This is a genomic window from Marinobacterium profundum (assembly GCF_001528745.1).
In the GTDB taxonomy this organism is placed as follows: Bacteria; Pseudomonadota; Gammaproteobacteria; order Pseudomonadales; family Balneatricaceae; genus Marinobacterium_A; species Marinobacterium_A profundum.
Map to the genome: position 1 here is coordinate 1 of NZ_BCNS01000112.1, position 56,360 is coordinate 56,360.

General features: G+C 57.2%; 43 protein-coding genes. 11 read left to right on the plus strand and 32 right to left on the minus strand.

The window, feature by feature from the left end; all coding sequences use genetic code 11:
* Positions 1–79: 79 nt before the first annotated feature.
* Positions 80–1,456 (plus strand): aminodeoxychorismate synthase component I, encoded by a 1,377-nt coding sequence (pabB, locus tag MPRO_RS11855; RefSeq protein ID WP_067292390.1) that lies wholly within the window; start codon positions 80–82, stop codon positions 1,454–1,456.
* Between the two features lie 21 nt (positions 1,457–1,477).
* Here pabB and thrH read toward each other — a convergent pair whose 3' ends face one another.
* From thrH to rluC, 4 genes are all read right to left on the minus strand, one after another.
* Positions 1,478–2,095 (minus strand): bifunctional phosphoserine phosphatase/homoserine phosphotransferase ThrH, encoded by a 618-nt coding sequence (thrH, locus tag MPRO_RS11860; RefSeq protein WP_067292394.1) that lies wholly within the window; start codon positions 2,093–2,095, stop codon positions 1,478–1,480.
* A 365-nt stretch (positions 2,096–2,460) separates the two neighbouring features.
* Positions 2,461–3,435 carry an HTH-type transcriptional regulator CysB gene (gene cysB / locus MPRO_RS11865; protein WP_067292397.1) on the minus strand — a complete coding sequence of 325 codons (975 nt, stop codon included), beginning with the start codon at positions 3,433–3,435 and terminating at the stop codon, positions 2,461–2,463.
* Between the two features lie 116 nt (positions 3,436–3,551).
* Complete coding sequence (locus MPRO_RS11870; protein WP_067292400.1) at positions 3,552–4,652, minus strand: DNA-binding protein; 1,101 nt, start codon at positions 4,650–4,652, stop codon at positions 3,552–3,554.
* On the minus strand, positions 4,645–5,646 hold the full coding sequence (rluC, locus tag MPRO_RS11875; RefSeq protein ID WP_067292403.1) for a 23S rRNA pseudouridine(955/2504/2580) synthase RluC: 1,002 nt from the start codon (positions 5,644–5,646) through the stop codon (positions 4,645–4,647). The genes MPRO_RS11870 and rluC overlap by 8 nt, the downstream gene beginning before the upstream one ends.
* A gap of 476 nt (positions 5,647–6,122) precedes the next feature.
* Here rluC and rne point away from each other — a divergent pair, with 476 nt between their 5' ends.
* Positions 6,123–9,506, plus strand: a complete 3,384-nt coding sequence (gene rne / locus MPRO_RS11880; protein ID WP_173645510.1) for a ribonuclease E — start codon at positions 6,123–6,125, stop codon at positions 9,504–9,506.
* Positions 9,507–9,677: 171 nt separating this feature from the next.
* Here the strand turns inward: rne and murB are convergent, their stop codons facing one another.
* The 4 genes from murB to nfsB form a co-directional block, all read right to left on the minus strand.
* Entirely contained in the window at positions 9,678–10,700 is a 1,023-nt protein-coding gene (gene murB, locus MPRO_RS11885; RefSeq protein ID WP_082708700.1) for a UDP-N-acetylmuramate dehydrogenase, read from the minus strand.
* A complete protein-coding gene (locus MPRO_RS11890; RefSeq protein ID WP_067292412.1) occupies positions 10,700–11,194 on the minus strand; it encodes a low molecular weight protein-tyrosine-phosphatase in 495 nt (164 codons plus the stop codon). The genes murB and MPRO_RS11890 overlap by 1 nt, the downstream gene beginning before the upstream one ends.
* Positions 11,195–11,388: 194 nt before the next feature.
* Positions 11,389–14,061 carry a pyruvate dehydrogenase (acetyl-transferring), homodimeric type gene (aceE, locus tag MPRO_RS11895; RefSeq protein WP_067292416.1) on the minus strand — a complete coding sequence of 891 codons (2,673 nt, stop codon included), beginning with the start codon at positions 14,059–14,061 and terminating at the stop codon, positions 11,389–11,391.
* A gap of 583 nt (positions 14,062–14,644) precedes the next feature.
* Entirely contained in the window at positions 14,645–15,298 is a 654-nt protein-coding gene (gene nfsB, locus MPRO_RS11900; protein WP_067292419.1) for an oxygen-insensitive NAD(P)H nitroreductase, read from the minus strand.
* 168 nt (positions 15,299–15,466) lie between these two features.
* On the opposite strand from nfsB, the gene MPRO_RS11905 reads away from it, so the two are divergent.
* Positions 15,467–16,369: a LysR family transcriptional regulator gene (locus tag MPRO_RS11905; protein ID WP_173645511.1), complete on the plus strand. Its 903-nt coding sequence runs from the start codon at positions 15,467–15,469 to the stop codon at positions 16,367–16,369.
* A gap of 239 nt (positions 16,370–16,608) precedes the next feature.
* On the opposite strand, the gene MPRO_RS11910 is transcribed toward MPRO_RS11905, so the two are convergent.
* The 7 genes from MPRO_RS11910 to MPRO_RS11940 all read right to left on the minus strand — a co-directional run bounded on the left by MPRO_RS11910 (position 16,609) and on the right by MPRO_RS11940 (position 25,233).
* Positions 16,609–18,033, minus strand: coding sequence for an NAD-dependent succinate-semialdehyde dehydrogenase (locus MPRO_RS11910; RefSeq protein ID WP_067292425.1), 1,425 nt, complete (start codon positions 18,031–18,033; stop codon positions 16,609–16,611).
* Between the two features lie 99 nt (positions 18,034–18,132).
* Positions 18,133–19,017 carry a LysR family transcriptional regulator gene (locus MPRO_RS11915; protein ID WP_067292429.1) on the minus strand — a complete coding sequence of 295 codons (885 nt, stop codon included), beginning with the start codon at positions 19,015–19,017 and terminating at the stop codon, positions 18,133–18,135.
* Between the two features lie 158 nt (positions 19,018–19,175).
* Entirely contained in the window at positions 19,176–20,678 is a 1,503-nt protein-coding gene (locus MPRO_RS11920; protein ID WP_067292433.1) for a BCCT family transporter, read from the minus strand.
* 531 nt (positions 20,679–21,209) lie between these two features.
* Positions 21,210–22,550 (minus strand): class-II fumarase/aspartase family protein, encoded by a 1,341-nt coding sequence (locus tag MPRO_RS11925; RefSeq protein WP_067292436.1) that lies wholly within the window; start codon positions 22,548–22,550, stop codon positions 21,210–21,212.
* A gap of 254 nt (positions 22,551–22,804) precedes the next feature.
* A complete protein-coding gene (locus tag MPRO_RS11930) occupies positions 22,805–23,872 on the minus strand; it encodes a zinc-binding dehydrogenase (protein ID WP_067292518.1) in 1,068 nt (355 codons plus the stop codon).
* 127 nt (positions 23,873–23,999) lie between these two features.
* Positions 24,000–24,350, minus strand: a complete 351-nt coding sequence (locus MPRO_RS11935) for a YqfO family protein (RefSeq protein WP_158651802.1) — start codon at positions 24,348–24,350, stop codon at positions 24,000–24,002.
* A gap of 25 nt (positions 24,351–24,375) precedes the next feature.
* The gene (locus tag MPRO_RS11940) at positions 24,376–25,233 is read right to left on the minus strand and encodes an N-acyl homoserine lactonase family protein (RefSeq protein ID WP_067292441.1); all 858 of its coding nucleotides are present in this window, start codon (positions 25,231–25,233) and stop codon (positions 24,376–24,378) included.
* A gap of 351 nt (positions 25,234–25,584) precedes the next feature.
* Between MPRO_RS11940 and MPRO_RS11945 the strand changes: the two genes are divergently transcribed.
* Positions 25,585–26,319, plus strand: a complete 735-nt coding sequence (locus tag MPRO_RS11945; protein ID WP_067292444.1) for a DUF429 domain-containing protein — start codon at positions 25,585–25,587, stop codon at positions 26,317–26,319.
* Between the two features lie 14 nt (positions 26,320–26,333).
* Here the strand turns inward: MPRO_RS11945 and MPRO_RS11950 are convergent, their stop codons facing one another.
* Both MPRO_RS11950 and MPRO_RS11955 read right to left on the minus strand, forming a co-directional pair.
* Positions 26,334–26,912: a carboxymuconolactone decarboxylase family protein gene (locus tag MPRO_RS11950; protein ID WP_067292448.1), complete on the minus strand. Its 579-nt coding sequence runs from the start codon at positions 26,910–26,912 to the stop codon at positions 26,334–26,336.
* Positions 26,909–28,252 carry an aspartate aminotransferase family protein gene (locus tag MPRO_RS11955; RefSeq protein WP_067292451.1) on the minus strand — a complete coding sequence of 448 codons (1,344 nt, stop codon included), beginning with the start codon at positions 28,250–28,252 and terminating at the stop codon, positions 26,909–26,911. Before MPRO_RS11955 ends, MPRO_RS11950 begins: the two co-directional genes overlap by 4 nt.
* Positions 28,253–28,388: 136 nt before the next feature.
* Between MPRO_RS11955 and MPRO_RS11960 the strand changes: the two genes are divergently transcribed.
* Positions 28,389–29,294 (plus strand): MurR/RpiR family transcriptional regulator, encoded by a 906-nt coding sequence (locus MPRO_RS11960; protein WP_067292454.1) that lies wholly within the window; start codon positions 28,389–28,391, stop codon positions 29,292–29,294.
* A 23-nt stretch (positions 29,295–29,317) separates the two neighbouring features.
* On the opposite strand, the gene MPRO_RS11965 is transcribed toward MPRO_RS11960, so the two are convergent.
* From MPRO_RS11965 to MPRO_RS11980, 4 genes are all read right to left on the minus strand, one after another.
* Positions 29,318–29,767 carry a universal stress protein gene (locus MPRO_RS11965; protein ID WP_067292458.1) on the minus strand — a complete coding sequence of 150 codons (450 nt, stop codon included), beginning with the start codon at positions 29,765–29,767 and terminating at the stop codon, positions 29,318–29,320.
* Positions 29,768–29,835: 68 nt separating this feature from the next.
* Entirely contained in the window at positions 29,836–32,454 is a 2,619-nt protein-coding gene (locus MPRO_RS11970) for a TRAP transporter permease (RefSeq protein WP_067292461.1), read from the minus strand.
* Positions 32,455–32,561: 107 nt separating this feature from the next.
* Entirely contained in the window at positions 32,562–33,545 is a 984-nt protein-coding gene (locus MPRO_RS11975) for a TAXI family TRAP transporter solute-binding subunit (protein ID WP_067292465.1), read from the minus strand.
* A gap of 355 nt (positions 33,546–33,900) precedes the next feature.
* Positions 33,901–34,839, minus strand: a complete 939-nt coding sequence (locus tag MPRO_RS11980) for a hypothetical protein (protein WP_067292468.1) — start codon at positions 34,837–34,839, stop codon at positions 33,901–33,903.
* 330 nt (positions 34,840–35,169) lie between these two features.
* Here MPRO_RS11980 and MPRO_RS11985 point away from each other — a divergent pair, with 330 nt between their 5' ends.
* Both MPRO_RS11985 and MPRO_RS11990 read left to right on the plus strand, forming a co-directional pair.
* On the plus strand, positions 35,170–36,111 hold the full coding sequence (locus MPRO_RS11985; protein WP_067292472.1) for a LysR family transcriptional regulator: 942 nt from the start codon (positions 35,170–35,172) through the stop codon (positions 36,109–36,111).
* Between the two features lie 85 nt (positions 36,112–36,196).
* Positions 36,197–36,802 carry a LysE family transporter gene (locus tag MPRO_RS11990; RefSeq protein ID WP_067292475.1) on the plus strand — a complete coding sequence of 202 codons (606 nt, stop codon included), beginning with the start codon at positions 36,197–36,199 and terminating at the stop codon, positions 36,800–36,802.
* A 55-nt stretch (positions 36,803–36,857) separates the two neighbouring features.
* Here the strand turns inward: MPRO_RS11990 and tcdA are convergent, their stop codons facing one another.
* The 5 genes from tcdA to MPRO_RS12015 form a co-directional block, all read right to left on the minus strand.
* Positions 36,858–37,673, minus strand: coding sequence for a tRNA cyclic N6-threonylcarbamoyladenosine(37) synthase TcdA (gene tcdA, locus MPRO_RS11995; protein ID WP_067292478.1), 816 nt, complete (start codon positions 37,671–37,673; stop codon positions 36,858–36,860).
* Between the two features lie 20 nt (positions 37,674–37,693).
* Positions 37,694–37,891: a hypothetical protein gene (locus MPRO_RS12000; protein WP_082708707.1), complete on the minus strand. Its 198-nt coding sequence runs from the start codon at positions 37,889–37,891 to the stop codon at positions 37,694–37,696.
* 192 nt (positions 37,892–38,083) lie between these two features.
* A complete protein-coding gene (hda, locus tag MPRO_RS12005) occupies positions 38,084–38,788 on the minus strand; it encodes a DnaA regulatory inactivator Hda (RefSeq protein WP_067292480.1) in 705 nt (234 codons plus the stop codon).
* Positions 38,781–39,875: an AI-2E family transporter gene (locus MPRO_RS12010; RefSeq protein WP_067292483.1), complete on the minus strand. Its 1,095-nt coding sequence runs from the start codon at positions 39,873–39,875 to the stop codon at positions 38,781–38,783. Before MPRO_RS12010 ends, hda begins: the two co-directional genes overlap by 8 nt.
* Before the next feature lie 24 nt (positions 39,876–39,899).
* Positions 39,900–40,952: a DUF2066 domain-containing protein gene (locus MPRO_RS12015; RefSeq protein WP_067292487.1), complete on the minus strand. Its 1,053-nt coding sequence runs from the start codon at positions 40,950–40,952 to the stop codon at positions 39,900–39,902.
* 150 nt (positions 40,953–41,102) lie between these two features.
* On the opposite strand from MPRO_RS12015, the gene purM reads away from it, so the two are divergent.
* From purM to MPRO_RS12035, 4 genes are all read left to right on the plus strand, one after another.
* Positions 41,103–42,161 carry a phosphoribosylformylglycinamidine cyclo-ligase gene (purM, locus tag MPRO_RS12020; RefSeq protein ID WP_067292491.1) on the plus strand — a complete coding sequence of 353 codons (1,059 nt, stop codon included), beginning with the start codon at positions 41,103–41,105 and terminating at the stop codon, positions 42,159–42,161.
* Positions 42,162–42,163: 2 nt separating this feature from the next.
* The gene (gene purN / locus MPRO_RS12025; protein ID WP_067292494.1) at positions 42,164–42,805 is read left to right on the plus strand and encodes a phosphoribosylglycinamide formyltransferase; all 642 of its coding nucleotides are present in this window, start codon (positions 42,164–42,166) and stop codon (positions 42,803–42,805) included.
* A 106-nt stretch (positions 42,806–42,911) separates the two neighbouring features.
* A complete protein-coding gene (locus tag MPRO_RS12030; protein ID WP_067292525.1) occupies positions 42,912–43,628 on the plus strand; it encodes a DUF3108 domain-containing protein in 717 nt (238 codons plus the stop codon).
* A complete protein-coding gene (locus tag MPRO_RS12035) occupies positions 43,625–43,900 on the plus strand; it encodes a YfcL family protein (protein WP_067292498.1) in 276 nt (91 codons plus the stop codon). The genes MPRO_RS12030 and MPRO_RS12035 overlap by 4 nt, the downstream gene beginning before the upstream one ends.
* On the opposite strand, the gene MPRO_RS12040 is transcribed toward MPRO_RS12035, so the two are convergent.
* The 6 genes from MPRO_RS12040 to MPRO_RS12065 form a co-directional block, all read right to left on the minus strand.
* Positions 43,901–44,665 (minus strand): M90 family metallopeptidase, encoded by a 765-nt coding sequence (locus tag MPRO_RS12040; RefSeq protein WP_067292501.1) that lies wholly within the window; start codon positions 44,663–44,665, stop codon positions 43,901–43,903.
* A 55-nt stretch (positions 44,666–44,720) separates the two neighbouring features.
* Positions 44,721–44,975, minus strand: a complete 255-nt coding sequence (locus MPRO_RS12045) for a DUF2164 domain-containing protein (RefSeq protein ID WP_067292505.1) — start codon at positions 44,973–44,975, stop codon at positions 44,721–44,723.
* Positions 44,976–45,066: 91 nt separating this feature from the next.
* Entirely contained in the window at positions 45,067–46,386 is a 1,320-nt protein-coding gene (locus MPRO_RS12050) for an HlyD family type I secretion periplasmic adaptor subunit (RefSeq protein ID WP_067292508.1), read from the minus strand.
* Positions 46,383–48,080, minus strand: coding sequence for a type I secretion system permease/ATPase (locus tag MPRO_RS12055; RefSeq protein WP_158651803.1), 1,698 nt, complete (start codon positions 48,078–48,080; stop codon positions 46,383–46,385). Before MPRO_RS12055 ends, MPRO_RS12050 begins: the two co-directional genes overlap by 4 nt.
* A gap of 136 nt (positions 48,081–48,216) precedes the next feature.
* Positions 48,217–48,864 (minus strand): PEP-CTERM sorting domain-containing protein, encoded by a 648-nt coding sequence (locus tag MPRO_RS12060; protein WP_067292515.1) that lies wholly within the window; start codon positions 48,862–48,864, stop codon positions 48,217–48,219.
* 13 nt (positions 48,865–48,877) lie between these two features.
* Positions 48,878–56,353 (minus strand): Ig-like domain-containing protein, encoded by a 7,476-nt coding sequence (locus MPRO_RS12065; RefSeq protein WP_369406728.1) that lies wholly within the window; start codon positions 56,351–56,353, stop codon positions 48,878–48,880.
* Positions 56,354–56,360: the final 7 nt, after the last annotated feature.

The window sequence follows — 56,360 nt, forward strand, 5'->3', positions numbered from 1 at the left end:
TCGGACAGCCTCCTAGTGCATTGCCCCTGCGCCGCGGGTAGAATTGCGGCTTTCTTACCGGCAGGCAGAAACCAGGCACGTGATCAGTCGTACAGCTTTAGACTACCGCGAAGACAGCAGCCCCCTGTTCGAGGCCATACGCGACCTTGGCAGCCCGGTGTGGCTGGACAGCGGCCGTCCGCTCAGCCCTTACGGTCGCTTCGACATCATCACGGCGGCGCCGGATTTCCTGGTACGTTTCAATCGCGGTAATTTGCAGCTAACCCGCAACGGCACCAGCGAAACCCTTCCAGGTTCACCTTTTGATGCCTTGAGACAATTGCTGGCCAAACACCCTGCCCCCGAACCCCAGGATGACCTGCCGTTCTGCGGCGGGCTGATTGGCCACCTGGGCTATGACCTGGGACGCGCACTGGAGCAGCTGCCGGCGCTGGCGGGCGATGATATTGCCTTTCCGGAAATGCGCATGGGCTTTTACAGCTGGGCCATTATCGTGGATCACCATCAGGCCCGGGCCGAACTGATCGCTCACCCAAGCTGCGAGGCACAACAACTGCAGGCTGTACTGCAGCGTCTGCAGCGTCTGCAGCGCCCAGCCAAAGCCACAACGACACCTGAGTTCAAACTGCGCGCGGGTTTTAACAATGACCTGCCCCCAGAGCAATACAATCAGGCGCTGGCGCGTATTGATGACTATATAAAGGATGGCGACTGCTACCAGGTCAACTTTACCCAGCGCTTTAGCTCGACCTTTGAGGGCGACCCCTGGCGGGCCTATCAGATGCTGCGCCAGGCCGCCCCCACACCCTATTCGGCCTATCTGGAAAGTGATGATGGTGCCGTGCTGTCGCTGTCACCCGAACAGTTCCTGAGTACCGACCAGCGCCAGGTGACCACCAAGCCCATCAAGGGCACAAGACCTCGGGGCGACAACAAAGAAACGGACGCACAGCTGAAACAGGCGCTACGCGAGTCGCAAAAGGATAGAGCCGAGAATCTAATGATTGTGGATCTGATGCGCAATGACCTGAGCAAGGTCTGCGCCTTGGGATCGGTGAAGGTACCGCGACTCTTTGCCGTCGAAAGCTATGCCAACGTGCACCACCTGGTCACTACCGTGACTGGCACCCTGGCGCAGGAACAGCAGCCGCTGGATCTGCTGGAACACTGCTTTCCCGGCGGCTCGATCACCGGTGCGCCCAAGATTCGCGCCATGGAAATTATCGACGAACTGGAACCGCAACGACGCAATATATACTGCGGCTCCATTGGCTATATCAGCCTGTGCGGACGCATGGACACCAGCATCACCATCCGCACCCTCTTGTGTGAACAAGACCGTATCTTCTGCTGGGCCGGCGGCGGCATCGTTGCCGACTCGATCACCGAGCAGGAATACGAAGAGACCTACAACAAGGTCAATAACCTGCTGAAGACACTTGAAGCCACCTGTTGATTGAAACCATAACAGGGCACGCTATTCACTCAGATCCCGTTCACTGGCGCGGATAAACTCCCGCTTGAGATCAGCAAAGGTCTGCACCGCCGGAAACTGCGGAAATTCGGCGATCACATTGGCAGGCGCATGAAACAGAATACCGGCCTCAGCCTGGGCCAGCATGGTGGTGTCGTTGTAGGAATCGCCGGCGGCAATCACACGGTAGTTGAGCAACTGGAACGCCCGCACGGACTGACGCTTGGGGTCACGCTGGCGCAACTTGTAACCGGTAATGCGCCCCGCCTCATCGCTCTCGAGTTTGTGACACAGCAGTGTCGGATAACCCAGCTGCTGCATCAGAGGTGCTGCGAACTCGTAAAAGGTATCGGACAGTATCACCACCTGAAAACGCTCGCGCAGCCAGTCGATAAACTCACCGGCACCCTCCAAAGGCTTAAGCCGGCTGATAGTCTGCTGGATTTGCGGCAGTGTCAGGCCGTGCTCATCGAGAATGCGCAGACGCTGGCGCATCAGCACATCGTAATCAGGGATATCCCGGGTAGTGGCTTTAAGGGCATCAATGCCCGTTTCTTCTGCGAATGCGATCCAGATTTCCGGGACCAGTACACCTTCCAGATCAAGACAGGCCAGTTCCACATCAGTCTCCTTGCGTGATTAACGGGCAAAATGCTTGCCGGTCAATCTACCCTCTGCCCCACAGGCACGCAAGATGGGTTAGACCACCTCAGGCCAGGTTGATATTAGGCAGGACCCGCGGATAGCGGTTTCACCCAGGCGATTTTCATCACGGCCCAGGAAGTAGGATGGGTGAAGTGACGTCACTTTCTGAATCAAAAAGGCTATTTGCCAGGTGTGCGCGCCGCGTAACCCATCAAGGTTTCCGCGCCAAGGGTACCCGACATGTCCATGATGGGTTTCACCGCCATAGACCCCGGTGCGAGCCGGTTACGCAAGCAGCCTTGGCGGTGTCACCCATCCTACTGCTTCATCGCTGTTCCGCCTTACATCTCAGGCAGAACCTGACCTGCAAAGAGGGCGTCAATTTCAGCCCGACTGGAGCAGGCCTGTACCTGGCGCACCACATCCTCGGTAAGGTGAGGCGCGAACTTCTGGATGAAGTAGTACATGTAGCCACGCAGGAAGGTGCCCTTGCGAAAACCGATACGCGTCGTCGAGGCCTCAAACAAATGACTGGCATCCAGCGCCACCAGATCGCTGTCGATATCAGGCTCATACGCCATGGTGGCAATAATGCCAACACCGAGCTTTAGCCGCACATAGGTCTTGATCACATCGGAGTCGACCGCAGTGAAAATCACTTTGGGGGTCAGACCTTCACGCACAAAGGCATCATCGAGTTTGGAACGCCCGGTAAAGCCGAATACATAGGTCACCAGTGGATAGGCCGCCAGCTCCTTGATCGTCAACTTCGAGACTTGGCACAACGGATGATCCCTGGGCACCACCACCGAGCGATTCCAGCGATAGCAGGGCATCATTATCAGGTCACTAAAGTGGGACATGGCTTCGGTGGCAATCGCGAAGTCCACAGTTCCATCGGCGGCCATCTCCGAAATTTGCATCGGCGTGCCCTGATGCATATGCAGGGATACATCGGGATAGCTCTTGATAAACTGTGTGATCGACCAAGGCAAGGCATAGCGCGCCTGAGTGTGGGTGGTGGCAACGGCAAGGCTGCCCTTGCGCTCATCACTAAATTCCTGCGCCACCTGCTTGATGCTTTCTACTTTCTGCAAAATTTCGCCGGCCACCGCCAAAATGGCCTCACCAGCAGTGGTGACCCGGGTCAGGTGCTTGCCACTGCGGGCAAAGACCTCAACGCCGAGCTCATCCTCCAGCAGACGAATCTGCTTGCTGATACCTGGCTGCGACGTATAAAGACTCTGCGCGGTCGCCGACACATTGAGGTCATGCTTGGCAACCTCACAGATATAACGCAATTGCTGAAGTTTCATTGGTCGGCCTGACCTCGCATCCGGGCTGTTAACATATCGCTACTCATTCAAAAAAGGCAGAGACTTATAACAGTATAGAATAAGATGGACAGGGCCCCAACCTCCGAATCCCGCCTTTAAATGCGGGTTGTCATCCGCTTCAGTTCTTCATCCTGAGTTATCAGGCGTTTTTCCTGCGCTACCACCTTGGCATTGGCTCGCAGCAGCTCTTCCTCTCGCGCCTGCACCTGAGCCCGCAACGCATTTTCCCGCCGCGCAGCTTCGCTGGAGGCAGAAGCATTACGCTGTATCTGCTGCTTGATGTCGCCCTCAAGCTCCTTGACCTTGCCATCCAGTCGCTTGCTGCGATTGACTTCAGACAACAGGCTGGCATTGAGCTTGGACAGCTCACGCTGCTGCAGGGTGATTTCCTGCTGCGTCAACTTGAGCTCATCTTCCAGGCTGCGAATGCTGGTCTGCAGCGTCTCAATCCGACTGTCCCTCTTGGCCAGCTGCGCCTGCAGGTCACTGATATCCCGCCCCAGAACAGATTCCTTCTTGCCGAATTCGTCACGCAGTTTTTCCTGCACGGAACGGTAGTGCTTTACGTCCGCCTCGCTCTTGGCCAGCGCTTCCAGATTATGGCGCTGCTCGTCCTTGATGCGAAGATCGAAGCTGCGCTTGGCATCTTCATAGGTTTTGTGCAGGTGCTCAAGCTCCTGCTCCAGCTGCATGCGCTGGGCTTCTTCCTTGGCAAAACGCGCCGCCTCGGCGGTCAGACTGTTCCTCAGGTGAGCCGATTCCGCCTCCGCCGCCTTGCTGGCACTGACAGCCTTTTCAAGCTTCAGCGTCTGCTCGCGATAACGCGCTTCCAGCTCCTGATAGTGATCGTGGGACTGCTTAAGCGCATCCTCAGAGACACGGCGCTCTGCCTCAGCACCATATTCAGCATGACGTTTCACCAACGTGACAGCCGAAGACGCTTCCTGCACCGCCTGCTGCCATACACGGGAAAACGCCGTCGCCAGACTATCGGGCACTTCCGGAATAGGCGTTACCGCAGCATCCAGACCCACGCGTTCAGAGAGCATCTGCCACCACAACACCAGACAGGGCTCGATCTCTGCAGCCTCGACTTCAAGCTGCCGCTCAATCAGCGCCGCCGTTGGCGACCGACCACTGAGCAGCAACTGATCTGCCGCCCGAAACACCTGCTGTTTCAAATCTTCGTTACTCATTTGATCCTTCCTGGACTTCCACACCATCAGACTCGGTTTCCCCCAGCTTGGCCAGACCTGCGAGCAGCGACGCCTCCAGCGGAGCCTCTACTCGCAGGCGTTCGCCATTGGGCAGCGTCAAACGCAGCTGCGCCGCATGCAGGAAGAGCCGGCGTATACCATGTGTTTTCATCTCACGATTAAGCTCATCTACACCATATTTTTCGTCGCCGATAATCGGATGACCGGCGAACTGTGCGTGCACCCTGATCTGGTGCGTGCGCCCGGTGACTGGCTGCGCCTCAACCAGCGTCGCCGTCATGCCGAAACGACGCAATACCCGGAACAGCGTGATCGACGGCTTGCCCTCGGGCTGCACCCTGACGATACGTTCGCCGGACTTGAGTTCGTTCTTGTTCAGCGGCGCATCAACCTGGTGGGTGCGTGTCGACCAGCGGCCTACCACCAGCGCCTGGTAGATTTTGGTGATCCGGCCCTTCTGACGCAAGCCCTCATGCAGAAACTTCAGCATTGAACGCTTCTTGGCCACCATAATGCAGCCCGATGTATCCCGATCCAGCCGATGCACCAGTTCAAGGAAACGCTGATCGGGGCGGATCTGGCGCAGTGCCTCGATCAGGCCCAGGCTTACACCGCTGCCGCCGTGTACCGCCAGCCCTGAAGGCTTGTTGATAATGATCAGATCCTTGTCTTCATAAAGCACCGCGGCTTCGAGCACGTCAGCGAGACCCTGCTTGACGGGCACATCTTCACGCGGCGCGGATACGCGGATCGGCGGAATCCTGACCAGATCGCCTGGTTTCACCCGATAATCGGGCTTTACCCGCTTTTTGTTGACGCGCAACTCGCCCTTGCGAACGATGCGATAGATCAGACTTTTGGGGACGCCCTTGAGCGCCGTGCGCAGAAAGTTGTCGATCCGCTGACCGTCCTGATCTTCCGTCACTTCAACAAACTGGACACTGACCGGCGCGGCCGCAATATTTTTTGACATATTAATAGGATAGAGCGCTCTGATTGATGCCTGTAGGGATAGCTGATATATTCTACCGCTGCCGTGTGCGGTTGGCTCTTAGAGAATGTAAATTTATCGAACCGCCTGACCCTCCCCACGATATTTCTGGCGATGCGGTGGGCGCAGAAGCCCGGGCACCGGCAAAAAGACCTATTCGACAACAGTTTCCAGGAATGCACTCCAGCCATCGGTCCTGAGCGGTCCGGTTGCAGGTGAAGATGTACATCAGCCCAGAACCTGCCCGAAACGGCAGTAACAAGCAAAGAACTTAGAACTATAATTGGCTGGCGTTTCCTCCACCGACGATACGAGTCTACACATTGCCAGGCGGCACTTTCAGCCCCCGGCCGCGTCACACTGACCGCGTCATAAGACCGGACCGTACCATCAAGATACGGTCAAGCAGCTCGACCAGTGGCCAGACGTGCGTTCCCCTATTAAAGAATGCTAACTACATGAAAAGAATGCTAATTAACGCAACTCAGCCAGAAGAGTTGCGGGTCGCCCTCGTTGACGGGCAGCGGCTCTATGATCTGGATATCGAGTCATCCAACCGTGAGCAGAAAAAGGCCAATATCTACAAGGGTAAAATCACCCGTGTAGAGCCTAGCCTTGAAGCGGCCTTCGTCGACTACGGCGCTGATCGTCATGGCTTCCTGCCCATGAAAGAAATTTCCCGCGACTACTTCAGCAAGCAGCCCGAAAAAGGCGGCCGTCCGAACATCAAGGATGTGTTGAAGGAAGGCACCGAAGTCATTGTTCAGGTTGAAAAAGAAGAACGTGGTAACAAGGGCGCAGCCCTCACCACCTTCATCAGCCTGGCCGGGCGCTACCTGGTTCTGATGCCCAATAACCCCCGTGCCGGCGGCATTTCCCGTCGTATCGAAGGGGAAGAGCGCAGCCTGCTCAAGGAAGCCCTGTCCGGCGTTGATGTGCCCGAAAAGATGGGTATCATCATTCGCACCGCAGGTGTTGGCCGCACCTCTGAAGAGCTGCAGTGGGACCTGAACTACCTGGCGACCCTGTGGGAAGCCATCACCGAAGCCGGCACCAAACGCAACGCGCCCTTCCTAGTGTTTCAGGAAAGCAACGTCGTTATCCGTGCGATTCGCGACTACCTGCGCAACGATATCGGCGAAGTGCTGATCGACAGCGACAAGGTGTTCGATGAAGCCCGCCAGTTCATCCGCCACGTGATGCCGAGCTTCGAAAGCAAGATCAAGCTCTATAAAGAACAGACACCGCTGTTCAACCGTTACCAGATCGAGTCTCAGATCGAAACGGCCTTTGAGCGCGAAGTCACCCTGCCCTCCGGCGGCTCCATCGTAATAGACCCGACCGAAGCCCTGGTATCCATCGATATCAACTCGGCCCGGGCGACCCGTGGCGGCGATATCGAAGAAACGGCACTCAACACCAACCTGGAAGCGGCGGAAGAGATCGCCCGCCAGCTGCGTCTGCGTGATATCGGCGGCCTGGTGGTCATCGACTTCATCGACATGACACCAATCAAGAACCAGCGTGCAGTAGAAGATCGCCTGGCCGATGCCCTCAAGCTGGACCGCGCCCGCGTCCAGATGGGTCGTATCTCCCGCTTTGGCCTGCTGGAAATGTCGCGTCAGCGGCTGCGCCCGTCACTGGCTGAATCCCGCGGCACCGTGTGCCCGCGCTGCAACGGCCAGGGCTCCATTCGTGATACCGAATCCCTGGCGCTGTCGATTCTGCGCCTGATCGAGGAAGAGTCGTCCAAGGATCGCACGTCCCAGATTCGCGCCATTCTGCCGGTCACGGCTGCGACCTACCTGCTGAACGAAAAGCGTCACGAAGTTCACGAAATTGAACTGCGCCACCGCGTACGCATCGTCATAGTGCCGAATCCGAACATGGAAACGCCGCATTATGAAGTCGTGCGCCTGCGCGATGACCACACAGTGGCCACCACCAACGACGCCAGCTACAACCTGCAGCCGCCTCCTAAACAGGAAGAGTTCACCGCCACTGCTGATAAAGTAGTGAAGCGCGAGGAAGCCGCGGTACAGGGCATTGCGCCCGCCTCGCCAGCCCCGGCTGCAGCGCCTGAACCGGCTCCTGCACCCAAGCCAGCGGCGGCCGCTGCACCTGCGCGCACCCAGCGTGCCCCGCGCGCCCCTCTAGCCGCTAAACCGACACCGGCTGCACCTGTCGCATCTGCTGCCCCTGTATCCCTGGGTACCAAGCTGGCCGGCTTTATCAAGAGCCTGTTTGGCGACACGCCCAAGCCTGAACCGGAACCGACGCCGCTGCCCGAAATTCGTCAGGGTCGAGCCCCTAGCCAGAACCGCGAAGAGCGCAACCGTCCAGCTCAGGAGCGTAGCAACAGCAACAGCAGCAAGCCCAAGCGCCGTCGCGACAGCCGTGACAATGACCGTCGTCGCCGTTCGCAGCAGGACTCCGACGAAATCATCACCATCACGCCGCAACAGGCCGACACCACACCGGCACCCAGCTCTTCTTCTGAAGAACAGACGGGTTCGAGCAAGCCGCGTCGTCGCCGTCGCAGCCGCAAGAATGACAGTGATGAGTCCCGCAGCGATCGCTCTGCCCGCAACGCTGAAACAAGCGAAGAGTCGCAGATCGAACAGCAGAGCGAGCAAAAGGAGCAGCCGGACACCAGCGCCAAGCAGGCCGATGTAATCAGCCCGAATGACACTGATGAGACGCCTAAGGCAAAACCTGCTGCCGAGAAACGCGAAGCGCGTGACAACAACGCCGAAGACAGCGAAACCCGCGGTCGTCGCCGTGGTCGTCGTCGTCGCGGTTCTGATCGCGTTGCCGAGCGTACTGCACCGGACGCTGACACCACTGCAGCAGTTGCCGCAACTTCGGTAGCTGCCGATACCGCTCAGCAGGACGCTACAGAGTCCACTGCTGACAAGGCTTCTGCCGCACAGGATGCTCCGGCTACTCTAGCGTCGGCCGAAGTGCACATGGCTGAAAACGATAAGGCCAATCAGACTGCAGCCGTTCAGAATGCCACCGCCGCCTCCGGCGACACGCAGGATGATGCGAAAGCACCCCAGGCAGCGACGCCAGAGACTGAAGCTGAAGCCGTAACCACTGAAGCGACTGCTCCTGCAGAAACCGCAGAAGCAGCTGCTGAAGCTGACGCTGATGTTGTAACAGCAGCTCAAGCTGAAGAGCCGGCACAGGAAGAAGCAGAAGCCAAAAAGGCAAGCACTGACACAGTGACTGAAGCCCCGACAGAAGCTATCGAGGCAGAAACGGTTAGCGCCGAAGTGACTGCCGAGCCTGCTGCACCCAAGGAGTCTGCTGAAGTAACTGCGACTGACGAACCTGCACAGCCAGCTGAAGCCGAGCTGGAAACTGCGGCAACGCTTGCGCAGTCCGACAGCACAGCAGAAGCCCCTGCAGATGCAGCAGCCCAAAGCGCAGAAGTGGCAGAAGTGACAGCCAGCCCGGACACCACCGAAGCTGAAAAAGCTGCCGAGCCTGCACCGGCCGAAGCCGCTGAAGCTACTACTAGCGACGTCGTCGAAGCCGCACCTGCAGCCCAGACCGCTGACGCAGTGACTGAAGCAAAAGCAGAAGCAACGGCTGAAACCGTCGCTGAAACCGCCCTTCAGACCACGGAAGCTCAAACCTCGATCGATGCGACTGAAGCGCCAGCTGAAGAGGCCGTAGCCGAACCTGCTGTCGACACAGCTGTCGCCCAGGCCGAAGAAAAGCAGCCTGCACCGCGTCGTCGCCGTCGCTCAGGCCGCGCGCCTAATGACCCGCGGGAGAAACGCCGCAGTCAGCAGAAAGCGCAGGATGAAAACGTGGAAAACCAGCACTCCTGAGTGCTAAATACGAAAAAGCCGGCTTAAATCGCCGGCTTTTTTTTGAGCATTTTTTACTGAGTCTTTATTGCTGAACCTTTTGCCAAGCCTTATTTTACTGAGCAAGAGTTTCCCCCTCTGCATCGTCCTTGTGCGGTCTGTCACTCCTCACGCCAAAAAGCGACCGGCCCATCAGGCCGGATACAGGCGCGGCTCCATTTCCAGCTCTACACCAAAACGTTCCACAACTGACTGCACGATTTCGCCCGCCAGCAGCATCAGCTCAGTTGCGGTGCCTGCGCCCAAATTAACCAGCACCAGTGCCTGACGCTCATAGACCCCAACAGCGCCCTGTGCCCGTCCTTTCCAGCCACACTGCTCGATCAGCCAGCCCGCCGCAAGCTTGTAACCCTCGCCTGCCGGATAAGCCACGAGCCTGGGAAACTGCTGTGCCAGCTCATCATAGTGAGCCCTGGATACCAGTGGATTCTTGAAGAAGCTGCCAGCGTTACCAATGTCGGCCGGATCCGGCAACTTGGCCCTGCGAATATCACACACCACCCTGAATACATCCCTGGGCTGCGGATCCGCAATGCCCCGAGCCTGCAGCTCGTCTACCAGTGCCTGATAGCGCAACAGCGGCCGTGGTTGCAGCGAGAGTCGAAAGGTCACGTCGATAATAATGTAGCGTCCAGGTTCAATAGACTTGAAGCGACTGTCTCTATAGCCAAAACAGCAGTCTTCTCGACTAAAAACGCGCAGCTCACCGGTATGGATATCAAGCGCTCGCAGGGAGTCGAATCCCTGCTCCAGCTCCACACCATAGGCGCCAATATTCTGCATGGGGGCCGCACCTACAGTGCCCGGGATCAGCGCCAGGTTCTCCAGTCCGAAGTAACCCTGATCCAGCATCCAGTCCAGACTCTGATGCCAGATTTCACCGGCGCCGAGCGTTACCCGCACTTCATCATCACCCACAGGCTCAGCCCGGCGCCCGCCGATGGCCATCTGGATCACCAGACCCGGTATCCGTTCACGCAGCACCAGATTACTGCCGCCACCCAGCACTAGCACAGGCCAGCCGTTATCCCCTGCCTGGGCAACAGCAGCCTGCAGCTGCTCCAGTGTCTCGACACGCACGAAGTTCTCGGCACTGGCCGCGAACCCAAAACTGTTGTGCTGACGAAGATCCTGATTATGAACAAGGTTATCCATCATTGCGTTCCTCGCCAGGCGCCGCTGCGCAACTGGTCAATCAGGCCATCACTCGCGGCCTCCACCATATCCAGCACCTGCTCAAAACCCGCCGCACCGCCGTAGTAGGGGTCAGGTACCTCAGCCCCCAACCCCTTGGCAAAGTCCATAAAGAGTCGCACCGATGCCAAAGAACCCGCAGGAGCCAGGGCACGCAGATCTTCGAGGTTTTGTGCATCCATCGCCAGAATCAGATCAAACTGCTCAAAATCTGCAGCCACTACCTGACGTGCCCGTAAATGCGCCAGCGGTACATTCCTGCGCGCCGCAGCCGCCGTTGCACGCGCATCCGGTGCATTGCCCTGGTGATAGGCCGCAGTACCGGCCGAATCCACCCTGACCCACTCAAGGCCGGCGGCACCAAGACGATGCTCCAGCACGCCATGGGCCGTAGGCGAGCGGCAAATATTCCCGAGACAGACCAGCAAAATGCGCACAGATTTTTCACATCTCATAAGCTCAACCGCACCCGCAAGACGCCCGCGGCGCCACAGTGACAAAGGTGCGCATTATAAAGCAATCCGCTGCCATTGCAGACAGGGGCCGCGGCGGGGATGAGACAACACAACTGCGCCCGGTCATTGATCAGATCAAAGCCTGGCGAGAGTAACTCCATTCACGCCACAGAAAATTGAAGCCAGACCACTGCTCAGAACGAGGCAGGGTCGGCTTTGGACTCAGGAATGCTGAGCTGCACCCGCGCCTGGCGCAGCGCATCCGCACTCAAGACACCGTCACGGTAAAGGCCGGTCAGGGCTGACCAGGCGATATAGCGCGCATCGACCTCGAAGTGATCACGCAAAACCGGTCTTGACTCACTCAGACCAAAGCCATCCGTGCCCAGGGCAATGAACGTCTGCGGGAACCAGCGGGCAATGCCGGTTGGCAGCGACTTCATGAAGTCACTGCACGCCACTACAACCCCGCCCTCATCCGCCATCAGTTGCTCAATGTAATTTTGCGTTGCCGCTTCTGGCGTCAACATGTTCTGCCGCTCGGTCTGCTGGGCCTGACGCAGCAGTTCGTTATAGCTGGTGACACTCCAGATATCGGCGCTGCACCCAAAGCCCTGCAGAATGTCGGCCGCCTGCAGCACTTCCTGCATCAGGCTGCCACTGCCCAGCAGGTGGACCTTGTGTCCCTGCGCATCACTGCGCTGATAGCAGTACATCCCCTTGATAATCCCTTGCTCCACGCCCTGCGGCATGGCCGGCATCGGGTAGTTCTGGTTGTAGAGCGTCAGGTAGTAGAAGATGTTTTCATCGTTCTGATACATGCGCTCGACACCATCACGCACAATCACCGCCAGCTCGTAGGCAAATGCCGGGTCGTAACTGCGCATGTTTGGCACCGTGGACGCCACCACCTGTGAATGGCCATCCTGATGCTGCAGACCCTCGCCGTTCAGGGTCGTGCGCCCGGCCGTACCGCCCACCAGGAAGCCTTTGGCCATGGAATCAGCACAGCCCCAGATCATGTCGCCAACACGCTGGAAACCGAATATCGAGTAGAAGATATAAAACGGAATCATCGGCACCGCGAAATTGGCATAGGCCGTGCCCGCCGCCAGAAAGGACGCCATTGCCCCGGCCTCACAAATACCTTCCTGCAACAGCTGGCCATCTTTGGCTTCCTTGTAGGGCAGCAGCGAACTGGCATCCACCGGCTTGTATTTTTGCCCTTCACTGGAATAGATACCGAACTGCTTAAACAACGACTCCATGCCAAAGGTGCGTGCTTCATCCGGCACTATGGGCACAATGTATTGCCCCAGCTCCTTGTCCTTGAGCATCGCCGCCAGCATTCGCACAAAGGCCATGGTGGTGGATTGCTCTCGAGTGCTTCCATCAGTCGCGGCCTTGAACAGGCTCAATGGCGGCGCCGTCAGGCGCTGACAGGCGACCTCCCGAGCCGGCAGATAACCCCCGAGCTGCTGGCGATGCTGATGCAGATACTGCGCTTCCGGGCTCTCGCCTGCGGGCTTGTACAACTCGGCCCGCGCAAGTTGTTCATCATTCAGCGGGATACCGAAACGCCGACCAATCGCTATACGCTCCTCTGCACTGAACTGTTTCTTCTGATGCGCCGTATTCTGCCCCTCGGCGGACGCGCCCATGCCCTCGCCCTTGACGGTCTTCATCAAAATAACCGTCGGTCGACCGGTATTCTTCGCTGCCCGCTCGAAGGCGGCGTAGACCTTTTTGCGATCATGCCCGCCACGACGGATAACACGAATCTCGTCATCATTCAGCGACTTCATCAGGTCGGCCAGACGCTCATCACCGTCTATCCAGTGCTCACGCACCGTCTTGCCATCGGACACGGTATAGAACTGGTAGTCGCCATCGACCGCCCGGTCCATGCGTGCCTGCAGCAGGCCATCGTGATCGCGGGAGAAGAGTTCATCCCACTCGCTACCCCAGATCACCTTGATCACATCCCAACCGGCCCCACGGTAACTGCGCTCCAGCTCCTGAATGATCTTGCCATTGCCCCGCACCGGGCCATCCAGACGTTGCAGGTTGCAGTTCACCACCATCACCAGATTGTCCAGACTCTCGCGAGTTGCCATGTTAATGGTGCCCAGAACCTCCGGTTCATCCGATTCACCGTCGCCGATAAAGCACCAGACCTTGCCGCCGTTATTCGGCTTGAGCCCGCGGTTTTCCAGGTACTTCATGAATCGCGCCTGATAGATCGCCGAAGGCGTCGACAGGCCCATGGATGCGGTCGGCAACTGCCAGAACTCCGGCAAGCGCCGCGGGTGCGGGTAAGATGGCAAACCGCCGCCATCTTGCAGCTCGCGACGAAAGTTGTTCAATTGCTGCTCGCTCAAACGACCTTCAAGGTAGGCACGGGCATAAATGCCAGGCGCCGAATGGGCCTGCACCATCAGGATATCGCCGCCATAGGACTCAGTGCGCTTGCGGAACCAATGGTTGAAACCCACCTCCAGAGTGGTGGCCGCGGACTGATAGGTCGCAATATGCCCGCCGACGCCCGAGCCGTTATCATTAGCATTAAGCACCATCGCCATGGCGTTCCAGCGGATGATGTTTTCCACCTTCTGTTCCAGCTCGATATTGCCGGGATAGCCTGGCTGCTGATGCGGATGGATGCTATTGCGATAGGGCGTATTCAAGGTCGCCTCTGCCAGGCTGACACCCTGTTTCAGCAGGTGATCCTGCAACAACCGCAGCATCTCGCGACTGCGGCCTTCGCCCTGGTCCCGCCGGATATACTCCAGCGCCTCTATCCAGTCGGCATTTTCAAGCGCGAGATCCTGCGCGTCATATTCATCTTTTTCATTCAGGCTATTCATTACCAGTACCCACTCTTTGAATTGCTCGTTGTATTTTAAATAATCCTAACATTAGGCTCTGAGTCAAAATCACCAAAAGAGCAGATCAATCAGCAGAAGAACACAGATAAACTTCAAATCGATCCGGCATATTAGTCAAAAATACCACGCATCAGTCACCCTAAAAAATTCTGATCCAGTAACAAAAATAAACGATCCACAACAAATAAAAAAGATCCATCCAATCTCGTCACTGTAGGATCTTTATGAAGATTAACGCAGTAACGTCATCACCCTGAAGAGTAGTTAATACCCCCCCATAGAAGGCAGGAGACCATCAGTCTTAAATGAAGGTAAAAGCAATAGAAGGGAAGACTACGCCAAGACGCCCGTACCGCGGGCCATAAGGCTATAATTGCGGAAATCTAAATCCCCAGACCGCATAACGTTTATCAGTTAAAGTGCGTCATTAAAATATCGCCCAATAAAGTTTATGAACAATAATTATAAACGTGCCAAAATTGCGGACAGGCAAGGCCTATCCGCAGCGGTTAAACTGAAATACTATGAAACACTTAAATTTCCACCGGACAGTGATGGAACATCATATTTCAGTGAATACCTGTTCCGCCCCATGACGTGACTTGGGTAAAGGCGCATTAAAGTCATCCAGCGATCGTTTGCCAAGGGATACCAAAACAACACTGCTATATCCCTGCTCGCGCAACCCAAGCTCCTCATCCAGTATCTCGGAATCAAAACCTTCCATCGGACAGGCGTCTATATTGAGCGCGCCGGCGCCGAGCAATACTGTACCGAGCGCCAGATAAACCTGCTTTTCCATCCAGTGCTGCATATCATTGAGCTCATCCTGGTGCAGATTCACAAAGGTTGAACGGCCCTTTTGCTGGGCAGCACGCAGATCCGCATTGGCAAAGCGACCGCTCGCGTCTTCCTGATCCAGCAGCTGCTCAAGGTAAGTCGTATCGATAGCGGTTTTCGAGCACAGAGCAATGACGTGCGAGGCGTTGAGAATTTTGGGTGCGTTGTACGCATAGGCTCCGGTCGCGGCCCTGGCAATACGCGCCTTGCCTTCCTGGGTGGATGCAACCACAAAGTGCCAGGGCTGCGAATTCACCGATGACGGGCTCATCTGCAACAGCGCCTTGATTTCGTCAATTTTGCCCTGGGGTATCTGGTAGCTCGAGTCGAACACCTTGGTGGTGTAACGCGCTTTTGAAACGTGCTGGATAGTCATTTTCCGATCTCTTGTCTGGTAATGGTGTTTAGCCATGCGCAGGACAGGCTGCAAAATTCCGGGGCCGCAGGAGTTGCATCAGCCTGCAGTCTATTCAGACAGGTTACTTTATGTGGTAAATTTGAAAAATAGCTAATTTATGCCAACACTTTCAAAAAATATTTGATTATGAAAGCCTTCAAGGATATCGAAATTTTTACCCGTACTGCGGAGCTCGGAAGCCTTTCGGAAGCCGCCAGAAGCCTGGGCATCACGCCCTCTGCCGCAAGCGCAGCCCTGAAGCGGGTAGAAGAGGATGTGGATGCTCTGCTCATCGTCCGCTCGACCCGCAGCTTGCGCCTAACCCAGGAGGGAACCCTGTACCTGCGCTACTGCCAGCAGGCGCTCAAGCTGATGACGGAAGCCCGGGATGCAACCCGTTCGATACACACAGCACCCGGCGGCACCCTGCGCGTATCAGTATCCTCCGACTTTGGCCGCAACCTGCTGGCGCCCTGGCTGGACGACTTTCAAACCACACACCCGGAATTTCAAATACGCCTGATCCTGTCGGACCACGTCTCGAACGTTATAAAGGAAGAGGTCGACATCGCCATTCGCTATGGCGTACCACCGGATTCAACACAGATCGCGGTGCCACTGGCGCCCAGTAATAGACGCATACTCTGCGCATCGCCGGAATTCATCGCCCGTGCAGGACAGCCTGCGACACCCTACGACCTGGTGAACTACAACTGTCTGTGCTTCATGGTCGGCGACAGGGTGCACGATCAGTGGCACTTCCTGAACAGACACAAGCAGGATGAAGCCATGATCACGGTCACTGGCAACTGCTCATCCAATGACGGCGACATGGTCAGGCGCTGGGCGGTCAGCGGCAAGGGCATCGCCTACAAGTCCGAGCTCGACGTCACAGCAGACCTGCGCGCCGGGCGCCTGGTCCAGGTATGCCGCGAATGGCAGGGCGAAGTCGCCCCACTCTACCTGGTGGTTGCCGATCGCAGGCAGTTGAGCCCACTGGTAAGAGTGATGAAGGAGTTCCTGCAGCAGAAGTGTGAGGGCTTGTCGTAGCAGTTGCCTTTGACACTCATGCTGCACATCAGACCAGGCCCTGATAACAAGCGCTGATATTCCGCTAAGCAGTACTGGGGCTAACCGGGACCCGCGATGTCGAACTTAAGATTTCTTGGCGTGAGCCGGGCGGAGGTCGAGCTAGTGGCGCTGCAGGCCCATGATATGCCAGGGCTAAAGTAATGTGTTCGGTACGATAACACAGGTAGAAGCCGCGGCTCCCACCTGATGTCTTGACGTTAACGCAGGCTGACGAACTGTGACTTCATATAGGCGTCCAGCGCCTCAATGCCGCCTTCTACCCCGTAACCGCTGTCGCCCCAGCCACCCAGGGGAACTTCAGCGATATGCGCCGGGACGTCGTTGACGCCGATGGTACCGGCGAACAGTGTCTCACTGACGCGTCGCTGGCGCTTGGCATCATTGGTAAAGAAGTAGGCCGCCAGTCCATAGTCGACGCCGTTTGCAATTTTCAGCACTTCGTCCTCGTCGCTGAACGGCAGGATCGGAACGATCGGTCCGAAAATCTCGGTCGACATCAGGTCGGCTTCCAGACTGACATTGGTCAGTACGGTAGGCTCGAAGAAAAACCCTATGTCTCGGGCCCGTTTGCCACCGGTCTCGACCTTGGCTCCTTTGGCCACCGCATCAGCGACCAGACTCTCCATGGCTTGCAAACGTCTCTCATTTGCAAGCGGGCCCATCTGCGTCTTGCTATCCGTACCTTCGCCGAGGGTAAGACGGCTGGCGTGCTCGCAGAAAGCCGACACGAAGGCCTCGTAAAGGCTTTCATGGACGAAGAAACGGGTCGGTGAAACACACACTTGGCCAGCATTGAAAAACTTTTTGGCAACCAGCTGTTTTGCCAGCGGCTCAATATCGGCATCGTCGAAGATGATGACCGGGGAGTGCCCGCCCAACTCCATGGTAACGGGCTTCATCACCTCCCCCGCCTTCGCGGCCAGCAGTTTGCCGACCGGCGAGGAACCGGTAAAGGTAATCTTCTTGATCGCAGGGTCGGCAATCAGACGGCTAGAAATTTCGGCCGGGTTGCCCAGAACCAGGTTGAGGACCTTCGGCGGCACGCCGGCATCGAGCAGCGCCTTGACCAGTTCGATAGCGGATCCGGGCGTTTCTTCGGCGGGCTTAAGCACGCAGGAACAGCCAGCGCCCAGCAAACCGGCCAACTTCTTGGCGGTGAGGACAACAGGAAAATTCCAGGGTGCAAAAGCCGCGACCACACCCACCGGCACCTTGCGAATCTCAACAGTGTTGGCGTTGTCACGCCCCGCGACCAGGCGGCCGGCAACACGACGCGCTTCTTCGCCACCCCACTCAATAAAGTCCGCCGCGCGCTCGATTTCACCAATGGATTCCACCAGCGGCTTGCCCTGCTCAAGCGTCAGCACCTGAGCTATCTCCTGCTTGCGCTCGCGCAGCAGTTCCGCCGCACGGATCAAGATTGTGCCCTTGTTCCACTGGGGCACCGCCTTCCACTGCTCGAGGCCTTCCTTCGCCGACGCAACGGCCCTGTCAATGTCTGCCGCGGTGGCATGGGAAAACTGCGCGATGGGTTCTTCCGTTGCCGGGTTTATGACCGGCTCCACAACGCCATCGGCGCCATCGGTCCAGCGACCGTCGATATATAGCTGGTAGGTATTCATATTGACTCCCGTCTTATCAGACTAGAATATTTTATTTCCAGTCGAAATTTTCCGTTTCCACGACTTGATAGCAAGCCTGCATTTATTTTTAAACACTCGTTATACCCGGGAGAACACATATTTAGACTTTACCCAATCCGCAAACAAAGTCTCTTGTTCCGACACGGAATTTTCACTGGGCTCCAGTATAAAAAAGTTCTCTCGCGTCTTTATACTTCCGAAATCAAGCTTCACTAATTCGCCACGTTCGACAAATCCGTTCACCAGCGAATCGATACCCAGGGATATATAATCTCCAGACATTGAAGATTTATAGGCCAGCAAGTTGCTCTCGACATAAAGTCGGGAAGGCGTGTTTTTCAAATCCACCTGGTGATGACGAAACCACTCCGACCAACCTACCTTGTTACCCATTACTGAAACAAGTGGGTAGTCGAGAAGGTTTTCTATATTTTTTACTTCGCTTTTCAGCGCTGGCGAGCACACTGGAAATATACTGTCATCTGTAAGTTGATAGCAGTTCGCATCGTTCCAGTCACCATCTCCATATCTGATTTCAATACCATGTTCCAAGCCACCGAAGTCAGTCAACCAAAGGCCAGTATATATTTCGACACAGATGTTCGGATACAAGTCGTGAAACTCAGATAGGTTTCTGGATAGCCAGACGTCCACAAAGGAGTAGTTCGATTTTACGGTGATTGTACCTCTGTGCCCTTGACCAAATAGCTGATCCGTAGCCAGCGATATTCTGTCCAGTGAGATTTTTATGACATTATAATAATGCTTACCAACGTCGGTCAGAGAAACCCCTTTTTTACTTCTTATTATAAGCCGTCTTCCAAGATAGTCTTCCAGTGACTTTATCTGCTGACTGACTGCTGACTGGGATACGTTAAGTCTCTCGGAAGCCTCGGTGATCGAACCGGACTCAACGATAACCTTAAAAACGAACAACCAGTTATGTGGCGGAGGTCTTCTCATTATATTTTCTCCTATCGCGCATGAGACAATCAGGGCTTACTTATCAGGTTACCACATCTGAAAGGTATAAATTTTCAGTCAGTAAACCCTGGTTTTCTCAATAATCCAGATAAAAATCCGGGACTCGCTACAAACCACACAAAGCGTTGTGTAAAAAGTTAATCCTGCAAGCGATCCGCCAGCATGGCCCTGTCCTCGTTCATGTACTTTATCGTCGTGATAATCATGCAGAACAATATCAGGATGAGTGGCAGAGCGACTATGATGGAGACGGTCTGCAGACTTTTCAGGCCACCGACAAACAGCAGCGCTAGCGGCAGGATCGTAATCACGAGGCACCAGAACAGGCGATTGGATTTTGCCGGTTCCTGACCTTCGTCCAGCGCCGTCGAGGTCGTGCAGGCCAGCACGTAGGCGGCGGAGTCGAAGGTGGTTGCGAGCAAGACGATGCCAGATACCGCCAGGCAGGCAATCAGCAGGAAAGCCCCCGGCAGCGTCTTGAAAATCTCCAGCATGGCCGCAGGCCCACCGTCGTTATTGACGATTTCTGAAACGTTCAGCTGCCCTGTCATCTGAAGATCAATGCCGTACCCGCCCAGCACCACGTAGAACATCGCGCAGCCGATGGTTCCGAAAACAAGCATGCCGACAATGACTTCACGGATAGTGCGTCCATAGGAGATACGGGTCACGAACATGCCGACAAAGGGGGCATACGCGATCCACCAGGCCCAATAGAAAATGGTCCACGCTTGGGGGAAACCGCTTTTGTTGATGCTGTCAGTCCAGGTACTCATCTTGATGAAGTTTTCGACAACGTAGCCCACGGAGTCAAAACCAAGACCCATGATGAAGTGGGTCGGGCCAACAAGCAGGATGTACACCACGATGCCAACGGTCACGAAGGTCGAGAAAATACTCAGGCGCTTGATGCCCTTGGCGAGACCCAGCCCACTGCTCACCGTGAAAACCGCAGTACAGACGAGAATAACGGCGATATCCATAGTCAGGCCCGGCTCCACGCCCAGCACGTGTGCCGCAGCCAGGCTGATCATGGGCGTACCGAGCCCAAGGGACGTCGCCGCCGCCCCCAGCATGCCGAAAATAAACATGTAATTGATAACGGAGCCCAGACGACCGTCCACGAGGTCTCCAAGGGCACCGCGGCAGGCTTCGCTCAGGTTGTAGATATGCTTTTTACGGACATAAAAAATATAGGACATGGCGATGGCCGGTACACAGTAGATCGCCCAGGCAGAGGGTCCCCAGTGGAAAAGCCCGTAGGCCTGGCCCACGGTATACATTTCCATGCTGTTGGCCTCGATACCAAATGGCGTCCAGGCATAGTGATAACCCCACTCAGTTCCGGCCCACAGCATCAGCCCGGTCGCCAGTCCTGCCAGGAACACCATCATGGCCCAGGAACTCATGGAAAACTCCGCCGGTGCGTCCTGGTCCGAACTCAGCTTGATATTCCCATAGCGGGAAAACGCCAGATAGGTGAGGAATATAATAGAAATGATGGGGATCGACAGGAAGACAACGTCGAAAGAGTGCGTCATCCACTTGAAAAGCGCGTCGATTAATATTTTCCCTTCTTCGGGAAATGCAACCAGAGGGAAAGCTGCGGCGATCACGGACAGTATACCTATGATCTGCATTCTGCGAATGCTATTCCCACCCGTTGAGATAGGAGCGGCAATGGCACCTACGTATTCTTTAGCATCGGTATTCATTTGATTACCCTAATTGTTCTTATCGAATGCCTACAACCTTCTGGCATTTAGGAATTCAAGAAAGTAAAAATTATGTTTTTATTTCTCCGACTGTCCTGACGCCCTGTTCCTCTGCCATGAGGTTTATCATGGTGACAAAAACTGCATCAGAACAAAATTCCATTTCTTTCTCTAAATCAGTAGAAATACTTATGTTTCATCTCGACGACCGCGATCCTTCCATTACCACACCGGGCCAGAGCACGGCCTGCCTTTACAAATCAGGCTGACGAACAGTTTCTCTGCATACGGATCAGCCACCCCATAAAACGCGGGCGCAGGCCTGCCGGCTTTCATGGGGGCCGCACAGGGCCCATGATTCCCGAAAGGCCCAATGATGAAGCGCTTCGAGCGCCGAGTGCTCCCTGCAGGCTCCCCAAAAGGCGGTCATCGCTGTGATCTTGCTCGATACCTCTCTCAGCCGGTTAGCACCCTATCGACGATGTGCTGGGACAGCCCCAGATAGGACGAAGGCGACAGTACCGTTTTCAGCTGTTCAGCATTGATATGCCGGGTGACTTCTTCATTCTTCACCATCGTTTCGTACAGCGAGCCGCCGCTTCTCTGCGCCTCGCGGCAGGCGTCGTAGACGATATCATGGGCGGACTGTCGACCCACGTAAGGCGCCAGCGCCATCATGGCCGATTCGGCAACGATCAGCCCTTTGCTGATATCGAGATTCTGCGCCATTCTGTCGGGGAAAACCTCCAGCCCCTCGAGCAGGTACACAGCCTGGGACAGTGCGCAGTGAGCGAGTACAAATGCCTGCGGCAGGCCAATCCACTCCGCGTGCCAGGGTCCGGTGGCACGCTCGAAGTCCGCCTCCTGGGCATCCATGAGCATGGCCGCTGCCTTGCCGACCCCAAGATTGCAACCACGAATCACCTCGCAGGAGATCGGATTGCGCTTTTGCGGCATGGTGGACGATGCGCCGCGATCCTTGACGAAGGGCTCCGCGGTTTCGGAGATCTCGTCCATGCACATGATCATGATATCGAAGGCGATCTTGCCCAGCGACCCCGTCATCAGGGCCAAGCCACAGCCGACCTCGGCGAAACCGTCACGCGTCGAATGCCAGGGCGCAATAGTCGTGAACAGGCCGAGCTCTTGCGCCAGGCTGCCGGTCAGCAACTCGGCATTATTGCCGATCGACGCCAGGGTGCCGGCGGCGCCCCAGAGCTGGGCGTTTAGAACCCGCGGACGCATCTCCTGGAGACGACTCTGCGCACGCCGAATGCTTTCGAGCCAAATGGCCGCCTTGTAGCCGAAAGTGATCGGCAGCGCGTGTTGCAAGTGCGTACGCCCAGCCATCACGGTATCCCGATGGTCCCTGGCGAGCACCATCAGCGCTTTTTCCACCCGATCCAGGTCACGGCCGATCAACTCCAGACCCTTGCGTATCTGCAGGACTGTCGCGGTATCCATGATGTCCTGGGTGGTCGCGCCCCAGTGGACGTAACCACCGGCATCCTCGCCCGCAGCACCAGCCAGCTGGCGCACCAGGCCCAGAATCGGGTAACCGACCGTTCCGGTATCACTGGCGAGGCGATCCATATCGATCTCGACACTTTTGGCGGCCTGGTCAATCTGTTCGGCTGCTAACGCAGGAATCAGGCCCAGCTTTGCCTGCACACGGGCCAACGCAGCTTCCGTTTCCAGATAAGCCTCAACTCGGGCGTCATCATTGAATACAGCCTGCATTTCATTCGAATGAAAAAGTGGAGCAAAAAGTTTGGAATCAATTATCGAAGACGTCATGATATATGCCCTTCCTCGCCGCTATACCCATTAGGTTTACGACCTAATTTATCAGGTCGCAGTAAATGACTATCACTTTCTAAAGCATAAAAGCGATTGCGAGTGTGAATTAAAAAAGGGTCCCGGCTTTTACCTAGCCCAAGCGAGACCCCAAAGGTGATGTAACGCAAATAAACTGAAAAGCCGTCCAGGAATATGTCAAACAACCAGGCCGTCACCGGCACTGGAAGTTCGACCCGCGATCTCCTGTCAAATCAGCCCTCGCTCATTACGATGGATGCGCGGGTTACCTTCCTCGACATTGAGTCCGAAAGTGCAGACTCAACACCTTCAAGGCTGTACTCGGCGTCCAGCATCTTGTGGAACGGCAGCTTCTCGATATTGTCGCTCAAGAACGTCAGTGCCTTGTGTAGATACTGCGGTTGATAACGCATCACCGGAATGATGCTGATCTGCTGCCGGGTGATGAAGCCCGGATCAATGAGGATGGTTTTACCGGGGGTGACATTACCCATGGTGACGAACCGCCCGCCGCTGCGCACCAGCTCCAACCCTTCGACGAACGCCTCCGGCACACCCGCCACTTCGACGCAAACATCCGCGCCACGACCATCGGTCAGAGCCTTGACGGCCTGGATGCGTTCTTCCCTGGTCGGGTATTGCTGGATATTCAGAACGTGGTCCGCTCCGAACTCCCTGGCCAGTTCGAGCCTGGATGAATCGGCGTCAATGACAATGACCCTGGCACCCTTGGCCTTGGCGATTGCGGTCGCATATATGCCCAGGCCGCCGGCACCCTGTACGACGAGCGAATCGTTGATGGACACGCCCGACAGATCGACACCGTAGTAGACCTGCGACAGCGCGCAGTTGGCACCGGCCGCCAGCTTGTCCGGAACGTTTTTCGGGACCTTGTAAAAAAACTGCCCGGGGTGAATGTAGTAGTGCGTGGCAAAGGTGGTATGAAAATGAGGCGCTTCTTCCGGCTGTTTTGCCCAGAAGCTGTAGGCATTCTCACAGAGATTGAGCTTGCCCGACTGGCAGGAAGCGCAACGTTGACAGGCGATAAAGTAGGTCGCCGCGATACGGTCCCCCACCTTGATAGCCTGACCGGCATTATCGGTGACAACCCCCTCCCCGAGCTCGTGCACGACACCAACCGTTTCGTGCCCCAGACCACCGCATTTCTTGGGATGGTGCCCGGACCAGATATGGAGCTCAGAGCCACAAACATTGCTGCACAGCACCTTAACGACAACCGATCCGGGACCCGGCGACGGAACCTCGTACTCCTGATATTCCAGACTACCGGGTTTACTCATTACAGCAATTTTGCCTTTCATCGCACTACCACCATGGGTTTTATAATATGTACGGCATGACTTCCAAAGTTCGGAAATATGAAAGTCAGCGATAAAATCCCAACCTGTAACCGGTTAGAATTTACAGTCAGACAACGCCGTTCTTTCGGGTATCCAGCGTTTCTGAAATAGATATAACGGGCTCATCCCAGGGATGATGTTCGAAAATCTGCTTGACGATTTTCGAAAGAAGCGCCTTGTCACGTGGTATAGAAAACTCGACCTTGATCGATTCGATGGAAAAAGGGTGATTGATTTCACCGTCGTAGGTATCGGAGCCTGCACGGGGGGTACAGCGTTCGATTCCGGGATGAGAACACCAGGAAACCCCGTCGTAATTTCCGTACTTCAAATCCGTTACGCTTTGAATAGCGCCCAGAACCTTTTCCAGATACTCTTCGATCACATAAACCTTTACACGAAAGGATTCTATAAACATGATATCACCCACTTTATAAACCGCCTTATTCGTAATAACCTTCTGTGGATTTCCTGAGCGTACTGAACTGCTCACCATCGTGACCGAACCAGACTTCTGACTGGGTTTTACTGGACAACTTCTGGATTTTATCAATCGTTTTCATATAGCCGATCGAATCGTAGATAGTCGCGGGAAGGCGGGACGGGGGACCGTAGTTTTCGGATGAGTACACAGCATCCGACGCAAGAATCAAGCCCCCATGATCGGCCAGATCAATATGCAGCCCCAGCATGCCGTAGGAGTGGCCACTGCCAAAGTTCAGGATGCGAATTCCGTCCAGCAGATCCAGATCCCCTTCGTCGTCCTTCACAACGCGCCAGGTCAGGTCGTTCTTGATCCAGGCATCGACATCGTCCCAGATAAAGCCTTCCGCACTTCTGTTTTGCGCATAGTTCTGAAGCGCTGCGTTGAACTCGTTCTGATGCACAATAATCTTGGCGTTGGTGAAGAGTTCCAGGCAGCCTGAATGATCAAGGTGCAGGTGTGATACGACAACATAATCGACTTCCCGCGGATCGACACCAATCTCTTCCAGGCGACTATGCAAATGGCAGTCCTGGCCATCCACCTCGGCGGTAAACTGCAGCAGGTTTTGAATTTCCTGCGGCCAACGGCCACCCTCGCCCATTCCATTGGGGTTGCAGGCAGTGTCGAACAGAACCTTGCCATCGGGGTGGTCGATCAGAACCGTATAAATCGGAAACTCGATCATTTGATTTGGTTTATTGGGATCGGCAGCTGTGGCGGGATTATGCATGCTGACCATGAAGTTTTTATCCATCTTCATACGGCCGTTGTCCAGAACATAAACTTTGGGTACTTGCTTAATAATATTAGACATAATCTAGCCTCACTAACTTTTGTTTATATTTTTGCGTACCACAGCGACAATAATGTCTAACATCAGGCCAAAACAAAATTCCAATTATTTCTGCTAAACATTAGATTCCCTTATGGATGTCTGGCGAGCACCAGGAACCGCCGCCGCTCCCCCTGTTCCCCGGGTAAAAAGACCTTCAGTAGGCGCCAACGGCAGGGCAAACGCATGAATAATTTTTTTACAACTGAATGAGCGGAAGCCACAAAGGCACGGTGTTCAGAATCAAGCAGGCCTTGGCGCAACTGCATGGCTGTTCAGATCATCAGCTACGAAGTTAGTATGGAGGTGACTTGAAGGTGATATGGAGGTGATATGGAGATCGTTATTATCGGGATCGACTGTGCGACAGACCCCAAAAAGGTGGGGTTAGCCAAGTCTGTACTGAAAGATGGTCAGTTATGCCTCGAGTCGGCAGAGCAAGGCTGCTCAGGAATGAATATCGCTACGCACATAGTCCAATGGATTTCAGTCCCCAGTCCCACGCTCATCGCGCTGGATGCTCCCTTGGGCTGGCCCAGCTCTCTGGGAGATTCGTTGGCGCCCCACTCTGCGGGCATGCCTATTGAGTACCCTGGCAATCTGCTGTTCCGGCGAGAGACCGACCGTTTTATCAAAAGCAGGATCGGCAAACAGCCGCTGGACGTCGGGGCTGACCGTATCGCCAGAACCGCTCTGGCCGCACTCGCGATCCTTGCCCGGCTACGTGAACTGACGAGCAACCCCATACCGCTCGCCTGGAATCCAGCTTTGCAACAGACCTCGGCGATAGAGGTGTACCCTGGCGGCACTCTGCTCAGCCATGGCCTGCCATACCAAAGCTACAAGAACAACAGCGCCGAGCAACGCCAGATGCGGGCACAGATAATTGAAGGCCTGTCCGCCCTCATTGAGATTCCTGATCCTGCCCCGCTGCTCAGCAAAGCCGATACTCTGGACGCGGTGATCTGCTGCCTGGCCGCAGCTGACTTTCTGCGGGGCACAACACTGCCGCCGGAAAATCAGTCACTGGCTGAGAAAGAGGGCTGGATCTGGGTTAAAGCGCCTTAAACCAAGCTATGTCTTTAAGTTCCAGAACCCACGGGATCGGGTTCACTGAAAGGCAGCTCAGGCGCGCCATCGCGGCGCACCTCAAACACGTTCAGGGTCATGGCAACCAGGGCGTAGTAGCCAAAGATTCCCACCAGCTCGACCAGTGCGGGCTCGCCGAACTCGGCGACGGCGCGATGATAGAGTGCATCATCGATACGCCTTGTTTGATACAGAGTACAGCCGATTTGATACACCAGCTGCTCGTCGGCGTGTTCAAACGCGGGCGCATTACCCAGGCGCAGTGCATCGATCACGGAATCGGCAATACCCGCCTGGCGTGCTATGGGTTCGTGGATCTGCCATTCAGCCTGGGACTGCCACCAGGCTGCCGTCACCAGAATCGCCAGCTCCGACAGGCGCAGCGCCATCGACGTATGGTAGCGACAGTAGGCGCCCAGCGCCTGGGCAGGGTCGGCCAGCCCAGGGCTGTGAATCCAGGCCAGGAAGGGGCCGTCCAGATTGCCCCGCGGGCCGCTGAGAATAGCATCCAGCACGCGCTGCTGTTCAGCGCTCATAGTCCCCGGCGTCAGCTCACTCAGGCGTGACTTCATGCGCCTGCTCCCTTTACGGCACGCAGTGACTGGCTAATTGCACGCTCGAGTTTCTCCACCAATTCATCCAGATGCGACTCTTCGAGGATAAAGGGTGGCGCCAGCAGAATATGATCGCCCCGCAGACCATCCAGAGTACCGCCCATGGGGTAGCACATCAGCCCTTCGTTCATCGCGGCCTGCTTGATGCGCGCGTGCAATTTCAGCGCCGGATCAAAGGGCTCCTTGGTTGCCCTGTCACGCACCAGCTCAATCCCCTGGAACAAGCCCCGGCCGCGCAGGTCACCGATATTGGGGTGCTCACTAAAGCGGCTGTGCAGGCGCTGCTGCAACGCAGTACCCAGCATCTGCACCCTGGGCAGTAACTGGCGCGACTCTATGGTCTGCTGTACCGCCAGGGCCGCAGCACAGGCGGTGGCATGACCAATGTAAGTGTGCCCGTGCTGGAAAAAACCACTGCCTGCGGCAATCGCAGCGTAAATACGGCCACTCACCAGGGTTGCGCCTATGGGTTGATAACCCGCCCCCAGACCCTTGGCAATAGTAGTGATATCGGGGCTGACGCCATCTTCTTCGATAGCAAAAAGTGTTCCGGTACGCCCCATGCCGCACATGACTTCATCCAGTATCAGCAGCACGCCATAGCGGTCGCATACCTCGCGTATTTTGCGAAAGTACCCCGGCACAGGCGGAACAGCCCCCAGCGTTGCCCCCACCACGGGTTCTGCAACGAAGGCCATCACCTCATCCGCTCCCAGACGCAGAATTTCATCCTCCAGCTCCTGCGCCAGCCGCGTCGTGAAAGCATCGTCCGATTCATGCTCAGCCTGCTCACGGTAAGCGTAACAGGGCGTCAGATGACTCACCTGAGTCAGTAGCGGCTCAAACTGGGCACGGCGCCAGGCGTTGCCACCGGTGGCCAGGGCCCCAAGAGTATTGCCGTGATAGCTCTGACGCCGCGCAATCAAGTGCCTGCGCTGCGGCTGCCCTGTCTCAGTGAAGTATTGACGCGCGAGCTTGAGCGCCGCTTCAACCGCCTCCGAACCACCGGACACAAAGTAGACGTACTCAAGCCCCGCAGGCGCCCGTTCGATAAGAAAGTCCGCCAGCTGCTCCATCGGTTCTGTGGTGAAGAACGAGGTATGCGCATAGGCAAGGCTGGCCACCTGCTTCTGAATGGCCTCAACCACCTCGGTTGCACTATGACCCAGGCAGGAAACCGCGGCGCCACCACTTGCATCCAGATAGCGGCGCCCGTCAGCAGCAATAATATATGGGCCCTCACCGGCAACAGCGACCGGGTAGGACTGGTGGATATTGCGATGAAAGACATGGGTCATTAAAGTGCACTCGGCAGTGTTGGTGTTTTGCAAATATATTTGCATATAAATTAAAATGCAATTAATTTTGCGCTAAGTGCAGGTTATACTGCGCACCCGGCGACAGTGCCTGAACGATATACAGCGGACTCTGGCGATGAATACATCAGGCTTTACCCCGCCCCACAACCTTAGCAGCCTGCGGCAACTGCTGGCCGATATTGACAGCAAGCAGGCGCCTATCCGGCTTGGTGGCCAGTCACGCCGGGTCCTCAACGCCATGTTGGGTACCCCGGAAAAGGTTGCCGTGGCCTCCATCACCGAGCTTGCCGAACGCCATGGCGTCAACGCATCCACCCTGACCCGCCTGGCACATCGCCTGGGGCTGAGCGGCTTCAATGGCCTGCAGCAGCTGTTCAGACTTGAGCTAACCGGCAGTCCACTGCATTTTTACAGCGAGCAAGCCAGTCAACTGGTGCGTGAACCCGGCCTCGCAGACTCTGGCCTACCCGCAAAAGTCGGCCAGCAGGAATGCAGTAACATCAGCGCAATGATCGATAACCTGGACCCAGACAGCTTCAATCGCGCAGCCGAACTGATGGCCGCAGCCGGGCAGATACGGATTTATGGCGTGCGCCAGTTCTATGCACTGAGTTACTTCCTGGGCTATGCCCTTGGCATGATAAGACCCAACGTTGCGACGCTCGAGGCCGGGCGCCAGGGCATCGCCGATGCATTGAGCCCGCTGCAGCCTGGCGACGTGCTGCTTGTCACCAGCTGCTTTCCCTACACGGACAGCGTGATCAGGACAGCCGAAATTGCACGGCACCATGGCATCGAAGTCATTGCACTGACCGACGCCCAAGACTCACCATTGCACAAAATTGCCAGCTGCAGTTTTTGCGTACCCAACCGCAGCCTGTTTTACAGCAATGCCATGGCGGGATTCTTTGTCCTGGGGGAAGCGCTTCTGAGTGAAGTAGCCGCACGACTGGGCGACACAGCGATAGTGGCGCTGCGCCGCAGAGAGGAATTGATCAGCGAATTATCACCGCTGTCGTGAAGAACAACCTGAAACCTTGCAGATCAGGTGGCTTTAAGCGCATCACCGCGCAGAATCATCACTGAACACTGTGCACGCTCGACCACGCGGGCGGAGTTTGACCCCAGCAGCGCGCTATCCAGGCGGCTGCGATGATGCGCCGACATGATAATCATATCGGCGTTAATCGCCGCCGCCTGCTTGATAATTCGCTCTGCAGGATTGCCCTGATGCACCGACAGTCTGTGCGTTACATCGGCGGGCAATTGCTTGGCGGCAAACTCCACCAGGTGCCTGTTCACACCCTCATGGGCCTTTTTCAGCACGGCTGGATCAAAGTAGGACGCCACCAGCGGGGACGCAAAACCCGGCATCACCGTCATAAGATGCAGCGTGCCACCATTGGGGTCCAGTTCGCGCAGCGCCATTGCAATGGCGGGCTGGGCAAAAGCAGGTTCTTCAAGGTCAACCGGTATCAGAATAGTTTTGAACATGATCGGTCCTCGACCGGCCCGCGGCCGGCTCTGTCAGGACCGCCCACCCGCAGGTGGGCGGCCGATTTTCAGGCCTTTGCAGTCCCGCCCTTCGCCTGAGTCTCGCGCCGACGACGCTGCATCATGACAAGCGGTACCAGCAGCAACAACGCAGGAATGAAGATCAGCTCCTTCGCAGGCTGAGGCTGAGCAATCTCGATACGCTCAATAACCTGATCAAACGTGAGCCCTGCACGCTCTGCCCGGCTGTCATAGTTCACGCCATCCACCAGCGCCTTGCCGTCATCGTCCATCAGCTCGACCCCTGCATCCATCAACCGATCACGGGTGTTGTCGCCCTCACCTGCCGGCAGCAAGACGACGAAACGGCGCTCGTTGCCAATTTCATCTTCGCCCAGTATATGCAGCCGCAAAGCCGTGCCCGAAGGGATATCCAGGGCCTCATCCAGCAGCGCAGAGCCATCGCGTACTTCGTATGGATCCACAATCCGATCCATCCAGAAGCCCGGTCGGAACAGCGAAAAGGCAATAAGCAGCAGCAACAGCGTTTCGTGCACACGGCTGCGCACCAGGAAATAGCCCTGGGTGGCCGCGGTAAACAGCAGAATGCCGATGGTCGAGATTACAAACACCATGATGCCATGGGGCCAGTCGACATTGATCAGCAGCAGATCGGTATTGAAGATAAACAGGAACGGCAGTATGGCGGTGCGCAAACTATAGAAAAAAGCCACAAAGCCGGTGCGAATCGGATCACCACCAGACACCGCCGCCGCCGCAAAGGACGCCAGCCCTACAGGGGGTGTGACATCGGCCATGATGCCGAAATAGAACACAAACAGATGCACGGCTATCAGCGGCACTATCAGCCCGGACTCCTGCCCAAGTGTCACGATAACCGGCGCCAGCAGGGAGGACACCACTATGTAGTTAGCGGTGGTCGGCAGCCCCATACCCAGGATCAGGCTGAGTACGGCGGTGAGTATCAGCATCAGCAGCAAGTTGCCGAATGACATGACTTCCACCAGATCCGCCAGCACCGAGCCTACGCCGGTCTGGGATACGGCACCGACAATAATGCCGGCCGTTGCGGTGGCAATACCGATACCGATCATGTTGCGGGCACCGGTAATCAAGCCATCAATCAGCTGATCAAAGCCTGCATGGCAGGCTGCCACCAGCTGTCCCTCTTTACGGAATAACGCGAACAGCGGACGCTGGGTGACCAGTATGACCATCATTAGCACACTGGCCCAGAAGGCAGACAACCCAGGCGAGAGTCGCTCAACCATCAGGCACCACACCAGTACCACCACCGGCAGGATAAAGTGCAGACCCGACTTCACGGTCGGCCCGGTCTCCGGCAGCTCCACCACCTCGGACTCGGGATCATCCAGCTCAAGCTCCGGGTAACCTGCAGCAAAGCGAATAAGCCCGACATAGACCCCAAAGAGCAGTAGCGCTATAACAATACCGGCCGCATCGCCGAGCAGCGGTTTTATCCAGCCGATACCAAAGTAAACCGCAAAAGCCACCACCGCTGTGCCCATAAAGCCCAGCAACAGGCCCATGAGTCGCATCTGCCAGGGGCGTACAACACCGCGGCGCGGCAGTCCTTCCATACCCAGTTTCAGGGCCTCAAGGTGAACGATATATACCAGCGCTATATAGGAAATCAGTGCCGGCAGAAACGCATGGGTAATGACCTCAACGTAGGACAGCCCAACATACTCAACCATCAGGAAAGCCGCAGCCCCCATGACTGGCGGCATTATCTGGCCATTGACCGACGAGGCCACCTCGACGGCACCGGCCTTCTCGGCACTGAAACCCACCCGCTTCATCATTGGAATGGTAAAGGTGCCCGTGGTCACCACATTGGCAATGGAAGAGCCGGAAATAAGCCCGGTCATGCCCGAGGACACCACCGCAGCCTTGGCTGGGCCACCACGCATGTGCCCAAGCAGCGAAAAGGCGACCTTGATGAAATAGTTACCGGCACCGGCCTTGTCGAGCAGCGCACCAAAGAGCACAAACAGAAATACGAAGCTGGTTGACACTCCCAGCGCAATGCCAAAGACGCCTTCGGTAGTGACCCACTGATGGTTTACGACTTGTTTCAGGCTCGCGCCCTTGTGGGCAATAATTTCCGGCATATAGGGGCCGGCAAAGGTGTAGATCAGAAATACCAGCGCAACCACCACCAGTGGAGGCCCCAGCGCACGTCGGGTTGCCTCCAGCAGCAGGACACCACCAATACAGGCCACCACTATATCCTGCATGAGGGGCGCGCCCGGGCGGGTCGACAATTCGACATAAAAAATAAACAGATAGGCCGCCGAAAATGCTCCCAGCACGGCCAGCACGAGATCCATGACAGGAACCCGGTCTCGAGGGGAACCATCAAAAGCGGGATAAGCCAGAAACGCCAGAAACACCGCCAGCGCCAGGTGAATAGAACGCGCTTCGGTATCGTTAAAAACACCAAAACTGCCGATCAGTGGCCAGTCATAAAATGGCAGGGGCGACGCAATCCAAAGCTGGAACAAGGACCACCCCAGCGCCGTACCGAGCAACAGAATTTTCTGAAAACCCAGGGGGTTGCGTGCACCGCTGTCAGTGGCTGCAACCATATCCTGCAGCCCGGCTTCATCAATGGCTGAAGGGCCTTTTTTTGGGTCACTCATAAAATCTCCGGTTAATTACTGCGCCCACACTTAAGCCGCAAAACGCGGTGAGCCAAACGCAAAACGGCCTGCCTAATTGGCAAGCCGTTCTAAAAAAAAGCCCGTGATTACATCCAGCCACGTTCTTTGTAGTATCGAACCGCACCATCATGCAGCGGTGCCGACAAGTTGTTCTTGATCATCAGCGCTGGATCCAGGTTTTCGAATGCCGGGTGCAGGCGCTTGAAGCGATCGAAGTTATCAAACACAGCCTTGACCACCTGGTAGATCACTTCAGGATCAGCCTTGGTTGAGGATACGAAGGTCGCGCCCACACCAAAGGTGGCCGTGTCTGCATCAGTACCCTTGTACATGCCAGCCGGAATAATCGCCTTGGCGTAGTAGTCATTTTCACCAATCAGCGTGTCCACTTCAGCACCCTCCACAGGCACCATCAGGGCGTCGCAGGAGGTTGTGGCTTCCTTGATGGAACCATTGGGGTGACCCACGGTAAAGATGATCGCATCAACCTTGTTGTCACACAGCGCCTGGGACTGCTCGGAAGACTTGAGCTCGGAGGCGAGCTTGAAGTCGTCCAGTGTCCAACCCTTGCGTTCCATCAGCACTTCCATGGTACCGCGCTGACCGGATCCCGGGTTGCCAACGTTCACGCGCTTGCCCTTGAGATCATCAAACACCTTGATGCCGGAATCGGTGCGGGCAACCACGGTGAAGGGCTCGGGGTGTACGGAAAACACCGCCCGCAGCTCAGGATTGGCACCCTGTTCGGCAAACTTGTCGGTGCCGTTATAGGCATGGAACTGCATGTCGGACTGTGCCACGCCCATATCCTGCCCGCCTTCACGAATGGCGTTCAGGTTGGCGACTGAACCACCGGTAGAAGGCGCTGTACACTTGATACCATGATCATCGGCACCGCGATTCACCAGTCGGCAAATCGACTGACCCACGACGTAATAGACGCCCGTCTGACCGCCGGTGCCTATGGTCACATAGGTCGGTTCAGCCGCAGATACACTCTGCACAGCGCCTGCCAGCATGACTCCGGCTGCCAGTACCGAAGCGGTGAAGGCGGATTTAAGTTTTATCATGTTGTTTGTTTCCTTCGTTGTTATCCAGTGATTCCATGCAGCACGCGACTGCCACACTATGGATGCCTCTAACGGAGCCTGTTAACGCCCGGATGAGCGCCAAAGGCAAGACCCATAGGGTCGGCGATACCCATTATAAAATCAATCGGTTATGTCAAATACAAGGCGAATATCCCAGTATTTTTCAGATTTTTCTGCCTATTGGGTCAGGCCCTGCAACTTGAATACCGTTGCTATAGCATAGGCCTAGAATCGCCTGCGCGCCCCGCACACACAAATACTGCCTAACGGATTACAGATTTGGGTGATCGCCCAGCAATGTAGAAAGGGGCAACACAGCGATACCCGACTCCAGTCAGGCAACTGCGGCACTGTCCGCCTGCTTGAGCAACTCCAGCACAGCCTGAATAGAGGCCCCCAGATCGCCCCGCATCCACAGGTCCGCAAGCACCTGCTCAAAAACGTCGATCCAGTCCCGCACCCTGACATCGGCAGCCTTATGCACGCCGTCTGTGACGCACTCAGCAAAGTGCTGTCCATGGCTGAGCAATACATATTGCTGCGCGTCTATCAGTTGCGCCTCATACAAAAGCTCTGCTGCGCAACGCAGTTGCGTGAAGGTCGCACCACGCACATCGACCTCCAGCAAATCGAACGCCTGGCCAACCGAAGCATCCGCCTGATCCAGGCGCAGGGCGCCACCAGCCAGCAGCAGAGGATCAAGGCCTGCACTCAAGCGGTGCGAGGGCTTGAGCGCGAAAATACCCACAAGGTTAAAAGCGTCACTAAACAGACGTTGCAAATAGGGGTAAAGCTGACCCGAATCGATGGCCCCTGCACGACTCTTTGCACCCTCACGCTCGAGCCACAGCGCGCTTTGTGCCAGCGCATAGGGCCGGGCACGGGCAGCAAGAGACTCAAGCCGGGGAGCATGGGTAGCGAGCCATTCAAGCATGGGAGCCTGGGCGAGCCACATTTGCCCCAAAAACAGATCCGACAATTCAAATCTGTGCGAATCGAACTGCACGCCACCGACCGGATAGCGTAATTCAATAAGCGCTGAGATATCAAACTGGTACAACTCATCGAGAACCCGCTGAGCGCCATCAAGAAAGATATCGTAATCTGCCCGGCCATCCTCCAGTGCCTGGAGCGGGTCGCGCAGCACCGACGTGTAGTTCGCTACCGGCCAGCGCGCGAGCAGTGTCTTTTCGAGTGGCGCCAACCGATTACTTGTCTGATCTGCCGCTAGCTCTGCAGCCAGTTCCGGCGAGATGGCAGCTTGCTGCAGCATGTTTCCAAAACCGCGATCAAGTCCTCCCTTGGCGCACGAGGCCTCTGAGTGTGTCATATCGGTCCGACTCAACGGCCTTCGGTCAGGCTGCATCCAGGCTATCTCCATATTCAGCGCGGGAACTGCTACGCATCACCGGCAAGGCCAGCGTCGCGCACCCGCCAATTATATACTGCTTATTTACCTTGGGTCGGGCTTGAAGCGTTTATCCCGTGATACAACCCTCTCTATCGGCGCCACATCCCTGCCCTTGAGCGAATCATCCCCAACTGCTTAAGGTATTTTCACTTCTCCATGCTCGGGCATAACTTGAACTGATATCCTTGCACCATGGAATTATCACGCATCAACCTCAACCTGTTAACAGCACTGCATCAGCTGCTGCGATGTCGCAGCGTCAGCCAGGCCGCTCGCGCCCTCTTCGTCACGCAACCCGCCATGAGCCGCAATCTGGCCCAGCTGCGAACCCTGCTGGGGGATCCACTGCTGGTAAGGGTCGGTAACCAGATGCAACTGACCCCCAGGGCCGAAGCCCTGTCAGCACAAGTAGCACCATTGCTGCTGAACATTGAGAGCCTGCTGATGCCTGACCACTTCGATCCGGCACTGTTTCAGGGCCGCTTCAATATCGCCATCACCGACTATACCAGCGAACATATTCTGCCTACCCTGGTCGAGGATCTGTGCCGCACCGCCCCCGGGCTGCAACTGCATTTTCATCTGTGGGAGCCCGCCATGATCACTGACCTGCGTGAAGGCCGCATGGATCTGGCCGCCTGCATCCTGAATGAAGTACCCGACGATATTCACGGCCGCCAGGTCGGCGAAGACAGCTACAGCTGCCTGCTGCGTGCCGATCACCCCTTGCTGTTGAACGGCGGCCCCGACCTGGATCAATACAGCCAGGCAGACCATATCAGCATCAGCGGCGGTGGCGACAAAAACCGCGCTCTGGACAACGCCCTGGCGACACTGGGCAGACTCAGACGGGTCCGCATCACCGTGCCTTTCTTTCACTCCGCGCTGGCCTTTTGCGCCAGCAGTGACGGCATCCTGACCCTGCCGACCCACATGGCTGAAAACCTCAGGCAGCGGCATAATCTGGCACTGCGCCCGCTCCCCTTTGAGGTCGAACGGGTGCGCTATTCTCTGATCTGGCATCAGCGCCAGCAACATGATGCCGCCCATGGCTTTGTACGCGAACGCTTCTACCATGCACTGGAAAAATCGCGTTTTTCAAAGCCCTCGCCAGGTCATAATCAGGAATTATAACCCCTATCAGCAATTGGGATTAGCGGCATCTGTATCCCACTCCGTACACTGGGCGTCACGATTTACGACCCCAGAGACTGACACTATGCTTGAATGGTTACTCTTTGCTGGCATTACCCTGCTCGGCGCCATGATTCCCGGAGCAAACATGGCCATAGTGCTGCGCAATACTCTGGGGTGCGGTCGCAGGGCAGGCTTTTTCACTGCAGCAGGCCTGGCTACCGCACTGCTGATACACGCCTCCCTGTCTCTCGTCGGTATCGCCACCCTGATCAGCCAGTCGCCAGGGCTGTACGCCGGCATTCGCTGGCTCGGCAGCGCCTATCTGTTTTATATGGGTGTGATTTTTCTGCTCAGCAGCCGCAAGCCCGAGAGCCCGGACACAGTCGGCGCAGCAACGAGCAACCAGCACAGCTTTCTCGCAGGCCTTATGATCAGCCTGTTCAACCCCAAGGTGCTGCTGTTCTTTATGGCCATGTTTTCCCAGGTGCTGCAGCAGGACCATGGCTGGCCCGCACTCATGCTCTACGGGCTAACGCCGGTCAGCATTGAGCTGGCGTGGCTAAGTCTGGTTGTGATGTTGCTGACAAGACCCGCAGTACAGCAGGCACTGGCGCGCACACGCCAGCGCATTGAAGGTGCGATTGGCGTGACATTGATGGCATTGGGGATCAAGGTCGGCCTGGGCTGAGATACCCAGGCACGCTTCAATAGCAGAGGTAATATTCGAAACGCGAGGGTACTGGCTAGATCGAGTTCGGATCGGGCAGCGCCGCCAGACGACGGGCTTCACGCTCTTGCAGTTTTTTCAGCACCCGCGAGACCGCTACAAAGCCGAAACTGGCGGTAACACAAACGGAAGCACCAAAGCCGCCGTCGCAATCCAGCCGCGTACTCCCCTCTGCGAGGGTCTTCTGCTGACAGACAGTGCCGTCGGGCTGCGGGTACACCAGCTGTTCGGTCGAATAGACGCAATCAACACCAAACTTTCTAGACGTACTGAAACCATAATGGCGCCGCAGCCAGGAGCGCACCTTGGCCGCCAGCGGATCCTGACTGGTACGGCTCAGATCAGCAATATCGATGCGGGTCGGATCCACTTGCCCACCAGCCCCGCCGATGGTAATCAGCGGAATCTTGCGCCGCTTGCAGTGTGCAATAAGGGCAGACTTTTCTCGCAGGCTGTCGATTGCATCCACCACATAATCAAAGTCGCCGCTGATCAGCTCGGCAACATTTTCCGTGGTAATAAACTCTTCAACTTCCCCCACCACCGCCTCAGGATTGATCGCCCGCACTCGCTCGGCCATGGCCTCAACCTTGGAACGGCCGATATTGCCGCTCAGCGCATGGATCTGGCGATTGATGTTGGTGACACATATATCATCCAGATCAATCAGGGTAATCCGGCCTATGGCCGTACGGGCCAGTGCCTCGACAACCCAGGAGCCGACGCCACCAATACCCACCACGCACACATGGCTGCGACGGTAGAGTTCAACCGTATCAACGCCGTACAGCCTGCGAGTGCCGCCAAAGCGGTTTTCAAATTCGTTGGACACCGTTCACCCAGCCCCGCTATTCAGAAATCGTCATCCGTAAGCTCGGTCAATACCGGCTCACCGCAGCCCGTGCACTTGCCCTCGATAAACAGAACACCCTTAAGTTCGTACTCGATCACCGTATGCATGCCAAGATTGGCCTGCTGACACTTGTCGCACCAGGTCTGAGTCAGAAACGCCTGCTGCTCGTCTTCATCCCGGGCGCCGAAATCCCGCATTGTCCGCTCGTCTAACATCTTATTTATCACCGGGGTCTTGGTTTGCATAAATTATAAATTTTTCATTGCCAGCAGCCGTTGGCACAGCCAATAAACAGCGCCATGATTCCATAGCCCAGCTGTTCAACCGTATAGGGATGATGCAGAAAAGCCCCAGCAGGGGCAAGACACAAGACAGGAAATGCGCCGGTGCTACCAGCCCATCTCCTGCTTGATAAAGGGAATTGTAATTTTGCGCTTGGCACTCAGGGATGCCTGATCCAGCCGATCAAGCAGACCGAAAAGATCCCCCATATCGCGGCTGGCATGATGAATAAGGTAGCGCACCACTTCACTGGATAGCTGGAAGCCGCGAGCCTGGGCACGCAGCTGCAGAGCACGTTCCTTGTCTTCATCCGGCAGCGCATGTAGCTGAAACACCATACCCCAGCTCAAGCGTGACGCCAGATCCGGCAGCTTGATACCCAGCTGACGCGGTGCACTGCTGGCTGCCACCACCAGACGGTTATTCTGTGCGCGAATGCGGTTGAAGAAGTGAAACAGCCCTTCTTCCCACTGCTTGTTGCCCGCCACCAGTTGCACATTGTCGATGCACACCAGGTCCAGGTGCTCCATGCCATCCAGCAGGCCGGGGCCCAGGTGCAGCAATTCCTGCAAAGGCAAATAGACGGCCGTGCGGCGCGCGGGCTCGCTGGCGTGACATGCGGCCTGCAACAAATGGGTACAGCCAACCCCTGGAGTCCCCCAGAGGTAAAGAAGCAGCTCACCCTCACCTTCGGCCGCCTGCTGCAACATTGCGCGAGCCAGGCCGTTGGCGCCGGTCAGATAATTCTCAAAACGCGCATCATCCCGCAGCGATACGCCTAGCGGGAGTTGGAAAGGAGCCGTGTTATTCATCCGCTTCTGTATTCAGCAATTCCACTTCGGCAACCTGCGCCGACCCATACAGCGTGCTGCTCTTGTAACCCCGGTGCAAATGGCGCAACAGCACCATAATCACCGCCGCAACCGGCAGCGCCAGCAATACGCCAACGAACCCGAACAGCTGCCCACCCGCCATGATCGCGAAGATCACGGCCACAGGATGCAGTCCTATCCGATCCCCCACCAGCAATGGCGTCAGCACCATGCCTTCCAGTGCCTGCCCGATTGCGAATACCATGCCTACCCAGAGCAGAATCATCGGATCCTGAAACTGTATAAAGGCTGCAACACCCGCTACAACGATGCCGATAATGAACCCCATATAGGGCACGATACTGGCGAGGCCGGCCAGCATACCAATCAACAGCGCAATATCAAGCCCTACCAGCCACAGACCGACCGCATAAATAATGCCCAGCGCCAGCATGACCAGCAACTGCCCCTTTATGAAGGCACCCAGAACCTCATCACATTCATTGGCCCAGAGCGCAACTCTGGGCTCCAGATAACGCGGCAGCAGCGTGCGAATGCGTGCCATCATCAGATCCCAGTCCCGCAGCAGATAAAACAGCACGACCGGAATAAGCACCAGATTGGCGATCCAGGCGAGCACCGCCAGACCTGAGCGGGTAATACCGCCTGCAAGCTGTGCCATCAGACTGCCGGTTTGCTGCCAGTTGCCCGCCAGCATGGATTTCAGCATGCCCAGATCCATGGCCGCCAAATCCATTCCCAATGTTGATTCGAGCAGCGGCACCAGGCGCTTTTCAACCAGGTCGATAATCATGGGAACCCGTTCCAGCAGCACCTGAATCTGACGACCCAACTGCGGCAGCAGCAACAGTATCGTCAGTGCCAGCACAGCCGTCATAAATACGAACACTGTCACCACCGCACCGGTGCGTCCCAGTTTCGCTTCCAGCCGGTCCGCCACCGGATCGAACAGGTAGGCAAGCAAGGCTCCCACCAGAAAGGGCGTCAGAATCGGCGCCAGCATATACACCAGCGCCCCCATAATCAGAGTGACTATCAGTAAAAACCAGCGTTGCGATTCCGTCATGCGATGCCTTCCCTATCCATGCGTTCAGTTCTGCCAGCGATACTGCAGCAAACCTGTGTCCGGCATATAAACGCCATCCATTGGCCCCACCGGCGCCAGGCGACTATCCAGCCGCAGCGTTTCCTGTAACTGCTCCACACTGGTATCGAGCTGCAAACGCAGGCGCAGCCGCCCCTGGGACAGAAGCTCCGGAAAAACCGCCGTGACCCCTTCACTGGCACGCAAGCGATCCACCAGCGCGAGATAGTCCGCCTGACCATTGATCCCTTCTACCTGCAGCACCAGCCCCTGGGGCCGATAATCCAGTGGCGCCAGCTCAGACACATGCAGCAAAGAGTCCGCCACGGTATCAACGACGTCCGCCATCTGCTCATCCAGTTCTCCGACAGGCGTAAAACGCTGCGTCTCACGCCGCTCGCCGCCAAACTCAAACTCACTGAACCAGAAACCCGCTTCGAACCATATCCGGCCGGCCAGCACCGCATCCGGCGCATAGCGCTGCGAAGCAAGGCGCACTTCATCAGAGGCCTGCCGCCAAAGCAGTTCCGGCGGCAGTTGCTGCAAGTCCTGCAAATCCAGCAAAGGCAACTGCAGCGCCAGGCCACGACGCTGCGCCTGTACCAGCAACGCCTGCAAAGCCGGATGATCCGCCGTTATATAATCTTCCGCAGCCCCGGCCTGCTTGACCACCAGCCACAGCAACAGCGCCGGACGCTGCTGCCCTGGGCCGCGAATACCCGCATCCTGCAACAGCTCATCAAGCTGCGCCGGATCGAAGTGCAACTGCAACCAGTGCTCGCCATCAGCCGAGCTACGATAGGCGGATTCGCGCAGCAAGCTCTGTGCCTGGGCAAGTACCGCACTGTAACCTGGCTCGTTCGCAACTTCGGTGCTGCCGCTGAGCTTGATGAGCACCTGCGCCAGACCTTCAGCCACCTGTTGCGAGTCAGGCCCTGCGCCTGCGCGGGTAACTTTTATTTCTGCACTGTAAAGCCCCGGCACAGTAACGGCGCCGGCAGAGATCGCCCACAGCAGCGCGACACAGGCCAAAACCTGACGCAAGCATTTGATAAACATGAGGTATTCCCAACTACAACGAAACCAGCAAACTACGAGGTAAAAGACGCTTAAACTCTAACACACAATAGCCGCCCCACGCGCAACCTGATAGAATGTCGCCTTCATTTTTTTGCCGCCAACTCCCGTTGCTGAAAGGTTATCTGATTCATGTCTACCGCATCCGACAAAACATCACTGAGCTATAAAGACGCTGGTGTCGATATCGACGCGGGTAACGCCCTTATTGAGCGTATCAAGGGTGTCGCCAAACGCACCGCGCGCCCTGAAGTCATGGGCGGACTCGGCGGCTTCGGCGCCCTGTGCGAAATTCCGGCCGGATATCGCCAGCCTGTCCTCGTATCCGGAACCGATGGAGTCGGTACCAAACTGCGCCTGGCCATGGATCTGAAAAAGCATGACACCATCGGCATCGACCTGGTCGCCATGTGCGTTAACGACCTGATTGTCGCCGGCGCAGAGCCGCTGTTCTTCCTCGATTACTACGCCACCGGCAAGCTCAACATCGACACCGCCGCTGACGTAGTGACCGGCATTGGCCGTGGTTGCGAACTGGCAGGCGCAGCACTGGTTGGCGGCGAAACTGCAGAAATGCCTGGCATGTACGAAGGTGAAGACTACGACCTGGCTGGCTTCTGTGTGGGCGTGGTAGAAAAGGCCGATATTATCGATGGCAGCCGCGTACAGGCCGGTGACAGCCTGATTGCTCTGGGTGCCTCAGGCCCCCATTCCAACGGCTATTCCCTGATCCGCAAGATCATTGAAGTCAGCAACGCCGATCTTGATCAGCCCATGGGCGACGGCACCCTGGCCGACGCCCTTATGGCGCCAACCCGCATCTACGTCAAGTCCGTACTGCAGCTGATCAAGGACAGTCAGGTCAACGCCCTGTCCCACATCACCGGCGGCGGCCTGCTTGAAAACATCCCCCGCGTACTGCCCAAGTCCAGCAAAGCCGTGATCAACACGTCGTCCTGGGAACTGCCGGCCGTATTCCAGTGGCTGCAGAGCAACGGCAATGTTGATGCGCGCGAAATGTACCGCACCTTCAACTGCGGCGTCGGCATGGTTATAGTCGTACCGGCATCCGCTACCGACAGTGCTCTGGCACAGCTGACCGCCGCTGGCGAAAATGCCTGGGTGATCGGCCAGATCGAAGACGCACAGGATGGCGAGGAGCAGGTCGAACTGCGCAGCGCGGAGGCCTGAGCGTGACTGAAAAGCGGATTGTGGTACTGCTTTCTGGCAGCGGCAGTAATCTGCAGGCACTCATTGATGCGACCCAATCGGGTCGCATCAATGGCCGCATCGTCGCCGCGATCAGCAACAAGCCCGACGTTAAAGGCCTGGAGCGTGCGCGCGACGCAGGTATCGATGCCCTGCTGCTGGATCACACCCAGTACGAGTCCCGCGAGGCGTTTGACGGCGCCCTGCAGGCGCTGATCGACCAGCAAGACCCCGATCTGATCGTACTGGCGGGCTTTATGCGCATACTCACCGCCGACTTTGTACGCCACTATCTGGGCCGGATGTTTAATATCCATCCCTCTCTGCTACCCAAATACAAGGGCCTGCACACACACCAGCGGGCGATTGAGGCCGGCGACAGCGAACACGGCTGCACCGTACATTTCGTGACCCCGGAACTCGACGGCGGCCCACTGATTTTGCAGGCAGCCGTACCCATCGCAGCCGACACCAGCGTCGAAAAACTGCAACAACAGGTCCAGCTGCGCGAGCACGACATCTACCCGCTCGCAGTAGAGTGGTTCTGCGCCGAACGCCTGACACTTGAGACAAGCAGCGTAATCCTGGATGGCGTTCAGTTACCGGCAAGCGGACAGCGCGTATAAATCCAGAGCATAGCCCAACCGGCGCACCACCCCTGAGCGGGCGCCGGGCAGATTTAACCCCTGGCCGCCAGCCACCGCACTGCGCAATCCACACGGAGTTCCAATGATGTACCGCCGGATAAAACAGATCCTGTGCTGCACCCTGCTTCTGGGCAGCAGCATCAGCGCCCAAGCCCTGAGCAGCGCGACCGAACTGAAGCCTTTTCGCGCCCTGTACGAGTCGCATCTGGATGTTGGCATCGAGCTCACCCTCGAAGCCGTGCGCGAACTGCGCCAGCAGAGTGATGGCCAATGGCTACTCACCAGCACCGCCGACGCAGCCATTGCCGGCATTGAGGAAAGCAGCCGCTTCACCCTTGATCAGCTGCAAGTCGTACCGCAAGAGTATCAGTACCATCACAAGGTATTCGGCAAGCGCCGCGACGCCACTCTCAACTTCGACTGGCCCAACACCCGCGTCACCAACGACGTTGACAACAAGCCCTGGCAGATGGACATCCCCGCCGGCACCCTCGACAAGCTCGGCTACCAGATGCAGATCCGCCTCGACCTGCCCAGCGGCAAGACCAAGCTCAGCTACCCGGTCGCCGATGGCGGCAGCCTCAAGCAATATGACTTCGAAGTCCTGGGCACCGAATCGGTCGACACCCCCGCAGGCACCTTTGATGCCATCAAGGTACAGCGCGATCGCGGTGAAGACGCCAAGCGCGAAACCTACATCTGGTTTGCACCCGAACTGGATTACATGATCGTCAAGCTTTACCAGATTGAAAGCGACGGCAAGAAAGCACAACTACTACTGAAGAAGGTAGAGTCTCCATGACCCCCAATGATTACAGCGACAGCCTCCACAACTACCTGCTGACACAGGAACAGAGCACCGACGACAACGACCGCCTGTTCTATTGCAGTTATCTGCTCGGCCACCTGAGCCTGGCCGCCAGTACCGAGCCTGCCGACTGCGACCTGCTGGATGACAGCGTTAACCTGAGTCTGGAAAGCGCCTTCGCCGTTGATCGCCTCAGCGACGCCGACAAGGCCGGCATCGCCGCGCTCTGGACCGAAACCGCAAACACTGCCCGCAAACCCACCTGATCAGCGCCCCAGGCGCAGTACCGGATCCTGCCGATAGAACAGCTGCAGCTGCCCATAGACTTCTGGGTAGCTGTCTTGCAATAGCGCTGGCGCCGCGAAGAACGCCTCACTCAGCACCGCAAAGCACTCCGCAGGATCCTTTGCCGCATAGGCATCCAGCACCGTAACCCCACCCCGCTCGACCTCAGCTACAAGGCTCGCGTAGGCCGCACTGAAATCCGCCGACCACTGCTGCACCGACATATCTTCATGCAGCGGCGGCAAGCCATTGGCCGCACCGTTGAGCATATCCAGCTTGTGCGCGAATTCGTGAATCACCAGATTGACACCCGCCGCTGACTCAGCAGCCACATCCTCCCACGACAGGATCACAGGCCCCTGCTCCAAGGCCTCACCACTTAGCGCCGCACGCTCGATATGCACCACGCCATCCGCGTCCTGATACTCATGCCGAGCAACAAAGCCGCCGGGATAGACCAGCACGCTGCGCACGTCACGGTACCAATCCAGCCCCAGCGCCAATACGGGCAGACAGGCCTGCACCGCAATGCGCAAACGCATGGCATCACTCAGTACCAACCCCTGCACACCCACCACAGACTTTTCCGCCAGGAACAACAGCACCAACTGCTGCAGACGCCGCAATTCCTCCGCACTCAGGCCTCGCAAGAGGCCCAAGGATGTCACCAACTCCCGCCACTGCGCCTGCGGCAGCGCAACCCTCTGCAGTAAACGCCTGCGCCGCCAGGCCCTGAAACTCCACATCACTACCACCTGAAATCATCAGACCATCACTGACTAGCAGCCTGCCCCGCATGCACTAACGCAGAAATTCCGTCGGTTTTTCGATTTCACTGATAGCCTCGGCAATATCATCCAGCTTGCCATTCAGCACCGCCTGAGCATCCGACAAGCCGCGGTTGTAATAGTAAGCACCCACCTTTTCGGAGAAAAAATCCAGCAGAAACTCGGCATCAAACTGACCAATATCCTGCTCCAGCTCATCCCTAAAATAGCGCTGAATCTGCAGCACAACGGTTGCCTTTTCTTCCTTTGAAAATTCAATCAGGGCCACAGAATCCAATCTCCTATATGTTAATTCATCCCAGTGATCAGTCAGGATACAGCCTTAACCTTGCAATACGCTCCCTGCAAGCCCGATACCCTCAATCCTCCAGCCAGGCCCTGCGGAAGCTGTCCTGCAACGGCTGAAGCAAATAATCCGCCATGGTGCGCTCACCGGTACGAATAAAAACTTCGGCCGCCATCCCTGGCTGAATCGGCTTCTCACCAAGACGCTTTATCTCCTGCCGGGAGACCTCGATGCGCGCCACATAGTAAATCATCTCGCTCTGAGGATCCTGCAAGGCATCCGCCGAAACATACCGGAGCTCTCCTGCCAGCTCTGGCGTGGTGCGTTGATTAAAGGCTGTCAGCTTTATCCCTGCGGGCAACCCGGTGCGGACCTTGTCGATATCCTGAGGATTAATTCGGGCTTCTACAATCAACTTGTCGTTTACCGGCACCAGCTGAAGCAGCGTCTGTCCGGGCGAAATTACACCACCAATAGTATGTACACCACTGCCTACAACCACGCCATCGACCGGGGCACGAATTTCGGTTTGGCCATACAGATGTTCTGCCGCATTTAGACGTTCGCGGTAATCATTAATGTCGGCTTGGATCTTTTTGAGCTCGTCGACTACATTTTGACGAAAGCTTTTGCCAACCTGGAAAACCTCCAGCTCTTTTCGTGAGATTTCGGTTTCTGTCGCTCCCATCTGTGACCTTAACCCTGCACGATCACCCTCTAACTCTGCCGCTTCGCGTGCCAACTCCAGCACGGGTTTTTTTCCACTCAGCCCCTTTTTCTGGAGTTCACGTATGCTATCCAACTCATCCCCCACGAAGACCAACTGTCTCGACTTGGCGTTGGCTTGAGCTTCGTATCCACTGATGTCCTGCTGTAGCTGCGCAACCTGTTTCTTGAGGATATTTACCTCACCCTCCAGAGCACTGCGTCTGGCCTCCCACAGAATAACCTGCGATTTCAAAATACTGTCCACCTTAGGGTCACCCACTCGCGCAGTAAGCGAGTCAGGAAAAATCACGCTGTCCAGGCCGTCCCGCTCTGCCAGCAGCCGAGCCTCCTGAGCCAAGGTTGCATCGTATCCGTCACGCAGTATGGCAACAGAAGCCGCCGCGCGGGTTTCGTCAAGCCGAACCAGCACTTCGCCTTGCTTTACCCGATCCCCATCACGGACAAGAATGTCTTTAACGATACCGCCTTCAAGATGCTGAATCTGTTTACGGCTGGAATCAACCTTGATGGTGCCACCTGCGACAACCGCCTCAGCCAATGGCGCCAAGGTCGCCCAAAGCCCAAATCCACCGAGCGTAAATAACACTAAAGCCAATCCAAACAGGATTGTTGCTCTAGGCCGTACCGGAACCTCAGGCAATTGATCACGGGGGAGTGAGGTCATTCTGGAGCGCCTATGGTCGATACAACCGAAGATGGTCGCCGGGTAATCTTAGGCATTACTTCAGCAGTCGGGCCAAAGTGCGTTAGCTTGCCGTCCTGAACGACCATCATTGAGTCAACACCGTCTACCAGCGACGGTCGATGCGCAATCAGCACCACAGTGCTGCCCGTATTCTTTAGTGCATCCACAGCTGCACGCACCGCCCCTTCACCCACGGCATCAAGATTTGAGGTCGGCTCATCCAGGACAATAAGTGCAGGTCGCCCATAAAACGCCCGGGCCAGACCGATTCGCTGCCGCTGACCGCCGGAGAGATTGGTTCCACCAGGGCCGATAGAGGTCTCGTAGCCGTCTTCCAGTTGCACGATTGTCTCGTGGGCACCTGCCAACTGAGCAGCATCAACCACAGCATCGGCATTGATATCACCGAAACGGGCAATGTTTTGCGCCACCGACCCCGGAAACAGCTCAACATCCTGTGACAAATAACCGATAGATGGCCCGAGAATCGACGGTGACCATTGACCCAGCTCAGCGCCATCAAGGCGAACCTCTCCGGCCATTGGGACCCAAACCCCGACCATAAGCCGCGCCAACGACGACTTGCCAGCTGCACTGGGGCCGGTCAGCCCGATACTGGTTCCCGGGTCGAGTCGAAAATTAATTCCAGACAATACCGGTCGCTGAGAACCCGGCGGGCATGCAAAGACATTGTCGAATACCAGTTCTCCTATAGGCTCAGGTAGCTGCATGGGATCACCAGCGTCAAGACTCCTGGCGAGGTGATCGTGCAGACGTAACCGTGATTCCCGAGCCTGTATAAATGAGCGCCACCCCGTGATGGCCGCCTCAACCGGAGCCAAGGCCCTGCCGGTAATAATTGAGGCGGCAATCATCACACCCGCTGAGGTGATCTCATTGATCGCCAGGTAGGCACCCATACCCAGAATCGCAACCTGGACCCCAACACGGATAAATTTTGCTGCGCCGGCTATGATTCCACCGCGATCACTGGCCAGGGCCTGGAGCGTTAAACCCGCATCGTGCCAGTGGTGCCACACCTTGCTCAATCCCGGCAACATGCCCATGGCCTGCACCGTATCCCGATTACGACTGCCCGCCTCAACAAACTGATTTGCCAACGCTATCTCACCGGCCGACTCCTTCAGTGGCCGACGAGTGGCGGTTTCGTTGACCTGTACGATGACCAGTAATATCACTGCACCGAACAATGCCACATGCCCGAGCCAGGGGTGCAAAAAATAGACGAGCGCGATATAGATCGGCGTCCAGGGCGCATCAAAAAGCGCTATCAGGCTGCGGCCCGTTATAAAGGTACGAATAGTTTCCAGATCACGAAATGGCTGGGCACCAGCGCCACTTTGCATCACCGTGGCAAACACAGTATCCGCCAATCCCCGATCGAAGCGTGCACCAACGCGTACCAACACACGTGCACGGACAGCCTCAAGCATCCCGAAAACAATCAGGGCACCCAGGGCTACAACCGACAGTAAAAGCAGGGTATCCAGGCTTCGTGAAACCAGGACTCGATCATAGACCTGGAGCATATAGAGCGGCGAAGTGAGCATCAAAAGATTGATGCACAGACTGAAAAACCCCACCGCCAGCAGCGCAGGCCTTGCCATTTGGAAGGCGCCATCTAAAGGATGCAGTGACTTGCGCTGCCTCACGCCCTGCTCCGATCGACGTTGCCAGGCAAAGCACGCAGTGCAACCAGTGACAGCCCGTCAGCAAACGGCAAACGACGCTCGGCACTACCTCGCTTCGACGCAAAATATTCACAAAGCATATGATCCGTACTGATTATCACGACTGGTATCCTGCTCCCGCACCAGGCTTTTTACGAAACCAGCCAAAGCCGAGCAGCGCAGACAAGAACAACAGCAGCGTGCTAGGCTCTGGTACAGCATGAATTTCTGCTACATTCGAAACCGTAATAAACGCAGTATAGAGCTGGCCATTATTCAGAGAAGCGAATGGATCAAGGCCTAGTGGGTCATCAAAAGCGAGTTGCGCTACAACCGAAGAGCCAAAAGCACCGGCTCCGCCACCTATGAGACTGCCGAATTGCAGCTCTATGACATCCTCTAAAAAACCAACCGCTATGAGGTCACCGCCAAGGAACAGGCCATTCAGGTCAAATATGCCAAAGCCCCCCGTCGCACCGACGGTCGGATCAGCCAACGAGAACCCGAACCCAAAATCGAATTCGGTCAATCCGACCGTCGATACGCCATTAGTAGAGTCAACCTCAGCTCCAAAGGTTGACAGGTCACCGTCAGGCCCGAATTCGAGGTAGTCGATAGAAGCAGAACTGGCCTCAAGCGTTGGTGATTGGGTCGTTAACCCTAATGATGTGCCCACAGGATAGATCGGCAGGGCGAGAGAATAGGTCGGTGCAACCAGCATCAAGCCACCCATTAACAGGATTATTGATAGCAATTTGTTATTCATTTTATCTATCCCCTCACCCAAAGTAGAATTCAGCTTCTGTGAATATATCGAGATTTTGATCCGTCACGCCGTCACCCCGTACATAGATAGCGTCATTATCTCCATCCAGGAATACGACAACGCTACTGCTGGTCTGGCGGATTTCACCGACACTTGCGCCGTTAATCAAAACAATTGAATCGATGCCGACCTCATAGTCCATGATGACGTCACGTTCACGAATGCCGTTTCGCGTTTCCTGTCCAAATACGAACTCGTCCGCACCACCCCCGCCGATCATTCGGTCATAGCTACCAGCGTCGCTGTAAATCACATCAGCGGCTTGCGTTCCAACCAGGTAGTCCGACGCTGCAGTTCCCGTAATGACATTCTTCAGCTCTTTGACGGCCACCAGGGTGGTCGCCGTATCACTGCCACCGAAACCATCCGAGATTTCATAGTCAAAGAACGCATCACCGAAGAAGCCCGCCGTTGGTGTGAAGGTCACCTCGTCGTTCGCGGCATCGCTATCGCCTTTGTCATCCAGGGCGACTGTCCCGTTGACCGCACCCGAGACAGCCGTCACCGTCAGTGCATCGCCGTCCGGGTCGGTATCCCCGTCCAGCAAGGCCGCCACCGGGATCACCAGGGAGCCATCCTGCACGACCTCAAAGGCTTCACTGTCCGCTACCGGGTTCCGGTTATCCTCATCCAGTAAACCGTCCTGGTCATTGTCCTTGCCGTCGTTGATTTCAGGTGCACCCGGATACACTGTGTCATCGGCATCATCCGCGTCGCCCGCAACCGCTGCCGTTCCCTCCGGTATCTCATACGCCAACTGATTCGTCGCCGCATCATCCACACCGAAACCGTCCGCATCGCCATCCAGATACCAGGTAAAGGGACCGTCCAGACCTGCCACCACCAACGTGCCTGTGTTTGGCGTCACACCACCCTGCCCGTCCGTCACGTTGTAGCTGATGTTCAGTGTCAGGTTGTCGCCGGTATTCAGAGCCACCGCAAACTGTGTCGGATTGATCGTCAGCAGCGCGCCCGCCAGACCAAAGACCACTGCATTGTCGTTCGCGTCTTTAACCGCTACGTTCGCGACACCCAGCGTGCCACCATCGCTGTCGGCTGCCGAAGCATCCGTGAGCAGATCAATGCTGACGACAGCACCGTCCTCGCCCACTGCACCGGCGTCGATCGGGTCAGCCGTGGGTGCCACATTCGGCGCATCGGTCACTGTGACATCCACTCGACCCGTCGCATTGCCACCAAAGCCATCGGCTATGGTGTAGTCAAACTCCGCGTCCCCGAAGTAACCCGCGTCCGGCGTGAACACCACCTCGTCGTTCGAGGTATCCTCATCCCCCTTGTCATCCAGCACCACTGTGCCGTTTACGGCGCCGGATACACCTGTTAGGAGCAATGCGTCACCGTCCACATCGCTGTCGTTCACGAGCAGATCAGCAACCGGTATGACAAGCACGCCATTGACGGAAACGGAGAACATGTCCGCCGTCGTCGCCGGTGCATCGTTGACCGGGTTGATCATAATCGACACCGTCGCCTTGTCGGTGCCGCCGTTGCCGTCCGAAGCGGTGTAGGTAAAGCTGTCGGTCGCGCTGTCGCCGATGCCGAGGCTCTCGAAGGCGCCGTTGGGATCGTAATTGAAGGTGCCGTCGCCATTGTCGGTGACCAGACCAAGTGTCCCGGTGGTATCGAGCGCCGAGACGTTCAGTGTATCGCCGTCGACATCCGTGTCGTTGCCAAGCACACTCGCCGTCGTGAAGGTTGTATCTTCGTCAGTCGAAAAACCGGCTCCGCTGTCTTCAGCTGCAACGGGCGCGTCGTTGTTGCCGGTGATGGTCAGCGTCACAGTGGCGCTGTCTGAACCACCTGCGTTGGAAATGGTGTAATCAAACTCCAAAGTCACACTTTCCGCTACACCGAGAGACTGGAAATCGGCCCCGGGATCAAAGGTAAGCGTGCCATCCGCATCGATCTGCAGCGTCCCACCGTCGGTCAGCGCGTTGCTCGTGCCGATCGCGAGAGGGATCCCCGCGATGCTCGCGGTCGTGATCGAGAAAGTGTCGCCATCCGCATCCTGGTCGGGACCTGCACCGTTGTCAGCGAAGAGCGAGGCTGTGAGGGCCTTGTCCTCGTCGGTGGAGAGCGAGTCGTCGGCGGCCACTAGCGGTACGCCGCCACCATCGCCGTCGACCGTCACGGTCACGGAGCCTGTCACGACGTTGCCTTGACCGTCGCCGATCTGAAACGACACTTCGGTATCGCCGGAGAAGCCGTCCGCCGGGGTGAATCGCACTACCTGGCGGCCATCAACCTCGACGATCTCCACTGTCCCGCCGTTCGCGTCGGTGCCACCCAGCAGCGTAAGTGTGTCGCCCTCAGGATCGGTTACTCCGGCGAGGGCGTCGATGTCGAAGCTGCCGTCGGGTCCGACGGTGACACCCGGCTCGTCGGGCAATTCAGGGGCTTCGTTGACCTCGACCGGAATTATGGGTTCGTCTTGCTCGTCCTCAGGGGCGAACTCCGGCACCTCGCCAATGGCCTCGGCGAAGTCGCTGTTGCCGGTCAGGACGATGTCGATGACCGTGGTCTCGAATACGAAGGTTCCGGGAACCAGGCCCGCCGCCTCTGCGATCGCCTCGGCCTCTGCACGCGCGACCGGATCGAGATCGTCGTAGGTGACGATGCCGGCGGGGAAACTGCGGTCGGTGAAAGTCTCGGTGCTTTCGCCGTCGCGGTAAAGGAAGAGGGAGTTTGCCCCGTCGATCCGCCAGCTGTCGGCATACTCGCCGTAAAGGACGGTCTGGGGCAGGGGTTGCGTCAGCACCGTGCCGTCGCGCAGCGCGAAGTCGTTGCTGCGGTCACCGTCGAGGTTGCCCAGGATGCCCGCGACTGGGGCGTCGTCCGAGACGAAGGGCAGGATATTGGCATTGCCGTTGAAGACGCGCACGTAGAAGCCGTTGCCCGCGCTGTCGGTGACGATGTACTCGGCGTTGGCCAGATCATCGGCCGCGCCGCGCGGCGTGCGGTAAAGGGTGAAGCCGCCGACCGCGATGGACTCGCCCTGCGCAAGGACCACCGCGGTGCCGTTGGCGACCAGCGGGATCGTCTCGCGTGCGTACGCTGCCACGATATCGTCACCGACCTGCATGGCAACGGCCGTATTGACGGAGGCGAAGTCGTTGATCGCCTCCATCCGCACCTGCATCTCGAACCCGTCGCCCAGCACCATGGTGAACTCGCCGACCGCCTGGAAGGAGTAGCCGGTGCGGTCGAAGGTGATCAGGTGTGGATCGCCGTATGTTCGGGTATCGCCGTCGGCGGGATCGACAGGGGCACTATCTGTGTCACTTGGCGCAGGAGGGCCGAAAACTTCGGCGTTTGGGTTCGGATTTTCAGCCTCATCATCGGGAATGGGTGGTCCCGCCGGCGCATCTGGATCTTCGGGAACCTCTGGCTTTTCCCGGCCATCCTCGCCGCCATCACGCATTTGGTTGTAGATATCTAGCGCAACAATTGAGGCTGGAACATCTTCAAAGTCTTCGTTGTTTATAGCATCCGTAAGCTTTTGCCGCCCTTCACTTCTTATTGCGAAGCCTAAGGTTTGTGACAGCAAACCGGGAATTTGGCCACCCGGAAACTTCTTCAAACCAGATCCAAGCTTGTTAAGGCCATAGCCAATTCCAGCTTGAAGACCTCCTTCAACAAAGTCATAGGCCCTCTCGAAGGCACTATCGTACTTTGGCGGCTGATCAATGGGAAAGAAGGACTGTTTTTTTGCGATGGCTTCTAGCTGCTTTTGACGACTATAGCGTTCGATCCGACTTTCTAAACCGGTCGGATCGAGAAACTGAGCAGGATTGTTGAAGGAAAAACTGTATAGATTATCTACAGATCCTGTAATCCACAGATGGTCTTCACTCTGGAAGCGTCCTAGCTCGTCGGAATAACTCCTCGCTCGCATGAATGAAGAATTGTCGGTGTCTTCTGCGACTCCGAACATGCCATTAAACTCAAAATCGTTTGTAATGCTCTCAATCTCGCGCAACTCGGTTCCAAACGGTGTGTACGCATAGGCGTTCGCAACATCGCCAGTGCTGCCCGTGACGGTCATCACCGACCCCACCGCGTCGGCGTCATACCACGCGGTCTGCCCGCCAATCACGCCCGCCGCAAGCCCCAGTCCATGGGCGTAGGTCGCGCTCCGCGCTCCGCCTTCGAACTCCGACAGCACGTCGCCGAGCCCGAACGGGTCGACGAGGAACTCCGTCGCGGCGCCGTCGACACTTTTGCCGACCCGATTGCCGAACACGTCGTAGGCGAAGGTCAGCACAGTGCCGTCGGCCTGGGTGACCGTGGTCAGGCGGTTGTCGAGGTCGTAGGCGTAGGTCGTCGTGCCGTCGCCGTCGCTGCGCGACGTCATGTTGCCGTCGTCGTCGTAGGTGAAGGTCGCGTCGCCTACGCTGGTGTATTGGTTCAGCGCGTTGGCCTCGTAGAGCGTCTCCACCCCGTCCTCGACCACTCGCGTCCGGTTGCCCGCTGCGTCGTACTCGTAGGTGATGCTCTTGTCGTCGATCTCCAGGTTGGTGGAGGCGAAGTCTGCCGAGGCCAGCTGCCCCACCGCGTCGTAGCCGTAGGTCCAGGTGCCGTCCTGCGTCTCGTTCGTCACCCGCTGTCCGGCAACGTCGTAGGTGTAGGCATTGAACGAGTTGATGCCGCCGTCTGGCGCCCGGTTCTCTATCCGCGTCAGCCTTCCGGTGTCATCGTAGTCGAAGAGCGACACGGTGCCGTTGCCGTTTTCCTCCCGCACGAGGTTGCCCCCGGCATCGTAGGTGTAGGTGACGAGGTCTCCGCTGCCATCGCGCAGCCCCGTCAGGCGGCCAAGTGCGTCGTAGTCATAGAAGAGCTCGTAGCCCGCACCGTCCGACATCGATGAGCGCAATCCGGCCTCGTTGTAGGTATAGGAGAGCGAGCGTCCGGTCGGGTAGTCGATCTGCGTCACCCGATCGGCACTGTCGTAGGCGAGCGTCGTCGTGCCTTGGTCGTTCGTGGCCGAGGTCAGGCGTCCGCGCGCGTCGTAAGTGTAGGTGGTCGGCCCGGCTGAGCTGTCGGATTCCGACAGCAACCGCCCCCGCGCGTCGTAGGTGTAGGTGACGTCGTCGCCGCGGCGGTTGGTGTAGCCGGTCAGGTTGCCCTGGGCGTCGTAGTCGAACTGCAGTTCGGTTCCGTCGGGCCATATCGCCTCGGTGATTTGCCCGCCGGCGTCGTAAGTAAAGCTGCGGATGCCGCCGCCCGCATCGGTAAAGCTCACCGGTTCCTCGTCCGTGCCGTCGTACACGAACCGGAGTTCCGCGCCGTTGGCGTCGGTGATCTTCGTTAGCCGGTCACGGCTGTCGAACTCGAACGTGGTCTCGGTTCCGTCCGGCGCGCGCACGCCCGCCAGCGCGCCGGCATCGTCATAGAAGATCTCCGAAACGCCGCCCTTGGCATCGGTGATCCGGCCGACGATACTGCCGGGCAGGAAGTCGAGCTCGGTCACCGTGCCCGCCCCATCGGTGATGGTCACGCCGCCTGCGTTGTCGTAGGCAATGTCCTCGGTCTGGGCTCCATCGCCATAGCGCGCCGCGTCGAGACGCCCGAGGGCATCGTAGACGAACTGCGCCTCGATGCCGCCGGGAGCAGTCGCCGTCGTGAGATCGCCGTCCGAGCCATAGCCAAATGTCGACTGGCCCTCAGGGCGGGTGACGGCCTGCAGCTGACCCGCGCCGTCATAGGCAAACGTGGCCGCGATGCCGTCCGCGTCCTCGACCCGCGTGACGCGTCCGTCTCCGCGCCGGTCGAAGCTGACCTCCTCGCCGTTCGGTCCGCTCAGCGCGACGATGTTTCCGTCGCCGTCATAAGACGCCGATATCTGAAGTCCGCCTGCCATCTCCAGATGCTGGAAGTTACCGGCTGCGTCGAAGATGAGCGCATCCCCGTCGGAAAGGGTCAGCGCATAACCGCCATCAGTCTCGCTGAGCGTTCCGTCAAAAGCGCTCGTCGTGACGAACGAGCCATCGCGGACTTGCTCGAAGCGTGGGCGGGCCGGCGGTGTCAGCGCAAGCACGTCACCCGCAAGCGAGACTGAGCGGCCAGCGGAGTTCGAGACGGTGTAGAGCGCGGCGGCGTCCACCGAGAGCGCACGCAGAGCGTCGATGTCGGAAAGTCCGGCCATCTGTACCGAGGTTCCATCGATTTGCAAACCGATATCGGCCAGCGTCGCCCAGCCTTGGCCAAGTGATCCTGTCATGCCGCGTTCTTCGATAGAGCCGAAATCACCCGCAGCTTCGAAGGCGAAGGCCAGTGCCGCGGTTGCACTGCTTCCGTCCAGGCCAAAGGATTCGAGTCGTTCCGCGAACGGCGCGAGGCCGGATGTCAGAGACAGGATCGTCGTGCCGAATTGGGCGGTGATGTTGTCCTCTATCCGCTCGACGATCGCGGGATCGATGAAGTCAGGCTGGTAGGCGACATATCGAGCGGCCAGGTCGGTGATCGCATCCGGGTCGGCCAGTTGGGCCACTGCATCAACGCGTGAGCGCGGGCCGGCCGTACCGCGTACATCGATCTCGATCATTTCTTCGCTGCCCGAACCGTCGCTCAGCAGAAATACTGTCTTGGAGTAGGTACCGGATAGCGGGTCGGCGAAGAGCCCACGCTCGGCAGTCACGGCGATCAGCGTAGGCGAGATATCCGTATAGGTCAGAGTTGCGATGCCAGCCTCGCCAACGGCGAGACGCTCGGGCAGATCGAGCGTCAGATCGCCGAGGCCCGGCGTCTCGATCGAGAATGTGACGGTCGCGGTATCCGTTCCGCCCCGCCCGTCCGAAATGAGATACTCGAAACTGTCTGCGGTTTGCGTGCCAGCTGCAGGTGTATAAGTGAAAGAACCATCCGTTTCGAGGTTGAGGGTTCCGGCCGTTGGACCGGAGACGACGGTCGCTTCGATGGCATCACCGTCCGGATCGCGGTCGTTTCGCAGCACTCCCCGGAAGGCGTCGATGCTCAACGTTTCGCCACGCACCGCGGTGTAGGCGTCGCCCACGGCCAACGGATCGCGGTTTACCTGTTGCAGATTAATGGTGACGGTCGTGGTTTCGCTCAGGTCAATGCCATCGAACGCCTGATAGATGAAACTGTCCGTTCCCGATGCGATGGGGTTAGGCGTGTAGACGAACGAGCCGTCTTCCGCCAGTGCGACAGCTCCCTTCGATGCGCCGCTGACAAGGATTGCCGATAGAGCATCGCCCTCGACATCGGTATCGTTTGCAAGAACGCCTGAGGCGGCATCAACGGAAAGAACTTCTCCGACGGTCGTCTCGTAAGTGTCCGGTTTCGCGTCTGGCGCGTTCTGGAAATCGTCGTTCTCGATCGTCGCGTCCGAGCGAACCGTCGCGCCGTCGAACGTGATCTCGAGCGAAAACAGCTCGGTCGGCTCTATGGTGGTG

What these genes read in the sequence shown, in the direction of transcription:
- MPRO_RS12050 (WP_067292508.1), bottom strand. Translation starts at nt 46,386, where the DNA reads ATGACCTCACTCCCCCGTGATCAATTGCCTGAGGTTCCGGTACGGCCT.
- MPRO_RS11950 (WP_067292448.1), bottom strand. Translation starts at nt 26,912, where the DNA reads ATGAAGTCACGCCTGAGTGAGCTGACGCCGGGGACTATGAGCGCTGAA.
- MPRO_RS11980 (WP_067292468.1), bottom strand. Translation starts at nt 34,839, where the DNA reads ATGCTGCAGCAAGCTGCCATCTCGCCGGAACTGGCTGCAGAGCTAGCG.
- purM (WP_067292491.1), top strand. Translation starts at nt 41,103, where the DNA reads ATGTCTACCGCATCCGACAAAACATCACTGAGCTATAAAGACGCTGGT.
- MPRO_RS11920 (WP_067292433.1), bottom strand. Translation starts at nt 20,678, where the DNA reads ATGCAGATCATAGGTATACTGTCCGTGATCGCCGCAGCTTTCCCTCTG.
- MPRO_RS11935 (WP_158651802.1), bottom strand. Translation starts at nt 24,350, where the DNA reads ATGTTTATAGAATCCTTTCGTGTAAAGGTTTATGTGATCGAAGAGTAT.
- rne (WP_173645510.1), top strand. Translation starts at nt 6,123, where the DNA reads ATGAAAAGAATGCTAATTAACGCAACTCAGCCAGAAGAGTTGCGGGTC.
- MPRO_RS11970 (WP_067292461.1), bottom strand. Translation starts at nt 32,454, where the DNA reads ATGAGTGACCCAAAAAAAGGCCCTTCAGCCATTGATGAAGCCGGGCTG.
- MPRO_RS11975 (WP_067292465.1), bottom strand. Translation starts at nt 33,545, where the DNA reads ATGATAAAACTTAAATCCGCCTTCACCGCTTCGGTACTGGCAGCCGGA.
- MPRO_RS11945 (WP_067292444.1), top strand. Translation starts at nt 25,585, where the DNA reads ATGGAGATCGTTATTATCGGGATCGACTGTGCGACAGACCCCAAAAAG.
- aceE (WP_067292416.1), bottom strand. Translation starts at nt 14,061, where the DNA reads ATGAATAGCCTGAATGAAAAAGATGAATATGACGCGCAGGATCTCGCG.
- MPRO_RS12040 (WP_067292501.1), bottom strand. Translation starts at nt 44,665, where the DNA reads ATGTGGAGTTTCAGGGCCTGGCGGCGCAGGCGTTTACTGCAGAGGGTT.
- MPRO_RS11905 (WP_173645511.1), top strand. Translation starts at nt 15,467, where the DNA reads ATGAAAGCCTTCAAGGATATCGAAATTTTTACCCGTACTGCGGAGCTC.
- MPRO_RS12000 (WP_082708707.1), bottom strand. Translation starts at nt 37,891, where the DNA reads ATGCGGGATTTCGGCGCCCGGGATGAAGACGAGCAGCAGGCGTTTCTG.
- rluC (WP_067292403.1), bottom strand. Translation starts at nt 5,646, where the DNA reads ATGTCAAAAAATATTGCGGCCGCGCCGGTCAGTGTCCAGTTTGTTGAA.
- MPRO_RS11940 (WP_067292441.1), bottom strand. Translation starts at nt 25,233, where the DNA reads ATGTCTAATATTATTAAGCAAGTACCCAAAGTTTATGTTCTGGACAAC.
- MPRO_RS11955 (WP_067292451.1), bottom strand. Translation starts at nt 28,252, where the DNA reads ATGACCCATGTCTTTCATCGCAATATCCACCAGTCCTACCCGGTCGCT.
- MPRO_RS12010 (WP_067292483.1), bottom strand. Translation starts at nt 39,875, where the DNA reads ATGACGGAATCGCAACGCTGGTTTTTACTGATAGTCACTCTGATTATG.
- MPRO_RS11990 (WP_067292475.1), top strand. Translation starts at nt 36,197, where the DNA reads ATGCTTGAATGGTTACTCTTTGCTGGCATTACCCTGCTCGGCGCCATG.
- MPRO_RS11965 (WP_067292458.1), bottom strand. Translation starts at nt 29,767, where the DNA reads ATGTTCAAAACTATTCTGATACCGGTTGACCTTGAAGAACCTGCTTTT.
- MPRO_RS11910 (WP_067292425.1), bottom strand. Translation starts at nt 18,033, where the DNA reads ATGAATACCTACCAGCTATATATCGACGGTCGCTGGACCGATGGCGCC.
- MPRO_RS11925 (WP_067292436.1), bottom strand. Translation starts at nt 22,550, where the DNA reads ATGACGTCTTCGATAATTGATTCCAAACTTTTTGCTCCACTTTTTCAT.
- murB (WP_082708700.1), bottom strand. Translation starts at nt 10,700, where the DNA reads ATGGATAACCTTGTTCATAATCAGGATCTTCGTCAGCACAACAGTTTT.
- MPRO_RS12015 (WP_067292487.1), bottom strand. Translation starts at nt 40,952, where the DNA reads ATGTTTATCAAATGCTTGCGTCAGGTTTTGGCCTGTGTCGCGCTGCTG.
- MPRO_RS11985 (WP_067292472.1), top strand. Translation starts at nt 35,170, where the DNA reads ATGGAATTATCACGCATCAACCTCAACCTGTTAACAGCACTGCATCAG.
- nfsB (WP_067292419.1), bottom strand. Translation starts at nt 15,298, where the DNA reads ATGACTATCCAGCACGTTTCAAAAGCGCGTTACACCACCAAGGTGTTC.
- MPRO_RS12060 (WP_067292515.1), bottom strand. Translation starts at nt 48,864, where the DNA reads ATGAATAACAAATTGCTATCAATAATCCTGTTAATGGGTGGCTTGATG.
- MPRO_RS12030 (WP_067292525.1), top strand. Translation starts at nt 42,912, where the DNA reads ATGTACCGCCGGATAAAACAGATCCTGTGCTGCACCCTGCTTCTGGGC.
- hda (WP_067292480.1), bottom strand. Translation starts at nt 38,788, where the DNA reads ATGAATAACACGGCTCCTTTCCAACTCCCGCTAGGCGTATCGCTGCGG.
- cysB (WP_067292397.1), bottom strand. Translation starts at nt 3,435, where the DNA reads ATGAAACTTCAGCAATTGCGTTATATCTGTGAGGTTGCCAAGCATGAC.
- MPRO_RS11870 (WP_067292400.1), bottom strand. Translation starts at nt 4,652, where the DNA reads ATGAGTAACGAAGATTTGAAACAGCAGGTGTTTCGGGCGGCAGATCAG.
- MPRO_RS11890 (WP_067292412.1), bottom strand. Translation starts at nt 11,194, where the DNA reads ATGAGATGTGAAAAATCTGTGCGCATTTTGCTGGTCTGTCTCGGGAAT.
- MPRO_RS11930 (WP_067292518.1), bottom strand. Translation starts at nt 23,872, where the DNA reads ATGAGTAAACCCGGTAGTCTGGAATATCAGGAGTACGAGGTTCCGTCG.
- MPRO_RS11960 (WP_067292454.1), top strand. Translation starts at nt 28,389, where the DNA reads ATGAATACATCAGGCTTTACCCCGCCCCACAACCTTAGCAGCCTGCGG.
- MPRO_RS11915 (WP_067292429.1), bottom strand. Translation starts at nt 19,017, where the DNA reads ATGAGAAGACCTCCGCCACATAACTGGTTGTTCGTTTTTAAGGTTATC.
- MPRO_RS12035 (WP_067292498.1), top strand. Translation starts at nt 43,625, where the DNA reads ATGACCCCCAATGATTACAGCGACAGCCTCCACAACTACCTGCTGACA.